The sequence below is a fragment of the Vibrio sp. SCSIO 43009 genome, assembly GCF_023716525.1.
GTDB lineage: Bacteria > Pseudomonadota > Gammaproteobacteria > Enterobacterales > Vibrionaceae > Vibrio > Vibrio alginolyticus.
On the sequence record NZ_CP071842.1, the window covers coordinates 1,729,311 to 1,786,981 of the forward strand.

Annotated in this window: 45 protein-coding genes and 1 pseudogene (2 of these 46 cut by a window edge); 13 read left to right on the plus strand and 33 right to left on the minus strand. The window is 43.6% G+C overall.

Annotation, left to right across the window (positions count from 1 at the left end; genetic code table 11):
• Both J4N43_RS08195 and J4N43_RS08200 read left to right on the plus strand, forming a co-directional pair.
• A pseudogene (locus tag J4N43_RS08195) lies at positions 1-158 on the plus strand (Hsp70 family protein) (it extends 1,808 nt beyond the left edge of the window).
• 55 nt (positions 159-213) lie between these two features.
• Complete coding sequence (locus J4N43_RS08200; RefSeq protein ID WP_025766688.1) at positions 214-3,039, plus strand: Hsp70 family protein; 2,826 nt, start codon at positions 214-216, stop codon at positions 3,037-3,039.
• Positions 3,040-3,124: 85 nt separating this feature from the next.
• On the opposite strand, the gene J4N43_RS08205 is transcribed toward J4N43_RS08200, so the two are convergent.
• On the minus strand, positions 3,125-3,319 hold the full coding sequence (locus tag J4N43_RS08205; protein ID WP_005377692.1) for a hypothetical protein: 195 nt from the start codon (positions 3,317-3,319) through the stop codon (positions 3,125-3,127).
• 86 nt (positions 3,320-3,405) lie between these two features.
• On the opposite strand from J4N43_RS08205, the gene J4N43_RS08210 reads away from it, so the two are divergent.
• Entirely contained in the window at positions 3,406-4,092 is a 687-nt protein-coding gene (locus J4N43_RS08210) for a DNA-3-methyladenine glycosylase I (RefSeq protein WP_005377694.1), read from the plus strand.
• An 84-nt stretch (positions 4,093-4,176) separates the two neighbouring features.
• Here J4N43_RS08210 and J4N43_RS08215 read toward each other — a convergent pair whose 3' ends face one another.
• Together J4N43_RS08215 and J4N43_RS08220 are read right to left on the minus strand one after the other, a co-directional pair.
• On the minus strand, positions 4,177-5,154 hold the full coding sequence (locus tag J4N43_RS08215) for a Gfo/Idh/MocA family protein (RefSeq protein WP_025766690.1): 978 nt from the start codon (positions 5,152-5,154) through the stop codon (positions 4,177-4,179).
• 11 nt (positions 5,155-5,165) lie between these two features.
• The gene (locus J4N43_RS08220) at positions 5,166-5,453 is read right to left on the minus strand and encodes a putative quinol monooxygenase (RefSeq protein WP_025766691.1); all 288 of its coding nucleotides are present in this window, start codon (positions 5,451-5,453) and stop codon (positions 5,166-5,168) included.
• 103 nt (positions 5,454-5,556) lie between these two features.
• Here J4N43_RS08220 and J4N43_RS08225 point away from each other — a divergent pair, with 103 nt between their 5' ends.
• The 6 genes from J4N43_RS08225 (at position 5,557) to J4N43_RS08250 (ending at position 13,488) form a co-directional block, all read left to right on the plus strand.
• On the plus strand, positions 5,557-6,435 hold the full coding sequence (locus J4N43_RS08225) for a LysR family transcriptional regulator (protein ID WP_025766692.1): 879 nt from the start codon (positions 5,557-5,559) through the stop codon (positions 6,433-6,435).
• A gap of 425 nt (positions 6,436-6,860) precedes the next feature.
• The gene (locus tag J4N43_RS08230; protein WP_158159647.1) at positions 6,861-8,204 is read left to right on the plus strand and encodes a sodium/glutamate symporter; all 1,344 of its coding nucleotides are present in this window, start codon (positions 6,861-6,863) and stop codon (positions 8,202-8,204) included.
• Between the two features lie 203 nt (positions 8,205-8,407).
• Positions 8,408-8,899: a type II secretion system protein gene (locus tag J4N43_RS08235; protein ID WP_005377704.1), complete on the plus strand. Its 492-nt coding sequence runs from the start codon at positions 8,408-8,410 to the stop codon at positions 8,897-8,899.
• A gap of 271 nt (positions 8,900-9,170) precedes the next feature.
• Positions 9,171-10,910, plus strand: a complete 1,740-nt coding sequence (locus J4N43_RS08240) for an ABC transporter transmembrane domain-containing protein (RefSeq protein WP_053350572.1) — start codon at positions 9,171-9,173, stop codon at positions 10,908-10,910.
• A 3-nt stretch (positions 10,911-10,913) separates the two neighbouring features.
• The gene (locus tag J4N43_RS08245) at positions 10,914-12,689 is read left to right on the plus strand and encodes an ABC transporter transmembrane domain-containing protein (protein ID WP_042522895.1); all 1,776 of its coding nucleotides are present in this window, start codon (positions 10,914-10,916) and stop codon (positions 12,687-12,689) included.
• A gap of 250 nt (positions 12,690-12,939) precedes the next feature.
• The gene (locus tag J4N43_RS08250) at positions 12,940-13,488 is read left to right on the plus strand and encodes an MSHA operon transcriptional regulator (RefSeq protein WP_017820633.1); all 549 of its coding nucleotides are present in this window, start codon (positions 12,940-12,942) and stop codon (positions 13,486-13,488) included.
• A 42-nt stretch (positions 13,489-13,530) separates the two neighbouring features.
• On the opposite strand, the gene J4N43_RS08255 is transcribed toward J4N43_RS08250, so the two are convergent.
• From J4N43_RS08255 to J4N43_RS08290, 8 genes are all read right to left on the minus strand, one after another.
• Entirely contained in the window at positions 13,531-15,753 is a 2,223-nt protein-coding gene (locus J4N43_RS08255) for a TonB-dependent siderophore receptor (protein WP_053350573.1), read from the minus strand.
• 200 nt (positions 15,754-15,953) lie between these two features.
• Complete coding sequence (fhuB, locus tag J4N43_RS08260) at positions 15,954-17,930, minus strand: Fe(3+)-hydroxamate ABC transporter permease FhuB (protein WP_062730624.1); 1,977 nt, start codon at positions 17,928-17,930, stop codon at positions 15,954-15,956.
• Complete coding sequence (locus tag J4N43_RS08265; RefSeq protein WP_005377718.1) at positions 17,927-18,811, minus strand: iron-siderophore ABC transporter substrate-binding protein; 885 nt, start codon at positions 18,809-18,811, stop codon at positions 17,927-17,929. The genes fhuB and J4N43_RS08265 overlap by 4 nt, the downstream gene beginning before the upstream one ends.
• 11 nt (positions 18,812-18,822) lie before the next feature.
• A complete protein-coding gene (locus tag J4N43_RS08270) occupies positions 18,823-19,587 on the minus strand; it encodes an ABC transporter ATP-binding protein (RefSeq protein ID WP_115385953.1) in 765 nt (254 codons plus the stop codon).
• 324 nt (positions 19,588-19,911) lie between these two features.
• Positions 19,912-20,130, minus strand: coding sequence for a hypothetical protein (locus J4N43_RS08275; protein ID WP_005377723.1), 219 nt, complete (start codon positions 20,128-20,130; stop codon positions 19,912-19,914).
• Positions 20,131-20,217: 87 nt separating this feature from the next.
• The gene (locus J4N43_RS08280) at positions 20,218-21,342 is read right to left on the minus strand and encodes an HD-GYP domain-containing protein (protein WP_158159646.1); all 1,125 of its coding nucleotides are present in this window, start codon (positions 21,340-21,342) and stop codon (positions 20,218-20,220) included.
• A 274-nt stretch (positions 21,343-21,616) separates the two neighbouring features.
• The gene (locus tag J4N43_RS08285; RefSeq protein ID WP_033905238.1) at positions 21,617-22,822 is read right to left on the minus strand and encodes an aromatic amino acid transport family protein; all 1,206 of its coding nucleotides are present in this window, start codon (positions 22,820-22,822) and stop codon (positions 21,617-21,619) included.
• 161 nt (positions 22,823-22,983) lie between these two features.
• Positions 22,984-24,177: an iron-containing alcohol dehydrogenase gene (locus J4N43_RS08290; RefSeq protein WP_158159645.1), complete on the minus strand. Its 1,194-nt coding sequence runs from the start codon at positions 24,175-24,177 to the stop codon at positions 22,984-22,986.
• 629 nt (positions 24,178-24,806) lie between these two features.
• Here J4N43_RS08290 and J4N43_RS08295 point away from each other — a divergent pair.
• Positions 24,807-26,072, plus strand: a complete 1,266-nt coding sequence (locus J4N43_RS08295) for an HD domain-containing phosphohydrolase (protein WP_025766702.1) — start codon at positions 24,807-24,809, stop codon at positions 26,070-26,072.
• A gap of 54 nt (positions 26,073-26,126) precedes the next feature.
• On the opposite strand, the gene J4N43_RS08300 is transcribed toward J4N43_RS08295, so the two are convergent.
• Complete coding sequence (locus tag J4N43_RS08300; RefSeq protein ID WP_005377733.1) at positions 26,127-26,729, minus strand: 2OG-Fe(II) oxygenase; 603 nt, start codon at positions 26,727-26,729, stop codon at positions 26,127-26,129.
• Positions 26,730-26,889: 160 nt separating this feature from the next.
• Positions 26,890-27,660 carry a TerC family protein gene (locus J4N43_RS08305; RefSeq protein ID WP_017820626.1) on the minus strand — a complete coding sequence of 257 codons (771 nt, stop codon included), beginning with the start codon at positions 27,658-27,660 and terminating at the stop codon, positions 26,890-26,892.
• A 411-nt stretch (positions 27,661-28,071) separates the two neighbouring features.
• On the opposite strand from J4N43_RS08305, the gene J4N43_RS08310 reads away from it, so the two are divergent.
• A complete protein-coding gene (locus J4N43_RS08310) occupies positions 28,072-29,010 on the plus strand; it encodes a LysR family transcriptional regulator (protein WP_005377737.1) in 939 nt (312 codons plus the stop codon).
• A 19-nt stretch (positions 29,011-29,029) separates the two neighbouring features.
• On the opposite strand, the gene J4N43_RS08315 is transcribed toward J4N43_RS08310, so the two are convergent.
• The 4 genes from J4N43_RS08315 to J4N43_RS08330 all read right to left on the minus strand — a co-directional run bounded on the left by J4N43_RS08315 (position 29,030) and on the right by J4N43_RS08330 (position 33,734).
• Positions 29,030-29,911, minus strand: a complete 882-nt coding sequence (locus J4N43_RS08315; RefSeq protein WP_031778972.1) for a YjjW family glycine radical enzyme activase — start codon at positions 29,909-29,911, stop codon at positions 29,030-29,032.
• Between the two features lie 22 nt (positions 29,912-29,933).
• Complete coding sequence (locus J4N43_RS08320; protein WP_017820624.1) at positions 29,934-31,478, minus strand: YjjI family glycine radical enzyme; 1,545 nt, start codon at positions 31,476-31,478, stop codon at positions 29,934-29,936.
• Positions 31,479-31,690: 212 nt separating this feature from the next.
• Positions 31,691-32,314, minus strand: coding sequence for a LysE family translocator (locus J4N43_RS08325; protein ID WP_158159644.1), 624 nt, complete (start codon positions 32,312-32,314; stop codon positions 31,691-31,693).
• Positions 32,315-32,516: 202 nt separating this feature from the next.
• On the minus strand, positions 32,517-33,734 hold the full coding sequence (locus J4N43_RS08330; protein ID WP_149191818.1) for a cyclic di-GMP phosphodiesterase: 1,218 nt from the start codon (positions 33,732-33,734) through the stop codon (positions 32,517-32,519).
• 487 nt (positions 33,735-34,221) lie between these two features.
• Here J4N43_RS08330 and J4N43_RS08335 point away from each other — a divergent pair, with 487 nt between their 5' ends.
• Positions 34,222-35,925 (plus strand): putative bifunctional diguanylate cyclase/phosphodiesterase, encoded by a 1,704-nt coding sequence (locus J4N43_RS08335; protein WP_005389107.1) that lies wholly within the window; start codon positions 34,222-34,224, stop codon positions 35,923-35,925.
• Between the two features lie 108 nt (positions 35,926-36,033).
• Here J4N43_RS08335 and J4N43_RS08340 read toward each other — a convergent pair whose 3' ends face one another.
• The 5 genes from J4N43_RS08340 to J4N43_RS08360 form a co-directional block, all read right to left on the minus strand.
• Complete coding sequence (locus J4N43_RS08340; RefSeq protein WP_005377744.1) at positions 36,034-36,507, minus strand: response regulator; 474 nt, start codon at positions 36,505-36,507, stop codon at positions 36,034-36,036.
• Positions 36,494-37,831, minus strand: coding sequence for an ATP-binding protein (locus J4N43_RS08345; protein ID WP_005389108.1), 1,338 nt, complete (start codon positions 37,829-37,831; stop codon positions 36,494-36,496). The genes J4N43_RS08340 and J4N43_RS08345 overlap by 14 nt, the downstream gene beginning before the upstream one ends.
• 3 nt (positions 37,832-37,834) lie before the next feature.
• The gene (locus tag J4N43_RS08350) at positions 37,835-39,253 is read right to left on the minus strand and encodes an SLC13 family permease (protein WP_017634015.1); all 1,419 of its coding nucleotides are present in this window, start codon (positions 39,251-39,253) and stop codon (positions 37,835-37,837) included.
• A gap of 248 nt (positions 39,254-39,501) precedes the next feature.
• Positions 39,502-39,966 carry a GNAT family N-acetyltransferase gene (locus tag J4N43_RS08355; protein WP_005389117.1) on the minus strand — a complete coding sequence of 155 codons (465 nt, stop codon included), beginning with the start codon at positions 39,964-39,966 and terminating at the stop codon, positions 39,502-39,504.
• Positions 39,967-40,001: 35 nt separating this feature from the next.
• The gene (locus J4N43_RS08360) at positions 40,002-40,364 is read right to left on the minus strand and encodes a hypothetical protein (protein WP_025766707.1); all 363 of its coding nucleotides are present in this window, start codon (positions 40,362-40,364) and stop codon (positions 40,002-40,004) included.
• A 479-nt stretch (positions 40,365-40,843) separates the two neighbouring features.
• Between J4N43_RS08360 and J4N43_RS08365 the strand changes: the two genes are divergently transcribed.
• Entirely contained in the window at positions 40,844-41,401 is a 558-nt protein-coding gene (locus tag J4N43_RS08365) for a DUF3750 domain-containing protein (protein WP_158159643.1), read from the plus strand.
• 51 nt (positions 41,402-41,452) lie between these two features.
• Here J4N43_RS08365 and J4N43_RS08370 read toward each other — a convergent pair whose 3' ends face one another.
• The 11 genes from J4N43_RS08370 to J4N43_RS08420 form a co-directional block, all read right to left on the minus strand.
• Positions 41,453-43,030 (minus strand): sensor domain-containing diguanylate cyclase, encoded by a 1,578-nt coding sequence (locus tag J4N43_RS08370; RefSeq protein ID WP_005389121.1) that lies wholly within the window; start codon positions 43,028-43,030, stop codon positions 41,453-41,455.
• Positions 43,031-43,214: 184 nt separating this feature from the next.
• Complete coding sequence (locus J4N43_RS08375; protein WP_053350586.1) at positions 43,215-43,685, minus strand: heme-degrading domain-containing protein; 471 nt, start codon at positions 43,683-43,685, stop codon at positions 43,215-43,217.
• A complete protein-coding gene (locus J4N43_RS08380) occupies positions 43,682-44,722 on the minus strand; it encodes an oxidoreductase (RefSeq protein ID WP_042522861.1) in 1,041 nt (346 codons plus the stop codon). The genes J4N43_RS08375 and J4N43_RS08380 overlap by 4 nt, the downstream gene beginning before the upstream one ends.
• An 11-nt stretch (positions 44,723-44,733) precedes the next feature.
• Positions 44,734-45,507 carry a DeoR/GlpR family DNA-binding transcription regulator gene (locus J4N43_RS08385; protein ID WP_053350587.1) on the minus strand — a complete coding sequence of 258 codons (774 nt, stop codon included), beginning with the start codon at positions 45,505-45,507 and terminating at the stop codon, positions 44,734-44,736.
• 178 nt (positions 45,508-45,685) lie between these two features.
• On the minus strand, positions 45,686-46,528 hold the full coding sequence (locus J4N43_RS08390; RefSeq protein WP_053350588.1) for a hypothetical protein: 843 nt from the start codon (positions 46,526-46,528) through the stop codon (positions 45,686-45,688).
• On the minus strand, positions 46,518-47,138 hold the full coding sequence (locus J4N43_RS08395; protein ID WP_053303115.1) for an OmpA family protein: 621 nt from the start codon (positions 47,136-47,138) through the stop codon (positions 46,518-46,520). The genes J4N43_RS08390 and J4N43_RS08395 overlap by 11 nt, the downstream gene beginning before the upstream one ends.
• Positions 47,131-48,444: a TolC family outer membrane protein gene (locus J4N43_RS08400; RefSeq protein ID WP_053350589.1), complete on the minus strand. Its 1,314-nt coding sequence runs from the start codon at positions 48,442-48,444 to the stop codon at positions 47,131-47,133. Before J4N43_RS08400 ends, J4N43_RS08395 begins: the two co-directional genes overlap by 8 nt.
• 15 nt (positions 48,445-48,459) lie before the next feature.
• A complete protein-coding gene (locus J4N43_RS08405) occupies positions 48,460-49,773 on the minus strand; it encodes an HlyD family type I secretion periplasmic adaptor subunit (RefSeq protein WP_021033865.1) in 1,314 nt (437 codons plus the stop codon).
• Positions 49,770-51,941, minus strand: coding sequence for a type I secretion system permease/ATPase (locus J4N43_RS08410; RefSeq protein ID WP_053350590.1), 2,172 nt, complete (start codon positions 51,939-51,941; stop codon positions 49,770-49,772). Before J4N43_RS08410 ends, J4N43_RS08405 begins: the two co-directional genes overlap by 4 nt.
• Entirely contained in the window at positions 51,938-56,980 is a 5,043-nt protein-coding gene (locus J4N43_RS08415; protein WP_252094101.1) for a hypothetical protein, read from the minus strand. The genes J4N43_RS08410 and J4N43_RS08415 overlap by 4 nt, the downstream gene beginning before the upstream one ends.
• Before the next feature lie 55 nt (positions 56,981-57,035).
• On the minus strand, positions 57,036-57,671 hold the 3' portion of the coding sequence (locus J4N43_RS08420; RefSeq protein ID WP_252094102.1) for a T1SS-143 repeat domain-containing protein. Its footprint extends 96 nt past the window's final position; 636 of the gene's 732 nt are visible here — the last part of the coding sequence; its start codon lies beyond the right edge, outside the window — the gene reads right to left on this strand; the stop codon is at positions 57,036-57,038.

A 57,671-nucleotide genomic window follows, 5' to 3' on the forward strand; every position in this document is an offset into this window, starting at 1 on the left:
GTCGTGAAGGTGAAGTGGTTCCAGTAACCCTAGCCTCTCGCGTCACAGAGCTTGGTACGCTTTACTTAGAAGCCATTGCCGCTGATAACGGTCAAAAATGGCATGTTGAGTTCGATGTGCGCGAAGACGCGAAAAGCAACTCAAACGAAGAAGAATAAATAGAAATCAAACGGCATCCAATCGGGTGCCGTTTTTAAATACACGAAGGTTTGTATGGCATCTCCTCGTTTTCTTGTTGGTATTGACCTTGGCACCACAAACACTGTGGTGGCGTATTGTGAAATCACCGACAACCTTGAACAATCCGAAGTATCCCTATTCGACATCGACCAATTGATTGGTCCGGGTGAAGTGGTTCGTAAACCATTGCTGCCCTCTTTTCGCTATCACCCAGCGGTTGGTCAAATCTCCCCTTCTGACCTAACACTCCCTTGGGAAAACGAACCTGTATCTGGCGACATTAGTAATGTGATCGTGGGTGAATGGGCTCGTGAATTAGGCGCTAAGGTGGAAGGACGTCAGGTATCCAGTGCTAAAAGCTGGCTATCGCACCAAGCAGTGGATCGTAGCTCAGACATTCTTCCTTGGGCTGGTGCACAAGATGTAGATAAAGTATCTCCCGTCATTGCCAGCGCAAGCTACCTCAACCACATTCGTCAAGCATGGAACTACCGTCACCCTAGCAATAAGTTAGAAGACCAAGATGTGGTTGTGACCGTTCCAGCATCGTTCGATGAAACCGCTCGTAAGCTCACGCTTGAAGCCGCGGAGTTGGCAGGCTTAAAGAAAATCGTCCTGCTCGAAGAACCACAAGCCGTATGTTACGACTGGTACGCACGCCACCAGCAAACCGCAGCTGATGAACTCAAAGAGTTACCGCTGATTCTGGTGTGTGATGTGGGCGGTGGTACTACCGACTTGAGCTTGATTGAAGCCAGTTTCTCTTCTCAAGATGAACTAGCCCTTGATCGTATTGGTGTTGGCGAACACTTAATGCTGGGCGGTGACAACCTCGACTTAGCATTAGCGCACCTTGCGGAGAGCCGCCTTTCTCAAAATAAAGGGGAACAAAGTAAGAAGCTCACTGCTGCAAGCCTGACTAAGCTGATTCAGCAAACTCGCAAAGCGAAAGAAAACTTGCTTTCAGCGAGTGCACCTGAAGAAGTGAAGATCACCATGCTGGGCAGCGGCTCGAAACTTCTTGGCGGAACAAAGAGTATTGGGCTGAGCAAACAAGAAGTGCACCAAATCGCTTTGGATGGCTTCTTCCCGCTTTCTGATTTCAGTGAAGTACCAGACAAACGCCGCAGCGCCGTTGTCGAGTTTGGTCTTCCATACGTTGCTGACCCAGCAGTGAGCAAGCACGTTGCCGAGTTCTTAACTCAGCACCAACAAGTTGCTCGTGCCGCTCTTGGCATTGAAGACGACAAACAAAATGCCATTCCGGTAGGTTTGCTACTTAACGGTGGTGTGTTCAATAGTGAACTTGTGACTGAGCGTGTCACTACCCTACTGTCCGATTGGCGCGGCGCTCCGGTTACGGTATTAGATAACCCACATCCAGATTGGTCTGTTGCACTAGGTGCTGTTGCGTTTGGTAAAGCACGTCGTGGTGCACAGCTAAAAATTGGTGGTGGCGCAGCGCGTTCTTACTTCTTGCATCTTCAAGAAAAGAACAAGATGGGCAAAGCGCTCTGTTTGCTCGCAAAAGGTACAGAAGAAGGTCATGAGATCCGCTTAAGTGGTCGTCGCTTCTCGCTTACCCTAGGTGAACCCGTTCGCTTTAACCTGCTGACTTCTACCCACGACACCTTAACCAATAACACCTCCATTCAAAACGGTGTGATGGTGGACGTTGATCCTGACTTATTTGCTCCTCTGCCGCCTTATATCACCACCCTTGAAGGTGAAGGTGCCGAACTGCAAGCCAACCAGAAAGAGCGCGTAGAAGTGCAACTGGCGTGTCAGTTGACCGAAGTCGGTACGCTTAAGATGGAATGTGTCAGCGCAGAAGACGATAGCAAACGTTGGGAGCTGGAGTTCGAAGTTCGTAACAAGCAAACCGATGACAGCGAGCAAGTTAAGCTTCACCCTAAACTGAATGAATGTAAGGAGCTGATCGCTCGCCTTTACAGCGGTAACAAGAAAAGTGCAGAAAGCAAAGAGATCAAAACCTTAGCCAAAGATCTTGAGAAGAAACTTGGCAAACGTGACGAGTGGGATTTCACGACCCTACGTCAACTGTTCGATACCTTTGCACAAGGTCGTAAGCGTCGTCGCCGTTCTGAACAACACGAGAAAAACTGGCTTCGTTTGGCAGGTTTTGCACTGCGTCCTGGCTTTGGCGATCCAACCGACTCATGGCGTATTGAGCAAGTTTGGGGTCTCTACCAACAAAACATTCAGTTTAAGAACCATCAAGGTTGGACCGACTGGTGGGTGTTCTGGCGTCGTATCGCAGGTGGCTTGAGCCAAGAGCAACAAGAGACCATCTTGGCGGACATCGCGAAATACCTACATCCTGGTGCGATGAAAAACCCACAATCCGCCAAAGCGGCACAAGATATGGGTTACGAGTCGATGGTACGTTTGTCAGCCTCTCTGGAGCATCTAGAAGTCGAAGACAAAGTTCTATTGGCAACGTGGTTCTTGAGCAAAGCCATCAACCATAACCAGTTTGAACAAGCACACTGGTGGGCAATGGGGCGCTTGGCATCACGTACGCCTTTGTATGGCAGTCAGCATAACGTCGTTCCTCGTGAACAAGCGGAACAGTGGTTGCCTAAGCTGTTAGAGCAGAACTGGCAGAAAGAGCCAATGATCGCGTTTGCAGCTGTAATGATTTGTCGTAAGACGGGCGACCGCCTATTCGATATCTCTGACGACTACCGTGAGCAAGTGCTGGCTAAGTTGAAGCAAAGCAAGGTGCCTGAATCTTGGATATCACTGGTTGAAGAAGTCAAAGAGTTATCTGAGAGCGAATCGAAGCGTATCTTCGGTGATGCACTGCCAAGCGGTCTGACGCTGGTAAACAACTAAGCTCCCATGCTTATAAACGCAACAAAGCCCTTCGAGTGAAGGGCTTTGTTTTATCTGATTCTGCTTGCTGACGATAGTCGACTCGTTAGTTCATTTCCGTATTGATTACCACATCACGCGTTTCATTATCCATATCACTGATGCCGACAACTGAGATTTCACGGTCAGATAAATTCTCAATCATGCTGTCTTCTAACCCACCGTCCGTCATCCACGCATAGAATTTTTCTGCAATACGATCCGAACCTTCCCCGACAAACGTTAATGTGACCTTCTTCATTTGTGACACTCCATCAATTTACGATTCAGCCACTTAAGCGTAGTATGTTTCACAAATATCGACATAAACTAGGACTAACTTCTTTTATGAGTATCGAAAAATTTGACGCGATTTATCAGCGCGCTGCCGAGCGTAAAGGTGGTGAAGATCAACTTGAAGCGCTTTTGTCTCATCCACTAAGCAAAGAAGAATTGGCAGCGATTCCCGACGACCGTTGGCTAGCCGCTTTTTCGATGAAGGTATTCCAAAGTGGGATTTCGTGGAGCGTGGTTCGCAACAAGTGGCCGAACTTCGAAGAAGTGTTCTTTGGGTTTAAGATTGAGCCGCTATTGATGCTGTCAGATGAGCAATGGGAAACCAAAGCAACCGACAAACGCATCATTCGCCACCTCACTAAAGTCATGTCGATTCCTGCCAACGCTCGTATGATCCACGAAGCAAAAATCGAATATGGCTCGTTTGGCAAAATGGTTGCTGATTGGCCGCAAGAGAAAATCACCGACCTATGGGCGTATTTGAAGAAACGCGGCAATCGCCTAGGCGGAAATACTGGCCCTTACACACTTCGTCAAATGGGCGTTGATACCTTTATCTTGTCTAGCGACGTGGAAGCTTACCTGCGTAATTGCAAGATCATTGAAGGTGGGAAAGATACGAAAAAATCGCTCGATGCAACCAACAAAGCGTTTGTTCAATGGCAGCAAGAAAGTGGTAGAAGCCTGTCTGAGATCAGCCAAATCATTGCGTTCAGTACCGGCGATAATCGCATTTAATCCAGACTGAACCCAAAATACAAACGGTGCACTGATCATTGGATTTAGTGCGCCGTTTTTATGTTCATTGGTTCAAGTACACACTTACTTTGAAGCCAGTGATTCCCACTCAGTCAGTAGCTGCATAATACGGTGAGAGTCTTCCCATGTTGCACAAGGTTTTTCTAACGAGGTACGCCCCTCTTCAACCGCTTGGCGAATATTGCGCACTTGATAGAAGAAAGCGTCCCCAGTTGCCGGTACAGACACTTCCCGCTTCGACGTCTCGTAAATTTCCACACTAAACTGGTTATCTTGCGTTGGTAGCCATGGGTTTGAATCTAAGGTAATACAGCCTTTGCTACCCAGAATGGTGAACTGGTGTTTCAATCCATGATCTTCGGCAGTATGTACGCTCACCGTTTGTTGCTCACCAAATTGCATCATCAAGCTCGACTCACAGATATTCCCATCATTACCTCGTCGGCCAATCGCTTTCATTGAACGGTTCTCAAAGGTTTGTTCACCCAACATGGTTTTAACCACCAAATGCACTAATGACATTGGATAGCAACCTAAGTTATACAAAGCACCTTTGCTGTCTGGATTAACAAACTGCGCAATCGACGCAATATAAGACGTATGGATGGAGCGAAGTTCACCAATCTCTCCCGATTTAAGCACCGAAACCAACTCACTGATCAATGGGTGATGCAAGTACATTAAGCCTTCAGCAAAGAACACCTTGTGCGCTTCTACGGCTTGAAGTGCCAGCTCGGTTTTTTCCATATCTACCGAAAGTGACTTTTCACACAGGATCGCTTTGCCCTGCTCAGCCGCTTTGACGATAAAGTCATGATGAAGGTGATTTGGCAATGCGATATAAATAATGTCGACTTGCTCATCAGCAATCAACGCATCGTAATCGTTGAACGTATTCTCGATGCCATATTGCTCAGCGAATGCCTGTAAGTTCTGCTCCGAACGCCCAGCAACCGCGTACAGTTCACTCTTGTCATCGCCTTGGATTGCCTCAGCCATGACTCCTGAGATAAAGCTTGTGCCTAAAATGCCCCATTTCATGTTCACGTCTCCTATTGAGCTTGGGTTTCGAATGCTTGAACTAACTCTGCCATTTCAGCCGCAATAAACGCTTGTGTATGCGGCATAGCAAAATGCGCTTCAATCGCGGCGCGGTTTTCATATCGCTCCCAAAGAATCACACGTTGTGGAGCTTTAGAATCGTAGGTCGCATTCGCTTGCAAGCACCCCGCTTCGCTTTGCATATCAAGGCAAAATTGTTCAATGGCTTCAACCACTTGTTGTCTTGGCTTATCGGCATTCATTTTCAGTTCGGCGGTAACAAAAATCGTCTCGCTCATGATGGCTCTCTTTCTCCATTCTTAATCATACGCCCACTGTAATTAACCTCATTTGATTGATAAACTCTGCTTTAGTTATTTCTTTATCAACTCTGGGTGTGCAATGGATAAATTAACAAGCATGAAAGTTTTCGCTTACGTGGTCGAACACGGCAGCTTTCGTAATGCAGCACACCACTTTGATATTTCACCGACCATGGTTGGCAAGCACATGAGCTTTCTTGAGCAAAGCTTAGGTACGCAGCTGATTCATCGCACCACGCGCAAACAGTCCTTGACCGAAGCTGGCAGACTCTACTATCAAGAGTGCCACCGCATTATTGAAGACATCACCAACGCAGAGAACCTAATCCAGACGCTGATCAACCGCCCAACTGGAACAGTAAAAGTTAACTGCCCAGTTACCTATGGTAAAAAGGTGATTGCGCCCATCGTGGCTGACTTCTTAGCAGAATTTCCCGAACTGAACGTTGAGTTAATGTTGGATAACAGTTTGATTGACCCATATCGAAGCGAAGCAGACGTGATTATTCGTATTGGTGAGTTGGTCGATTCATCGTTAGTTGCAAGAAAACTCGGGCAATACGACATGACTTACTGCGCCTCACCCTCTTATCTTAAGCTGCATGCCCCTATCCAATCGCTTGATGACCTTGAACATCATCATTGTTTGGGATTTCAGTACCACCAAGGGGAAAGCCAACAGGTGGTGAACATGCCATCTAATACCTTTGGAAACAGCAACACCCGATTAACGTCTAATAATGGTGATGTGCTTAAGTTTGCCGCGTTAAAAGGCTCTGGTGTTCTTCTTCAACCAAAGATCTTAGTTGAACAGGAAATTCAATCTGGTGCCTTGGTAGAAATTCTCCAGCAACATGCTCCCAAGCCAAAACCTATCCACCTGCTTTACCGTTCAAAACAGCTTTCCCTTAAAAACCGTACCTTGGTCGATTTTGTTCTTTCTCATGTGAATCCATAACGTCACCCCATAAAGCGGCGACAATTTAACCATTTAATTAACTTTTGTTGTCGATATGACAAATATTATTGCTTGTTAATTGTCTTTATTTTTCATGTTGTTAGTCAGAGACACCCATTAACTAGGCATAATTTATTGATTCACACCAATTGCATTGCTCTGACAAAGTGACTAGGATTGCCGCCTTTCCTGAGTGAACTATCAAAAAATATCGAGAAATTTAATCTAATTTCTCTTCCTGTTCGTGTGCAATCACAACATTTACACTCATTTCAAATTGCATAAGCACATTCCTTTGCTTATGAAAACGACATTGATTTCTCAACGCTTTTAGTCACGTATGTGGCTTTTTGGCTTGAGAGAGATTTTTATTCAAGGTAGGTCACAAGGACGCTACCCCTTGACTGCATTTACTGGAGGATAAGATGCCTAAAGGTCTAATGCTGACTGACTTAGCCATCGCTGGCTTACTATTGATTTTGGCAAAAGTCATTCGCGTTCACGCGCCATTACTACAGCGTATGTACATTCCATCGGCGGTTCTCGCAGGATTATTCGGTCTAATTTTTGGACCAGCCCTGTTAGACGTACTGCCTTGGACCGATACGTTTACCGCTAACGCAAGCCTATTAACTGCTGCACTTTTTTCTGCGTTAGGTCTGGCAACGGATGTTCCATCACCTAAAACCGTCGCACAGCGTGCTGGCTCATTGTGGGCGTTTAACCAAATCGCTTCTGTTTCTCAGTGGTTGTTTGCGGCAATGTTTGGTCTAGTTCTCACAACCTTCTTCTGGCCAGAGATTAATCCCGGCTTTGGTGTGACAATGTCTGCGGGCTTTATGGGTGGTCACGGGTCTGCCTCTGTTGTTGGTGAAATCTTCACGGGGCTTGGCTGGGAAGATGGCTTCACACTTGGCTTAACGTTCGCAACCGTGGGTATTTTCATTTCAATTTCTGTCGGCATGCTCATGCTGCAATTCGCATTGAAGATGGGTTGGATTCGTAGCTTTACGACATTCGATAGCATGGATGAACACGAACGCAAGGGGCTCGTTAAGCCTGATGATCAAGAGCCGGTAATGAAAGACACCATGTCTTCCCTGTCGGTTGATTCTTTTGCGATTCACGCGGCGTTGGTTGTAGTGGTAACAGCTTTCTCGTATGTAGCGGCTAACTACTTATCTTCTTTCCACGATAAGGTACAAATCCCTACGTTCGTAACTGGCTTCCTTGGCGGCATGCTCGTGCGAATCGTCGCGAAACAAACGAAAGCTTCACGCTATCTTTGTGACGGTGCATTCAAACACGCTGCGGGCATCAGTACCGATTATTTGATTATCTTTGGTATCTCAGCCATCAAGATTACCGTCCTAGCCCAGTATTTAATGCCGATGGTAGTGCTTGCAATCGGCGGTATCGCCTTCACACTATGGCTAATCTTCTGGGTTGCCCCACGTATCATGGGAGAAGATTGGTTCGAGAAAGGCATTTTCTCTTGGGGTTGGTTAACCGGTACGGTTGCCATGGGTATTGCGTTGCTTCGTATTGTTGATCCAAAAATGCGTAGCAAGGTGCTTGATGATTACGCCATCGCTTATGTCCCTGGCTCAATCACTGACATCTTCATCATCTCTTTGATGCCAATCGCGATGTATAACGGCATGCACTGGCAAGCGCTTGGTGTAGGATTAGGTTACATCGCAATTGTCTTATTTATTTGGCGATTCATTTTTAAACGTAACAGCAGTGCTCTGACACACGAATCTTAGTCGCTTTACTCGGGAGGATTTTATCCTCTCGAGTTCATTCCTTGGTTTTTCTCAAAATCACTCCCCACCTCGAAAATAAGCAACTTGTTTTATATTTGAGATTTGCAATCCCGATCTCTTACTATCATTCTTTTTTAATACTTGACCTGAAAGTTTCTATATCAGAATAGCCGCCTATTCGTTTCTAAACATGGAGAAAGGCTGTGCGTCGCTCTCAAGGATTTACTCTTATTGAACTCATTGTGTGCATCATCATTCTTGGTATTGTAAGCGTCGTTGCATTTCCTAAATTTCTTGGCTTACAAAAAGATGCCAGAGTGGCGGTTCTATATGGAGCCAGAGAAGCACTCATGACCGCCAACAACTTTGTCTACACCAAAGCAGTGATTCAATCTCAAGAGACAGTAGATGGCGGCATACAATATAACATTGATCTAGATAATGACGGCCATAACGACCTAATTGGTTACTTTGGATTTATCAAAAATGTTATTCCAGCAAAAGAGCTAGCAGGCTTTGATCCGCAACTCACTATCAACACTTGGTATGGGGTAGATAGCCCAGACGAGCCCTACTTCCTTATTGGTTTTGCAAACAAGCCTGTTGGTCCAGAACATATGTGTTATGTCGAAGTTTACTACCCAGAAACTCCTGGTGGCCAAGTGAAATACAAAATACAAACTGACGATTGCTAATTCCCATAGAGAGTGGCAGTAACACTTTTACTTTTGGTGTCTTCATCGTTATTGCAAGGTCATGGCTCCAAAACCACCATTAACAACTATTTCACATAATGTCGTCGCACAGTTAGCTCATAGAGATAAAACCAGTAATTTGCGCCGACACATGGTTATAATTGAAACAATCTATCGTTTTTAAACCCGCCTATAACTTGTGCTTGTAAACTCATCATTTCGCTCAATAATAGTTCTATAACAAATTCAATAATTTAAAGCGGGAGGCGTAATGAGAATATTCTGGCAGCTACGTTGGTATTTCCAACAAAAGTGGAGGCACTATGTCGGATCCATTCTGCTTTTCGCTGTGATATCAGCACTACAGCTTGTTCCGCCCAAAGCAGTTGGCATCATAGTTGATGGCGTCGTAGACAACACTTTAGATACAAATACGCTGATTCTATGGCTCTCAGGGTTAACTGTACTGATCTTTACTATTTATGGGTGTCGCATCTTATGGCGAATTTGGCTTTTCGGCGCAAGCTGGGAGCTCGGGACCATTCTACGTAACCGTCTATATAGGCATTTATCGACACAGCCACCTCGTTTTTTTGAACGTTACAAGACGGGGGATCTGATGGCTCGTGGCACTAATGATGTGCGTAATATCGTTATGACTGCCGGCGAAGGGGTTTTAACCGCCGCAGACTCTTTGATCACTGGTATTGCGGTTTTAATCATTATGGTCACGCAAGTAAGCTGGAAGCTCACCGTAATGGCGCTTCTTCCAATGCCATTTCTTGCCATCATCATCTTCTTTATTGTGCGTATCCTACATCAACGCTTTCGTGTCGCTCAGGAAGCCTTTTCTACCATGTCAGACATGACACAAGAGTCACTTAATGGCGTGCGAATGCTGCGTGCTTTCGGATTAGAAAACCAAGAGCAGCAACGTTTTGAAGAGGTTGTGGATGATACTGGCGAAAAGAACATCGCTGTCGCAAGAGTCGATGCTAGATTTGACCCGGCAATTCAGTTAACCATCGGTCTTTCTTTCCTTCTTAGTGTCGCTGCTGGTGCTTACCTTGTTGATAAAGGTGAGATCACGCTTGGTGATCTGACCGCATTTACGATGTATTTAGGGTTGATGATATGGCCGATGCTGGCATTCGCATTCCTATTTAACATTTTAGAAAGAGGCTCAGCTGCATGGAACCGACTACAAGAGATCTTTGATGAAAAGCCAGCAATTATCAGTGGCAATAAGCCAATAGAAAATAAACCACTTCCGTTGAAAATTGATATCGACGATTTCCATTGGTCTAGTGATTTACCGCCCGCTTTGACGGAAGTAAACATCGAACTGGAACCCGGAAAAATGTTGGGAGTTGCAGGGCCGGTAGGAAGCGGAAAATCGACCCTGTTAACACTACTTTTGCGTCAACATGATTTAGAAAACGGCTCAATTAAATTCGGTGATGTCGAGATCAAGGATGCCCTACTTCCACAGTGGCGCAACCGTTTTGCTGTCGTTAACCAAAGTCCGTTTCTATTCTCCAAATCTATCTTCGACAATATTGCCTTAGGCAACCCTAATGCAGAGAAAGAAGAAGTCTATAGAGCAGCAAAGTTAGCCTGTATACATGACGATATTGAGAAGTTTCCTGAAGGCTACCAAACAGAAGTTGGTGAAAAAGGCATTACACTCTCCGGCGGGCAAAAACAACGTATTGCGATAGCACGCGCTATGCTGCTGAATGCCCAAGTGTTGGTTTTGGACGATGCACTTTCCGCTGTTGATGGACGGACCGAACATCAAATCCTTAAGAATTTGGAAACACACTACCGTGATCAAGCCCTAATCGTTATTGCGCACCGCCTCACCGCTTTGGAAGCAGCAGACGAGATCATTGTATTGAATCACGGACACATTACTGAACGTGGGCAACATAGCGCTTTATTAGCGCATAAAGGCTGGTACGCCGAGATGTTCGAGTATCAGAAACTAGAGCAGGCGATGGAGGAATAATGAATGAACCAGACCAGCACGTTTAAACGGTTAATGTCTTACCCATTATCTCAACCAAAGCCAATGATTAAAGGACTCGCCTTGCTGTTTATTGCTGCGTTAGCCAGCGCTGGCGGCCCTTGGTTGATTCAATATTTCATTGATGAGCACATCGCTAAAGGTGACTATTCACAAAATGTTCTGATTTCGCTAGCAGTAGGTTATATCGCTCTTCAGATCGTATCGGCAACATTCCAGTATTTTCAGTCATTGCAATTTAGCATTGTCGCGGCTAACACGATCAAAGCGATTCGTAAGCAAGTATTTTCTGGCGTGATTAAGCAGCCGTTATCTGCGTTTGATTACACTCCTGCTGGAAAATTGGTGTCGCGAATCACCAACGATACGGAATCTTTACAGCAATTTTATGAGCTTTTGATCGCGACCGTGGTGAAAAACGTGGTCATGATTGTCGTAATGCTTGGCGTTATGTTTTTCATGAGTTGGAAGCTCACACTCGTTGTGCTTGTATTGCTGCCGATCGTCATCGGCTTTATGTACTTGTTTAAGCAGCTAAGTACAGAAAGCTACCGAAAGATGCGTGACCTATTGACCGATATAAATGCGAATCTGAGTGAATCCATTCAAGGGATGAGTGTCATTCAATTAATGCAACAAGAAGAGCGTTTTAATAAACAGTTCAACGAGCTAACCGCAGAGCATCTGGTGGCATCTAAACGAGTGATTCGGCTAAACGGCTATCTGCTAAGACCATTAATGGACTTACTCGCTGGTCTTGCGTTGCTTTGCTTGGTTGCGATCTTTGGTTTTAATGGTATTGAGTTGATTGGTGTGGGGGTACTGTATGCATTTATCAGTTATCTTGCGCGAGTTACTGAACCACTAATTGAGATGACTCAGCAACTTGCTCTACTTCAGCAGGCGTTAGTATCAAGCGAACGTGTTTTTGAATTAATTGACGCGAAAGAACAAACTTACGGGGACAATCATCAACCATTAAGGTCAGGTGCTATCGAACTTAGAGATCTCACATTTAGCTACGATGGTAAACAGGACGTCCTAAAAGACATTTCGTTGAAGGCCAACCACCAAGACTTTATCGCGCTTGTCGGGCATACAGGAAGCGGTAAAAGCACATTAGCGTCACTGTTAATGGGCTTTTATCCAACGCAATGTGGCGAACTGCTCATAGATGGTCGTCCACTTAAAACATTAGGGAAAGACGTACTTCGCAAAGATGTGGCAATGGTCCAACAAGATCCACATATTCTCCCTGCTTCAGTCAGAGAAAACATCTCTCTCAGTCGGGCGGTTGATGACAATCAAATATGGGATGCGTTAGACAAGGTAGGTTTGGCAGAACAAATTCATCGTTACCCTAACGGGCTAGACACGCAGTTAGGTCAAGGCGAAACTAATTTATCTGCGGGTCAGAAACAGCTTTTGGCGTTAGCACGTGTGCTTGTGGTAAAACCTAAGATATTGATATTAGATGAAGCAACCGCAAATATTGACTCAGGAACAGAGGCTTTAATCCAAAAGAGCTTGGCGGTACTCAGACAAGACATGACGCTCGTTGTTATTGCTCATCGGCTTTCAACTATCCTAGATGCAGACCAAATCATTGTTCTTCATCATGGGGAGTTAGTTGAGAAAGGCACACACAAAGCACTCTTAACGCAAAATGGTCGTTATGCTCAAATGTATCAGTTACAGCAAGCAAACCGACACCTACAACAGATTGAAGAAGACACCAAGCAACTCGAAGAAGCGGTGTGATTTTATGCCCGTGCCTTCTTTTATTTAGTCGGCATGGGCATAATTGGTGTAACTTCAAAATTTAGCCTTGTAAGCTTCCAATTTCTTCATAATGTGAACTAATTTTCTATTTCTTACCTATTATTGACATAACCCCTCGCTATATCACGCAAGGTCGTTGTAAAATCGTACGGTACTTAAGTCTACTGCCTGTGGCATTGGGCTGAATTCCGCTTTCTAATTATGCACATTAATCTCATGACACAAGTCCATGGACAAAGATAAGTTTACTAACATCTATCGCTTGCCTGGTTCGATTCAAATTCGTATCGGTAAATGGCAAAAGACGTTCCGCGGCACCTCTGATTTAGTTTTACATCAGGCGCTAATGGAGCGTAATAAGCAATTTAAGAAGCCAGACTTTTTACCTAAAGGCTGGTGTGTCACTCCTGTTGATGAAAACGACATTACCATTACGCATCACGGTAAATATATCCAAACCGTTATGCGCACAATGCTGGACAGAAAGGTCTCATACAAGCGACTGTTCCTATCTCGAATGAGTCTCGAAGATGGTGAAAAAGTGCTCCACAATTACAAGCTGGAGTGGGTAAGAAAACATAACCAGATCGCCAAAAAGTACAATCAAATTAAAAAGAAACAATATATGAACTTTGCAAGAGAAGAAGAGGAAACCCTCTACCCTTCGATTCCAAAGGGTGAGTTTGACAAAACATTATGGAACAAACTTGTCGTATCATCGTTTGGTCCGCAGAAAAAGTACAAAAACCCGCACTTTGTCCGTAAAGCCGATTTCTAAATAAACACCCCTAAAGTTAGGGGTGTTTATTTATACGTTAACTCACCAGTCGTAAGTTAAACTTGCAATAACATTTTGTCGGTCGCCATACCAACAAAAGCCATCACATGTCGCTATGTACTTTTTATCCGCGATGTTTTTAGCTGCGACTTGTAGCTTGTAATCGCCGATTCGATAACTGACCGTCGCATCCATTAAGAAATAACTTGGTACTTTTAGTCTCTCTTCATTGTCTCCGTATGACTCACCTGTATAGCGCGCGCCTAAGCCAACAGCAAAGCCATCAAGAGGTCCATCAAAGAAACGATAATGTGCCCAAGCTGATGATACGGTATTCGCCACTTGGGAAGGTGTTTTGCCAACCCATGCCTTATTGATGTCTTCTTTTATCTCTGCATCAACGTACGCAATGTTCCCGATCAATGTTAAGGATGGTGTCACATTAGCTACAGCTTCAAACTCAACGCCGTTATTTTCTATTTTTCCTATTTGCGTTAATTCACTCAAGTAGATACGAGCCAAGTTTTCTTTTGTTGCCCGATACGTTGCAATATTGAAATAACCATCAAATGAATCCGGTTGGTATTTCATACCGATTTCAAATTGATCACCGCTTTCAGGCTTCGCTGGCTTACCATTGCTGTCTTCTTGAATAATTGGATCAAAGTACTGAGAGTAACTAAAGTATGGCGTGAAGCCAGAATCAGAAATATAAGCCGTTCCCACGCTAAACGTCCACTCTCCATTATCGACTTTCGTGCGAGCACCCGTGGTAACATTATGTACTTCATTACTTGTATCGTCGTAACGTGCGCCCAATAACATCGCCCATTTATCGTTGATCAGCATATGATCTTGAAAGTAGACGCCGAGCTGCTGATTATCGATTTTCGTTCTTTGCTTATCGGTTTCGCTCAATGGTTGTAGCGTATTCGGATCGAGTAACATTATGTTATCCGAATAAGTAGGATTAAATACATTAAACCTAGGATCGGGCAAAGCTCCCATTGGTGTGTTTAATAATGCATTACCATTAGCAACGATAGGGTCATTGGCAAAATCTTTACCATCGATACTGATCATTTGAAAATCTATGCCCAACATCAAGTTATGCTCAACACTTCCCCCATTTACTTGGTGCATCAAACGATTATCGATATTAAAAGCATCAGATGACCCATCTTCTGTTGAAGCACCCCGAAGTATGGTTTTGCGTTCATTTGATGGGTCCAAAGCCGGCCCCAACGCAGGCACGTCAGCCGAGTAAACGTACGAATACATTTGTCTTAGCTTAACATCCATTTCGCTGTAACGAGCTGCTTGAACAAATGAAGTGGTATCATTAAATGCATGAGAAAACTCATAGCCTAAAGACACCTGCTCACGCTCAAACGTCTCCCAGTTAGGATTGCCTATCGCTAAACTATCACTGATCTTTCCATTTTTGTTTGGCGTTAACGTTCCTTCAACTGGCAAAAATTGCAGATAAGGATCTGAGTCGTCTTTTTGATAGCTCGTTAGAAAGGTAATTTCAGACGTCTCATTAAATTTGTACGTCATCGATGGAGAGAGAAGAATGCGCTCTGCTTCTACCCCACTAATTCTCGTCCCATTTTTTCTCGCTAACCCTTGAAAGCGGAAAGCTAACTGCTCACTCACCTCAGAGTTTACGTCAAGAGAAAGTTGTTTACGGTCTTCAGAACCGTACTCCAAAGATACAAGTCCTGACCCCCCATCAAATTGAGGTCGCTTACTGACAACATTGATAACCCCACCTGGAGGGTTTTGCCCATAAAGAACAGACGCTGCACCACGTAAAACTTCAACCCTCTCTAACGCAAACGGATCTATTTGCCAACTATAGAAGCCAGAAGAATATAAACGGGTACCATCTTGATACAACCCGCTGTTCGCTTGTTTAAAACCACGAATAATAAACCAATCTTGCTTGTTATCTTCGCCGAAATAATTAGTTTGAATGCTTGGTGTGTACTGTAGTGCGTCAGAAATGCTAATAGAGGCACGATCATCCATTTGCTCTCGCGTAACAACAGACACCGCTCTTGGAGTCTCATTGATGGCAATATCAGTTTTCGTCGCTGCCCGACTCTTCGCTCCAAGATAACTAAAATCAGGACCAACTGCACTGTCTTGCTGCTGTCCAATCACAACTATATTTTCATCTTCCTGAGCCAAGACATTTGGCGTTGATAAAGCTAATACAACCGCCATCGACGTTGGTGTCAGCATAAACTGCCGAGTCATATTCTTCTCCTTTTTGTCGGCAGCCAAACCAACCCTTCATGACTTCAGCGACCGCTGAAAGAAAAGCGAGTTACGGCATCGCCAGTTGTTTCCGTAAAAGACAAACCAGAGGTTTTGCATAAAGCACTCGCATAGGTTACGAATGCCACTACGAGTGCTTATTTGTATAAGTACTTTCTTGGTTGAGGCTTAACTCATCTCTATAAACGGCGTAAACCCCACATTAAATACAAACCGCCAATGAGAGACGCCATAAGTCCTGTTGGTATTTCTTGCGGGTAAAGGACCTGTCGTCCCAACCAATCAGCCAACAACATCACCCCTGCCCCCAGTATCGCGGCGCATAACATGTGTTGTGACGCTTTGTTAAAACCAAATAAGCGAGCTAAATGCGGAGCCAACAACCCAACAAAGCTAATCGGGCCAACAACCAATGTCGCACTGACCGTGAGACAAGCAACTAAAAGAAGCAGTATTGCGCGTGAACGATCAACTCGAATTCCAAGTGCTTTAGAGGAAGCGGCACCGACAGGAAGAATATCTAGCCATCTTACGCAGAGAAAACTCAACCCTATAAAGACAAGCGCAGATAAAGACAATGGGAGTAACGTTTCAACCGAGACATAGTAGGTAGACCCAGACAACCAAGCCAATGCTTGATAACTTCTTGGGTCACCAGTGGCTAGAATAAAGCTCTGTATTGCATTCATCAGTGCGGTTATCGCAATACCAGTCAACAAAATACGCTCCGGCTGAAAGCCTGACTTACGGTTTAGCAGCACAATGACTAATACCGTCGCTAATGCGCCTACGAGCCCGCCTAGAGAAAGAGTGAAAATTGACGAACCAAACCCAGTAAACATCGCGATGATCAATCCCATCGCTGTCCCTGAACTGATACCGATCACTTCAGGACTTGCCATTGGGTTTCCACTTAGGCGTTGAATCATGGTTCCAGCAATCGCCAACATTGCCCCCGCAATTGCTGCTGCAAATAATCTAGGTGCGCGCCATTCCAAAAAAATCCAATTTTGGCTAGCAATTAAGTTTGTCCACCCTTCATTTTGCACAGCAACCGTGGCAAAAAGGACAACGGAAATTAACGTACCGATCAACGCCAATGAGATCGCTTTAGGGTTTAGCTTGTAAACATGTTGACGGTGTCGAGTTAACACTGTTTGAGTATGGCCCTGCGTCTTTTGTGATAAACGAGGTAACAGCCATAACAGTAACGGAGCGCCCAATGCAGCCGTTGCTGCTCCCGTTGGTATAAAACTCGCCATTAGCCCTGGCAGTTGCTGAATAACCAAATCGGTTAAAGTCAATAACATGGCACCAATTAGCATTGATACCCAAAGCTTATGCTGGACTTTATTGATACCTATCAATCGAGTAATCGCTGGCGCCGCTAACCCGATGAAACCGATGATTCCTACGGCAGAAACCACCCAAGAAGTGATTAACACCGCAAGCCCAAGACAGACAAAACGCAACTTAGCTAACGAGACACCTAAACTCTTGGCACCTTGCTCGGAGAGTTCCAACAGACTTAACGGCTTTGCAATCACAAATGCAACGACCGTAGCAAGTGCGATTCGAGGTGCAAGATACGAGAAATCTCCCCATCCACTCTGAACAAGCGAACCGGCTCCCCATATCATTAACCCATTCAGCTTTTCGGTATTCATCATCAGAATAACCGTACTTAATGATGCAAAGTACAGGTTTATCACTAACCCAGAAACGACGACAACCGTTGGAGATAACGCTCGTCGCCATGACAACAGCATCACCAACCCCATCGATATCACACCGCCGATGAGAGCAACCAAATTAGGCGCGATATCCAACATCCAAGGTGCGAATAGCGTAGCTAACATCAAAGCAAAACTTGAACCACTCGCCACACCAAGTGTCGTGGGTGAAGCGAGAGGGTTACGCAGCACTTGCTGCATCAATACCCCAGCAACCGCTAATCCAGCACCAGATATAATCGTGGTGAAGACTCGAGGCCACCAGCTAAAGTGAAGTAAAACAGAATCGATAGATTGAAAGTTAGGCTCCCATAAACTGCTTAGAGCTAACGAAAATGAGCTTACTTGGTACAATTGGAAAGCACCAATAGAAAAGGTAAATGCCGAAAGTAACACCACAAAGCTTAAAGGCATCGTTTTCATTGTGTTAACTCCTCGACCTTACTCGCCGTAACTAACTCTGCGAAACGGAGGGCTGAAGGCATAGAACCAAAACTCCAAACGGGCGCGACTTGCATGACCTTTTCACCAGATTGTTGAACAACATATTGCCAAAATGGGTCTTGAGAGAGCTGCTCCGCTCCACCATAAGGTAATGGCTCTACGATAACGATTTGAGCTTTTATGCCAGCTAACTTGTCGATGCCAACTAGGCTGAAGCCCCAGCTATTCGTCTTTTCATTCCATGCATTACTCAGCCCAATCTTTTCGATAGCCTGGGAGTAAAGACTATTTTGACCAAAAACACGTACGTGCTTTGTATCCATAAACTGAATCATTAGAAGTGGCGGCTGGCCTTTATTTATACGCTGTTTTAATAAAGACAAACGTTTTTCATATTGTTGGATAAGCGCCTCTGCTTCCGCCTCTCTTCCCAGCTCTTCACCAAACCTCCGAGTGAAACTGGTAAGTACCGACCAATCCGTAATCCCGCTTTCATATAAGTCAATGGTGGTAACCGGGGCGATATCAACTAAGCGATGCTTCATTGAGGAGAAGTACGGGGCAATAAAAATACGATCAGGTCTGAGCTCGTAAATGCGCTCTATATTGGGTTGAGTTCTTAACCCTACATCCTTCGTTTGAGGTGGTAACGGTGGCGATTTTACCCAAGCATCGTAATCTTGCCCTTGAGCAACGCCTACAGGTACGACCCCTAAAGCCAACATCGTTTCAGTTTGTGTCCAATCAACCGACATCACCCGAGGTGATGCGTCAGCTAGTGCTTGAAAAGAACTGACCAAAAGCGCACTAAGTGAGAGAGCGAAAGAGAAATGTTTAAGTCGAGTGTTTGTACTGCTCATTATTCCAACCTTTAGCTTGGCATCGCCACCGGATAACCCGCAGGGTGGTCAGAGATCATCATCTCTATCCCATATATGTCCCTCAACTTAGGTTCAGTAAACACCTGTTCAACATTGCCTTGTGCAATCAAATCACCTTGATGTAATGCAACGATGTAGTCGCAAAATCGTGCAGCCAAGTTGATATCGTGTAATACGATAATAACGCCCAAACCCAGTTCTTGACTGAGTTTAGAGATAAGCTTCAACATATCTACTTGATGGCTGATATCTAGCGCAGACAAAGGCTCATCAAGAAGCATATACTCGGTTTTTTGGGCTAACAGCATAGCTAGCCACACACGTTGACGCTCTCCCCCAGATAACGTGTCCACTAAGCGATCTGCGTATTTTAGTGTGCCTGTCATCGCCATTGCTTCTTCAACAATGTCGTGATCTTTCTTACTCAAACGTCCAAGTAAACCATGCCATGGATAACGACCAAAACCGACTAAATCTCGACCTAAAATACTGTCGGTCACCGGAAGATGCTGAGGCAAGTAGGCAATATGTTGGGCGAATTTTTTCGCTGAGAGATCGTTAATGCTCGTTCCATGCAGAACCACGTCACCAGCTGTGTATTGCTGTTGCTGTGCCAGCAACTTTAACAATGTGGATTTTCCTGAACCATTGTGTCCAACAAGGGCGTATGTTTTTCCGGGTTCAAATGTCACATCAAACGCTTTTAGCAATGACTTGCCTTCAATCTCAAACTGGAGTGCTTTAGCTTCCAACATCCCTACTTCACCTAATAGCCATTTACGAATAACAGTTATTCAAAGCTCTCATTCGTTGATCACGTTTGCCGTTCTTATTCAACAGAACGATTAATAAGGGAGGTTTTATATAACAACAAAGATACAAATGCAAACCGTTGTCATTATCATTACATAAACAAGATCATTGAGAGAATTGCTAAGTGTTAGTGATAATTTGCTCTGCTGAACTTCATTAGTAAATTATAGGCAGGTCAACGAGAGCAGCGGTCTCCCACTGCTCTCGCATAAATTTGAACGAATACTGCAGCGTATGAAGAAATGAAAAATGCCGCAGTGAATACATTAATGACGAGCGTCAGCGCCAAACTCTACTTCTTTATAGATATCGGCCAGCGACTTTTTACCTTGTTTGTCTTTGGCTGAACGCTTTTTCTTAGTTTGATAATGGTATTCTTGCTCCTGAAGTGCTTGTTCGTGCTCTTTTGCTGACTCAACAAACTCAGGATTTGCAAGTGCTTGTTGGCGTAAGCGGTTTACTCTTTCAAGGGTTTCCCACAACATACTTCACCTCCAAACTTATTACTGTATATAAAAACAGTATTGTTTAAATATTCCTCCTCGTCAACATTTCAACTTTGTTACTGCTCTTCACATTAACCCCAAGCCTGTATAGTGCTCGGGATATTTGTGGATGATTTGCTTTATATAACCTTGATGCTCTCGCAGAGCATCAACACATTCTCGAGATAACCACCCCTGATATACCCATTTTTCAAGTTCTAACAATGCGTATGGGATGGACCACGCTTGTCTATACGGATGGTGCGTTGTCATAAAATCAAAGGCATTCGCGGCAGCCGTAATTTGGGCGACTATTGGTATATCATCATTGGTTAAACCATAAGGATAACCAGTGCCATTTAAATTTTCGTACTGATAAATAATCATCTGCAAAAACAAAGTCACACTCGGGTGAACCGGATTTCCGATACGGGCAACTATGTCATCCGCTGAATCGATACAACGCTCAATATGTTGAATCAATATCGCCTCTTGTTCTTGAGAGTAATTTGTTCGGCGGCTAGCAATTTCAACTGGCAGCTGACTATCACCGAGCGCATGGAACTGAGCAAAAATACCAATATCTTCGACCATTTCGTCATTCAGGTGATAACGATCCGCTAACTGCGTTGCGATAATTTGACTGTAGTACTTCATGCGTTTGGTATGCGCGTAATACTCAGGTGAATAGCCTGGCATCATACATTGCATTCGGTTCGCTAGCGTTTCTATCGCATTGACTACTTGAGTTTCTGATTCAACCGCAAATCGAATCATTTCGAAATAAGGTTTAAGACCATTCAGCGCTTCTAAACTAAACGCATCACGTTGAGTGGAGTTCAAAAATACAAAACCAGTAAGAGCTTTATTGTCATAACAAGGAATAGCAGCCGACGACTGATATCCGTGTTTGAGTAAAATTTGAACCCGAGGACAGTGATTAATATCATGAAGGTCTTCGACGATACGAGGAACCGCGTTTTTAGAGGCAATATTGAGGTGGTGGAGTTTACGGAATGCTGATTCGTGATGGGCTAGACACCAAGTGTCGAACTCACTTTCTGCAAATGATTTGAGCACATCTTGGTCTGGGTGATATTTTGCAAATGACACCCTATCAATACATGGCAAGTGCGCCTGCATCCTGCCTTTTAGCGTTTGCAGTTGCTCGTTAAGCGGTTTTGCAAACGGGTAAAAACTCCGGTGCGCCATGCTTCATCTCCACACCAAAGCAGAGAAACAAGAAAAGCTCATTGTGTTGCAAATTCAATGGTATTTTGAGCGGTTTTCTCCACTTAAACTATCGATATACCACAACTTAAGTGTACGAAATAAAAGCACATTTCTACCAATTTTTTCACCGGATATCTTACGGTAATTTGATCCAGATTAAAAAAGCCAACGAGCAAAACTCGTTGGCTTAACAATACTGATTGATTACGATGGATTCAGTAACTAGAGGTTATTCAAAGAACGTTCTGAACAACTAGCCTAGAGCAGGAAGCACACCCAGCGTAATTAACACCTGAGCGAATACGATGCCAGTGCCAGCGATGCCCGTTATCACTAGCGCACCTTGACCACCTGCGACGCGGTACTCCCCAGTAAAATCATCCGATTTACGAACCTTGATCACCATAACCAAAGGCAAAAAGATGGCTAAAATCGCTAAGGCAATCGCTGCATAGCCCAAAGCCATAATAAAGCCTTGAGGATAGAAAAGTGCGAAGCCTAGCGGTGGAGTAAACGTCACTAGTGCCGCAATCAAACGATTAGGCTTATCGTTACTTCCTTTGATGGTATCACCCAAAAATTCGAATAGACCCAAACTCACGCCAAGGAACGATGTCAACAATGCCAAGTCAGCAAACACACCAACAATGCTACCCAAATTTGATTGGTGTACTGTCTGAGATAGTTGACCAATCAGTGCGCTCAACCCTCCGTTCTCAACAAGCGTACTTTGGCTAACCACACCCAACGTCACGATTTGCCAAAAGATATAAATAACGAGTGGAATCGTCGAACCAATAATAACGGCTTTGCGTAAAGAAGAAGTGTCACCGTCTAAGTAATTCACAATTGCAGGTATACTTCCGTGGAAACCAAACGAAGTAAAGATCACCGGAATCGCCGCTACAACAAGGCCTTGTTCGATTGGCATACTTAACAAGTAAGATTCCGTAACGTTTGGAGCAAGAAAAGAAAGCACCGCAACCATCGCAATGAGCTTCATCGCGAACAGGACTCGGTTTACTTTATCGACCGTACCGGTACCCACTGTCACAACTAAAGTCACAATCAAGGTAAAGATTATCGTTGATGTAGGCCCTGAAATATCGAGGTCAAACCATTGTGCAAGGCGGTCTCCGAACTGAGCACCACCGCCAGCGATATACGCTGCACATAATGAGTAGAAAAGAAACAACATCGCAAAACTTGCCACCCACTTGCCTTTTTGACCTAGGATCTGTTTCGCCAAAGTATGAAGTGTAGCACTACTCTCCGCATGTTGATGAAGCTCAAGCATAAGCAAGGCAGTGAAAGCCATCAGAGCCCATAAGCCTAGCATGATGATAATAGAAGTTGAAAAACCAATGCCGGCAGAGGCAAGTGGAAGCGCTAGCATACCAGCGCCTATTGTAGTGCCCGCAATAATTAGCGTACTACCGAATACTTTAGAACGACTCATTGTATATTAATCTTTACACTTTATTAGAAACTATCAGTATTAGATCGGGCAACGGCGGACCGAAACCAACACCATATTTGTATTGCCGTCGATATTGTAGGATCTTTAGCAGAAGATCAAGCAAAGTGTAAGGATAAAAAACCACAAATGTAAACTATAATTTACACCTTGCTGATATTTAACAATAACTGTGTGCATTCTTCCCTGTTCATGAACTTGGGAACAGGGTAATTCCAGTGCGCCTCTTTCAGAATTAAATCAACAAGCGCATCAGCATCTTCACGTTGAATGAGCGCACTGGTTTGCTCAATATCAATAGTTGAAAACAAGGACTCCAGATTCGCCAAAAAATGCTGAGCACTTGCGTTACCTAACTGCCCCTCGGCCGTCAACTCATCGAGCTTTCTTAGTTGAGGCTCAATCTCTGATAATGAAAAGCGCAGCACAGGCAACAAGGCTAATCCGTTTGCCATACCATGAGGTATTCCATATCTCGCACCGAATGTGTGAGCAAAGGCATGAACATAACCCAAACTCGCTTTGGTAAATGCTAAACCCGCGTAATAGGATGCCATAGCCATTTTATGCCGAGCTTCGACATCATCCCCTTGCATCACAGCCCTAGGAAGATATTTAAAAATGAGTTTAATAGCGGCAACCGAATAAGCCATCGTTTCTTGAGTAGCGTTTTTCGATACATAGGCCTCAATAGCGTGGGTTAATGCATCAACGCCAGTATCAGCCGTGATCTTAGGAGGTAAACCAATCATTAAATTCGCATCTACAGCTGCCATTAGTGGCACCAACTTTGGATCCATTAAAGGTGTTTTAATGTGTGAGGAGGGATCTGACACGACCGCAGCGATAGTAACTTCACTTCCGGTTCCAGCCGTTGTTGGAATAGCAAAAAGCGGCGCTGGCATTCGCCATACCTTCAATAGTCCAGCTAATTTTTTTATTGGCCGTTTATTGGTAACTTTCGCAGCGATGACTTTTGCACAATCCATTGCAGAGCCGCCACCCAAAGCTAATATGCCCTCACAATGAAAACGATGATAAGCCTCTAGACCGCTCTCAACCTGATCATAGGTAGGATCGGGCTTAACTTGCGAGAAAACATCTAACTGTAAATCGAGTTGTGCTGCTGCCTCAAGCACCTTATCTACAATACCGACTTGGACTAACCCTTCGTCGGTAACTAACAAGACGCGTTTAAATCCCAGCTCGGTCATCGATTCTAATAGCTCATTCATCGAACCAAGGCCGGAAAACAAGGTTGGTCTCGGCATAGGAAGGATAAGGGCTGCTATTTTTAACCCTGCGGTGTAACTCCGATATAAACGATGCTTCAACATACGAAATCCTTTTCATTTAGAGCTATCATTCTAGCTACTTTTACTACCTATGCTTACTTTGCAATCACACATTTTCAATAAACTTATCTCACTAAAAGGGCTAGCATCGCTGGGAAACCGTACCATTTTATTATCTTTCCTCAACGACATGAGCTACAGAGAAAATGTTTTCAACGACGCTCTATTGTCATGTAGTTAACAAGCTGCTTTCCCTATTACTCTGTTAGTTACAGAGCAAGCCTCGAAGAAGTCCTCTTATTTTTTGCCTTCAAAAGCAACAATATGAATTCTGTTAATCACACATCAATACCGTGTGTCTCTGGTTAAGCCCGAACACGATTTACAAAAATAAAAATAAGAATGTGTTACATCATGATTTATTGTCGTTTTCAAATAAGTCAACAAGAGCAACAATAATCTTTCAAAACTTATACTTAGTTCAAATATCTGACTCTTAACCATGAGCTTCAGGTGATATTATTATGCAACTAGGATTATTATCCCGCCCATAATCAAAACTATGTCTAAACGCCCACCTTTTTGGGGTCTATTCGCTGTCGTACCCAATTTTTCCTATCACCTTCTGATTTGGGTTTAGCGTGGGCTAATTAGCAATGTCGGTATAAACCATGAATCATTCTTGCCATTCCCATACGGACATGGGCTTTGAAGTCGATCTGAAACAAGCACTTATCTGGGTTGCTCGAGCACTCGACTATGTAGGTGTTGATGATACGCACCATAGCCACCGTGTCGCTTACATCGCTTACCAATGTGCTCGGGTCATGAACTGGGAACCAGAAAAAGCGGAGTTTTGCTACTTCGCAGGGATGATCCACGATTGTGGGGTCTCCGAAACACAAGAACATAAAATGTTACTTGAGGAGTTGGTGCCACAAGACGTAAAAACACATTGCTTAAGAGGATACCGAAGCCTCAAGCAGTGTCGTTTGTTGCGTCAGTTTGCTACACCTGTTCTTTACCACCATACACATTGGAGTGAACTAAAATATCTTGATTTACCGCCTTTTGAAAAAGAGGTCGCTGCCCTACTCTATTTAGCCGACCGTCTCGATTTTATGCGTTCCAAATACGTCATGAACTGCCACTGTGACATTGTCACACTTCATGAAGAACTAATTGCAGAATGCATCATGGCAAACGCTGGAACTTTGTTTAATCCAGACATGGCTAAGGCAATGGTTAAGCTCGTTATGACCGACGCATTTTGGTTCGCGATGGAGTCTGAAAATATAGAAACCATCGGATTAAACTTTAAAAGCATTGATTGGCTTCAAAAACAGCTCACCATCCAAGATATGAATAGTTTGGGCATGTTTATCGCTCGAATTGTTGACGCAAAAAGCCCATTTACTTATCAACATTCGCAAAAAGTGGCGGAGTTATCTCGGTATCTAGCCATCAAGCTTGGGTTCTGTGAGCACGACCAAGAGATGTTATTTATTGCTGGGTTGGTGCATGATATCGGAAAGTTAAAAACACCAGATGAGATTCTTCATAAAGAAGGCTCTCTTAATAAACAAGAGTATACGCGTATTAAACGCCATACAATTGATACTCAGCTCGCATTACACAAAGTGTTTCCCAACGCTAAAATAGCGGAGTGGGCCTCTAATCATCACGAGCGTTTGGACGGTTCTGGCTATCCTTATCATAAAACAGGAGACGAACTCGATGTACCATCGCGTATTGTCGCGGTTGCCGATGTTTTTCAAGCTCTGTCTCAGGACCGTCCCTACCGAGGACGAATGGCTCAAGCACAAATCGCCGCGATTATGGGCGAGCAAGTCGCTAAACAAGAACTTTGTTCTGACGTCTATGCAGTGCTAGAGCGAAACATGACCGAGTGTTACGAGCTATCAACTAATGTTTAATCGATAAAGGGCGTATCTACGCCCTTTGCTGATTTTGTGCAGGTTGCAAATCAATCATTTTGCAATATCAAGTACATTGTCTCGCACACCATTGATTCTGAACCAACCTGCAATACTGAAACGCTCAGCATTGGTCGGTAAAACCTCATGCGGGAATTGCTCAGATAAGAATAAAAGTAAGCGTCCCGATTGAGGAGGGATGGTTGCTATCTTATTATCATTTAGATCGTAAACCACCAATTCACCTGCATCCTTTTCCGTCCAAGATTCGTTCATGTAAAAAACGGTTGTCAATCGACGGTTTTCATTGCCCTTAAAACAATCTAGATGCTTTTGGTAGAAATCCCCTTCCTCGTACTTGGCAAAGTGAGCTTCATACTCAAAAAGCCCCAGAAACAAGTGACGGTTCACTTCTTGGCGTATTTCTTCCATCTTATCTAAGTAAGAAGTAACCGCGTGCCCCATATTGGGCGATAACCATTGAATTTTGTCACTTCGAATTGACTCAATACGTGTCACATCGTCATTACGACCAATACGCGCTTTTTTCCAGTTACTTGGAATGCAGTCTCGTAATTGAGCCACTTCTTGTTCAGAAAGAAAATCATCCCAGATGTAGTAGCCATGGGTTGCTAACGCATCGATCATTTTATCCATTATTGTCGTTCACTCATATTAGTTGGGCGGTCTATATAAAAAATCTTCAACCCCACAACAAATGCGATTTTTTGTCGAAACGACAACAAAATAAAAAGAGACTAAAAATAGGTGATGACGAATATAAAAATGCCGCTCATATGAGCGGCAATATCTTTTATTATTGACGAGCTTCTAATCTCGTTGGATGAACTCGCAACGGACTAAGACGTTTAATAGTCGGGCGTTGTTTGTTTTTTAACTGGATATGACAAAGTTCCAGAATTAAGCCGAATGCCATCGCAAAGTACACATAACCTTTGTTGATATGAATTTCGAAGCCTTCTGCCATCAATAAACCACCTAACAAAACGAGGAATAACAAAGCAAGTGTCTTAAAACCAGGGTAACACGACACCAGGTTATTGATTTTTTCTGCTGTCATGACCATCACGATAGCAGAAGAAACAATCGCTGCGACCATAAGTGGGACATCACTTGTCAAACCAACGGCGGTTATCACCGAGTCCATCGAGAATACAGCATCCACGGCAACAATCTGCAACAGAACTACCGCTAAACCAGTACGGGCGTGAGTTGAGTGAGCCGACTCGTTGTGATTTAACCAACTCCACAACTCTTTCAGGCTTTTAGCCAAGAGGAATGCACCACCCGCAATCATGATAACGTCTCTTCCGGTAAACGCATGGTTCGCCAAAGAAAATAGCGGTTGAGTCAGTTGCATGATCCAAGAGATTGAAAACACTAAACCAATACGAGCAATAACAGCAAGACCAATACCAAGGTTTCTTGCCAGCTTACGTTGGTGCAGCGGCAGTCTTTCACATAAGACAGAGATAAAAACGACGTTATCAACGCCTAAGACAACTTCAAGCGCAAACAAAGTGGCGAAAATAGCCCAAGCTTCTGGTTGCATAAAAAGTTCTAGCATGAGCATGTCTCCAATAATAAGAAGACATATGGTGAAGGGTTTTGTCGACTAAAGGGGTCGTCCATTAATTATTTATACCTTTGTTACTGAGGGATCATGAGTAAATCACCAAACAATCAACAAAACAATATCTATTTTAATTAACAAGGAACAAGTTTAATTCGTGTACAAATCAATCAACTCCTCCAAATTGATTAAAATTACATAGAAGCTTTAGAATTGAATAAATGAAAGCATTAAAGTCCAACAAAACTAAGATAAATTTCTAGACTTATAAGCACCATCAACCCTTATGCAACCCATTAAATGCATTGAGCTCAAAGAGAAACAGGCGTGTTTCCGAGATAAACAATAGTAAAAATTTGTTTCATGCTGATATACTGCCAAAAATCATAAGAAACCATGCTATTTATGGACTACATTGCTCTTTCGCGTATAAGCCTTAAACATCTAACTGTTTTACATATGTTGTTAACCACTCACAGCGTCACACTTGCGGCAGAACGCTTGTGTGTAACACCATCGAGCGTCAGTAAAACGCTCGGACAGTTGCGCGAAACGCTAAAGGATGACCTTTTTTACCGTGATGGCACTCGCTTAGTGCCGACAGCATTTGCGCTGCATATAGGCCCATCAATCCATGGCATACTCTCCAGTATGAATGGATTATTACATCAAGGCTCTTTCAATCCGGCTTACTATCAAGGTAGTTTTTCATTAGCAATGCGTGAAAGTTCATTTGAGCTCTTTGCGCCAGTTCTACAGCACTTGTCCCAACAACTGAGCAACCACGCGCACTTGAATGTCCATGCGAAAGAGGAAATGAGCTTCGATGCATTAGCAAGAGGTCAAGTGGATTTTTTGTTGCTTCCTCACGATCTCAGCCAACCACCCACACAAAATAAAGACTTGGTCTGGAAAACCATTTTGAAAGACGAAATGGTTTGCTTAATGAGAGCATCGAACCCACTCGCTGAGCAACCCTTATCTGTTGAAAGTTACCTTTGTGCAAGACACATCGGTATTCATGATAAAGATCTGTCACAACCTTATTTTGAGCAAAATCTCACCCAAAGGCATTCAAAGCGAAACTTGGCCATGCGTGTAGCCGACTTTGGTTCAGCTGCGGTGATGTGTCAGCACTCGGATTACTTGTTCACATGCTCCAAGCTTTGGGCAAGAGCGGCAATGCAAGCAAAAGGTTTGGTTGAACAAGCTCTTCCATTCGATTACGGACAGGTAGCCTACAGCCTCGTTTGGAACAAAGCGAGCTTAAACGATCCCGCTTTAAAATGGTTGCAGCAACAATTACTCGACGCCTGCGCCATGTTAGATGCCTGTGATGCGTAAGCATAGATAAACAACGGTACTACGTGAGTACTGTCGGCACTGTGATAGGGTTACTCACGTAGCATCGAAGCTCTGATTTTAAGCGTTCGATATCATGATGAGAGCACATATCCCAAGTTAACGCCTCCCCCACTACTCCGTGATGCTGAAAGGCATTTAAACGTATAATCACCGATTCAGGAAGAGTACTCAAGTAACGTCCAATTGCTACGATTTCTATATCTAAATCACTTTTTTGGGGAATATGCAGTAAGCGGACCTCGTACAATTTTTCGTGCTCAACAAGGTACTGAAGGGTTTTAAATACACGATGATTATCACGCCCAGTTAGCCACTGATGCGTCTCCGTCTGCCACGCTTTCAAATCGATCATTGCGCCATCCAGAAAAGGTAGAATACGCTGCCAACCAGCAACCGCTAAAGAACCGTTACTGTCGATGAAACAAGAGAGGTGCCGTAATTCAGGATCTTGTTTTATCCCTTTAAACAGCTCAATAATGAAAGGAAGTTGTAAGGTAGATTCCCCACCGGATACAGTAACACCACTGATGAAAAAGCGATGTTTGCGTATCAAATCGAGCATTGTTACTACAGAGTAGTCAGTAATTTTTGGATTAGATTGGTTCTGACATATCTCTATACAATGATCGCAGTGGGTGCACTCCTCTTTAAGCCAAACAACGTTGTTGTTTTCGTCGAACTTCAATGCGCCTGCTGAACATTCACTCACACACTCACCACAATGATTACAATGGTTTATCGTGTGAGGATTGTGGCAGTTCAAACACTGATAGTTACAACCCTGTAGAAAGATGACTAGACGATTTCCTGGCCCATCAACACAAGAGAAAGGAAGGATACGAGTGACTTTTGCCAAAAGGCTTCCACTTCGTCTAGACATCTTGTTCTTTCCTAAACCGAACTTATGCCTGCGTGTAAGTCGGTGTTACTTCATGACTCACCACACGTGGCGAGCGTTCTAAAATTTTGGTATTTTTTGCTGCTTCTGCACCTAGAAACGTCGTGTTGGTTCTCGAACCTTCTTTATCATATTTCGCGACGTCTGAAAGTTTGATCATGTAGCCTGTCACGCGAATTAAGTCATTTGAAGTGACATTCGCGGTAAACTCACGATAACCAGCATTTAGTGCCCCTTTACATAAATTGAACATCGCTTCTGGGTTAGATTTCACCGTTTCATCAATCGTCAAAATATCGCTGATACCCGCACGATAATACTGATGATGCTTCGCCGTTGCTTGTACATAAGTGACAGGGTCTGGCTCTGCACCATAAGGCAGACGTACACCTGGCGTAACATCATGATCTAAGCTAATGCCGCCTTGTGCATGTAAGAGCGCTTTGCCATCTAAACCATATTTCACCGGGGTTGAGTCCACCAGTTTAGCCAGTGTTGCTGAAACATCATGAGCAAAAGTATTTGCTCGATCATTTTTTCCGTATCGCCCTATTTGCCCTTCTTTTTCAAATAGAAGGATTACCGCTTCGGCCATGCCGTAAACGCCATACATTGGCGCGAAATAGGACTCTTTTATCAACCCTTCTTGCGTCAAAAAGCCTTGAAAGAAGTTCGATTTTTCATGCAAGTGCGTGCTTCTTGCGTTTATGAGCTCGACCATTAATCGATGGTAAGAAGGCAACGCACTGTTTAAGAAGTCGTTACAGTCTGATGCTCGTTTTGCAACTTCTTTTAAATTCATTCGCACCAATGTGTTCGAGCCACCTGCTAATGGAAGCGAGTTGTAGCAACTTACAATACCAAAGCGTGAGCCGTTGTAGGCTTTCGCGTGCATTGGGTAATTGGCAATATGCGGTTTACTGCATTCACAAATGTTCTGTGTCGCTTGACGAAGTAAATCATCAGGTGTAACTGTCTCGTCGTACATAAAGGTGAGATTCGGTGCGATCTGCTTGAGCTCCGCATCTACTTTTAAAACAGTGCGACAAATAATGTTGTCTGTCGGTCCGACATTCACATGCATAAACGCATCTGGCAATGTGCGATCCAGCATGATCCAAAAATGTTTTAACTTTTTGTAAATCTGGCTCTCTGTTAGGTCGCCTATGTAAGGCAACAAGACATCATCTAACTGGCCTAAGTAAACCGGAATGTTCGTTACCGAAGGAACATGATGGTAAATGATGGTCAGCATGTTCAACGCATCATCGAAATCATCAGCCGGAGACAACTCTAAATAGTCTGAGCCTTGCGATAGAAATTTAGCGTAATCAGGCAACACATAGCGAGGTTTAAACGGTGCATGACCTTCAAACATATCGCAGATGATGCCTTCATCCATTGCTTGTCTCAGTGATGGAGATACGGTCATGTAAGGAATGCACGCTTCCGCCTCTAAAGCTAAAAAACTCGACTTCTGTTTTGGAGAAAGACGGACGTCGGTCGCGATATCTAGAAAACGTTGTTGTAGTTTAGAAAGGCTTGTCATCTAAGATATTCCTACAAAGTAACCACAAGCCCACAAGACAAAATACGAGCTCTACCCCTAAAGAGTAACGTGATTTTACTCCTGCTTGGCTGTTGCCACTAATGAAAATAAACAAAACGTCTATTTCCATTCTGGAAATAAGACAAAGCTAAATTAGCGCATTCCAACTTACTATATGGGAAAACCTAACTGCGTACCGAAGTCTGTCTTATTTATCGGTTTGCCGTCGACAACATCACGCCTGCACCAATAAATACTCCACCAGTCAAACGATTGAACAACTTCGCCCTTCCAGCGACAAACAACCAATCGGAGGCTTTTACCCCTAACAATGCATAAAATGTTAGCCAGCTAAGCTCAAAAACCACAAATGTAGACGCGAAAATCGCGTATTGAGCCAGTAGCGGTGCGGAAGGTTCAATGAATTGAGGAAACAAAGCGGTGAAAAAGACTATCGCTTTGGGGTTACTAGCGCCAACAATGAAACCACTAGTGAACGCGCTGAACGCTGTCGCGGAACTTTGAGTCGTTGCCGTTTTATTAAAATCTGTCTGAGATGAGCGCAACGCTTGAATACCTAACCAGAGTAAATAAGCGGCACCACACCATTTGATAATATTAAAAACTAACTCAGATGAAGCAATGACAACTCCCAGCCCGGTAAATGAGAGCGTAAGGATGCTCGTAATCGCAGACAAACTGCCAAGTGCAGTCATGAAAGCAATACGAAACCCACTACTCACTCCTTTACTTAAACACAACAGTGAGCTTGGTCCTGGTGAAGCTGTGAGCACGAGAATGGCAAGAGTGTAAAAAATCCATGTATCTATTTGCATTGGCATCCCTTCCAGCAAAATGAGGTTTATAGCCCATTGTGTATAGAACTATTTTATCGCCCGGTTTCTATCCATGAAGCCGAGGTCTTAATAACCATCTTGCATCTAAATAACTTAGAAAAAATTAATAGATAGTTATGCAAATAAAATACGATCTACATGCAAGGATGTAAAGCCTGTTGTATAAGCTTATCTATTTCTCTTAATCATAAAAAGGCTTAGGATCGATCTCTAACGATGAAGGCGCGATCGCTCTTTCAATTTTGTACGCACTCGTTTTTAAATCCACCATCGTGACATCAATGTATCGTTTATACTTGCGGGAGTAGAAACATTTCACTTCTGGCTTTAATGCTTGAGATTCATTTGAAGACCAAACAATACCAACACGCCCATCGTTCAACTCGACAATGGAGCCTACGGGGTACATCCCAATGCAATTAATGAATTTGTAAACTAAGTCTGCGTCTAAATGAAATGGCGTTAGACTCAACAAGATTTTAAACGCTTCCGCAGAACTCATGCCTTTTTTGTAACAGCGATCAGCCGTTAGCGCATCGTAGATATCTACAATACAGCTCATACGGCCGTGAATTGGAATCTCATCCCCCTTCAAGCCTCTAGGATAACCATTGCCATCTAACTTCTCGTGGTGCATCAAACAAACATCACGGCTTACTTCACTAAGCCCTTTTACGTGAAGGATAATCTCACCTGCGAACACTTGATGTAGCTTCATATGTTCAAATTCTTCAGGCGTTAGCTTCGCTGGCTTGTGCAAGATCTTATCATCGACTTTAATTTTACCTACATCATGAATAATGCCACCTACAGCAAGCTGTTTTAGCGTTGGCTTATCCAAGCCCAAGTACTTACCGAATGACACTAAAAGACAAGCGACATTGACGGAGTGTTCCAATAAGTAAGAGTCTTTTTTTCGGAGTGCAGAGACACACTGCAACGCATCTGAGTCAATCAAAACACTTTCAATCACATCGTCAGCCCAAGCTTCTACTTCATCAACTTCAATGATTTTTCCTTCAAAAGTTTGATTCAATAGTTTTTGCGCCAAATCTTTTGCTTCGGCGATCAGCTTTTTGGCTCGCTTGTGTTGGATGTCTCTCGAACGATAAGTTCGTTGACCCCTCTTAAAATCTGAGTGTTTCTGCTCTCTCGTCTCTTTAGTGGCATCAGTTGATTCATCTACAGGCTTGAAGACACACTGCTGCGAAGATAATGTTTGATCTACCCAAACATACTTTACGCCACTTGTAGCAAGCTTCTTAATGCCTTCAGGGCTAGATATTCGCCCCGCATTGGCTAAATTGACGCGCTTGTTGTGCTCTATCGCGGTGACAAACATACCAACGCCGATATCAGCGAGCGCAATTTTGATTGAATTTTTCGGATCGTACTGCATATAAAGAAGGCTTACTCGATATTAACGTCCGCATTATAAGAGATTTGATTACTTGGCGTGATAATAAATTTGAATTGATTACAATTAATGAGCATCCTGTCAATTAATAATCGGTCGCGCTCATTAAATCCTTTTTGTTATTATGGTTTTATCCAAGATAACATATATACAAATGACGTTAGAAAACCGCACATTGATACCGACACAACTGAAAATAACTTTAGGATAATTATTCATAAATATTTATAGATTGCGGACGGCATCAATAACTGTATTTTATAAATGATTTTTACTGTTGACTATTTTTTATAAATGTCGATGATTAGCCGCCTAATCTTAGTATGTTATTAACCTAGTAGCGCATAAAATGATAGCCAAACAATTTGAACTGACACTTTTGTGATTGTAATGTACGCCAGCAGATCAACTCTATGTTATCAACCCCAACACTCATCTCTGATGCTAAAAGGCTCGAGGAGGAAATATCTTGACCACCATATTTGACCAACAAGTCTCAGATAGTGACCGAGAGTTCCTAAAAATCGTCGAAGAACGATTCATTCATATCTTCGATGTATTTAACGAAGGCCTCTTTTACATGGATGAGTTTGGCACCATGGTATTTTATAACAAGGGCTTTTATGAGCAGCTTGGTATCAACGCTGGTCGAATCAGCTTAGAGCAATGGTTAGACCTTGTTCACCCTCTCGATCGAGAAAGACTCTCCACTCGGGTCGATGCTCACATCATTACCAACAACACGAGGGTCACAACGACCTACCGCGTGCGTAAACCCAATGGACAGTACGTCTGGATTGAAGGCGTAGCCATGACCAAAGAAACAGAACATGGTCATTATATGGTTGGTAGCCACCGTGATATTTCTGAACGCAAGCTGATGGAAAGCTACATTCATCAAGTCGCATTTCATGACAATGCGTCAGGTATGGCTAATCGCGCCCATCTCTTGCTGGATATTGAAGATAGTGTGCGAGCCACCGATTCTTGTGCATCTATCTGTTACATTCAGATAGAAGAGATTAAATCTTACTTAAATCAATATGGCAGCGAGTTGGTCGATGGGTTAGTGGAAAAATTGCTACAAACTCTCAGTCACCTACCTTCTCCAAATAGTTCTGTATATCGCGTACATGATGATGACTTTGCGATTTTGATTCACGATGAATGCTCGGTAGAAACGCTGCAAAGTTATGCCGAAAGTTTAAAGGAAACCTACCACGAGGCAGTGATTGAAGAGGGCCAATACTTGGGAAGTAACATTAGTATTGGTTTGTATCCGTGCATAGATCCAAGTCACTCAGCAGAGGAAATATTGCGTAAAGCAGCACGAACTTGTCAGTACGCAAGCGAGCAGAATAAAGACCGTGTTGCGGTTTACAGTGAGAAAACTCAGCATGCCGTAGACCGTTATTTCTTTATTGAACAAGGTCTAAAAAGTGCACTAGAAAAACAGACATTAAGCGTTAAGTTTCAGCCAATTATTGACGCCAAAAGCTCAAAAGTGGTGAGCTTCGAATCTCTGGTTCGCTGGCGTAGCAAAGAGTTTGGCGAAATTTACCCAGACGAATTCATCCCCGTCGCAGAGAACAAAGGTTTGATTGTCGAGCTCGGATATCAAGTCTTTGCCAAAGCGTGTGAATTTATCAAAAACTACCGTGAGCGTTACCAAAACCAAGTTCGCGTCAACGTGAATGTTTCTGTACTTCAGTTAATGAACAGTGAATTCCCTGCGCGAATTAAAGCCATGGCGGATGAGGTTGGTGTCGATCCTGAGTCTATTGTTTTGGAACTAACAGAAACGTTTATTTTGGATAATAATCAGACAGCCATTGCCCCTCTGAATACCCTCAGGGAACTAGGATTTGCACTCTCTCTGGATGACTTTGGATCGGGTTACAGTTCATTAAATAGCTTCTTCGACCTCCCGATGACACAAATCAAAATTGATAGGTCGATGGCGTGGAAAACACTAACCAACCGCTCTTCACAAGAATATCTGAAGTTTCTTATCACTATGTGCCAGGAAAATAGTATTGAAGTAGTGATTGAGGGAATTGAAGACGCCAAAATGTGTGAATTTTTTACCGAAATGGGCGTCGATTATCTGCAAGGTTATTGGTTCTCTAAGCCACTGTCTGTTGCCAGTGCAAGCCGCTATTCGTTGAGTTAAGCATACTAGAGCAATATTCCGCACGGCCACGTTAAACATGCTGAACTATTCACTATAGATTTCAGACACTAACTGGCCGTGACGAAAACAAAGCTTAATGCCCCCTAATTAACGTAGGCGTTCAAACACCACACTCTGATCTAAATGTTCGTGATACTGAGTGTAATCTAAGCCCACATCAAAGATATATTGGGTCACCAGGTTTCTAACGCACTCTATTAATTGGCTTGCTTGCCATGGTTTTTCAAAGTAGCGGTCAATGCCTGCGGAGTTGATCGCATTAATCGTATCGGTGTGCGTCGCTTGCCCGGTAAGAAGCACTTTCCTCGTAAAGCCAAAACGACCGTCTTTTGATACATCGGTCAGCAGTTCTACTCCCGTTTTACCTGGCATCACATGATCGGAAATAATCAATGCGATCATCTCGCCTTCTGCATCAAATTCATCCATCAGTTCTAGAGCCTCACCTGCTGATTCGCAGTCTTCGACATTCAACCATTGATTTAACGGCTCTAAATCTTGTAGAACCGCGCTTAGTACCTCTCGTTGGTCATCAACGCAAATTACATTAAGCTTCTCCATGTTCACCCTCTACTGGTAACTTGATTCTAAAAATCGTTTTTTCACTGTCGCTCTTTACCACAATAGAGCCGTTATATCCGGCGATAATGCGCTTCACAATCGACAGACCTAACCCTAAACCAAACGACAATCCCCCCTTTTTAGTGGTGAAGTTTGGCCGGAAAATTTTTCTACGTGTCGCTTCATCAATTTCTGGTCCGTTGTTAGCAATCGTGACCAAAATTTTACCCTTACTCTCCCGAGTATGTATTTCGATACCGGGTTTCTCCGTTTCACCAAGTGCATCGCACGCATTCTTTAAGATATTTACCCAAACTTGGACGAGTTCGGTTTGAGAACCAATAAAAGCAGGTAAATCCGCAGGGCTAAAACGAACACTCACTCGTCTTAAGTCACTTTGCAATAGAGCCAAGGCGCGATTGATTGAATCATTGATGTTAATCGCTTCATCCAAGTCGATATCCGTGCGCCCCAATTGTTTTACGGATCGCACAATGCCAACGGTATGTTTAGAAGCGATGCGTAAGTCATGGAGATCTCGCCCCATTTGCCAGAAACGTATCGCTTCTTCTGGTCTTTTTAGCCAATGTTCTGAAAGGAAGTTATTTGGAACGGCACGTGCAAGATCACGAGCAACCTCCTTGGTTAAACCGTAGTATTTTTCGAAGTGACGCCCCCGCTTTCTCGCTTCGCTAGAAGAGACTTTCTGCCCTTGCATTAAACCAAAATCAAAAAATTGACTCGCTTCCGGATGAACTTCTTCAAGCAGTTCCATGATAACTGTCTCTAGCCGTTCTGATTTACTGCTTACAACGCCTATCGCATTGTTCAACTCATGAGCAATACCCGCTGCAAGCTGCCCCAACGTTGTCATTTGCTCTGCGGTATGAAGCTTTTGTAGCGCTTTTTCTTTAGCTAATGCCTCTTGCATTGCACGCCGTTGACGACGAGATAATTCGTTAACCATCACAGGCATAAATTGTGTCGTCAATGGTCCGTATGTCGCCTCTTCCACGGCGGGCGTATCACGCTGTATCCAAGCCAATTCAACATCGGTTTGAGCAATCACTGTCGAAGAGGCAGTCCACGTACCAGAAAAGAAACTATGTACGCCAATAAACGCACCTTGAGACGCAGAAAATACCTGAATCGGTTTCTTGTCATCTTCCGCGTAATAGCCCGCCAGTTCTCCCGACAGCACATAGTACAAGCGATCATTGTAGCCAGCTTGCTCAATAAGCACCGACCCGGATAAAACCGTTAATCGGCGTTCAAGGTGATTAAAGTAGCGTTGTACTAACGCGTCTAACTTCGTTTCGTACATGGGTTATCCAATATGCCCAACAGTATGTAAAATCCACACCATCACAAAGCTGAGTAATACGCCAATCACGCCTAGCACGGCACCGATACGAGCCATTTGGCCGCTCTCGACATGCCCTGTTGCATGAGCTAACGCGTTTGGTGGCGTACTGATTGGTAACGACATACCGAGTGAAGCAGCAAATGTCACGACTAAGATCAGAGTAACTTCACCGCCGAGAGGCGTTAACGAAGCCATAGAGGTACCTAACGCAGCCATAATCGGCATCAGCAAGTTTGCGGTGGCAGTATGCGACATAAAGTTTGCCATTAACAAGCACAAGAAAGCCGCACCAAACAAGACAACATATGGCGAGAACTGATCAAACGGAATGCTGTGTACCACCAGCTTCGCAAGCCCGGTTTTATCTAGAGCAAGGCCCAGAGCAATACCGCCTGACACCAACCAAAGCACATCCCAAGAGATTTTCTTCAAGTCTTCTTTGTTGATGATGCCCGTCAATGAGAACACTGCCACCGGAATTAATGCTACTGTGTAAGAATTCATTCCATGTGCAGAACCCATCAACCAAAGAATAATCGTGCCGGCAAAGGTGACGTAAACCATTATTGCTTTGGGTGTTTTCAAAAACTTGCTTTTAATGTTCAGATCGATGGTGGTTTGTTCGGCTTTATACAAAAAGCCAATCAGAAACCAGGCTAACGCCATCATCACAATAACGAATGGCACACCAAATACCATCCATTCACCAAACGTAATTAAGTTGTCACCAACCAAATATTTTAGGGCGATGGCATTCGGTGGCGTGCCGATTGGAGTACCAATGCCACCAATGTTGGCTGCAACAGGAATACACAAGGCGAATGCAATTCGACCTGGGTCTTTAGGCCCGAAAACCGCTATCACAGGGGTTAAAATGGACAACATCATCGCTGTTGTTGCGGTGTTTGACATAAACATAGAAAAAACAGCGGTGATCAGCATCAACCCCAGCATAACGAACTTTGGTTTTTGTCCAAATGGTTTGAGTAACACTCGGGCTAAGTTGACATCTAACCTGTACTTTGTCGCCGCCATAGCCAAAAAGAAACCGCCGAGGAAGAGCATGATAATCGGACTAGCGAAGGTCGCCATTATCTCGTTGTATTGTAATAGCTCACCAAAATGTGGCTGCCCTTCTTGCAAACGAAAGAGCACAATACCTTTATTTGATACAAGCAATAGCTCTAGGACAATGATCACAACCGAAGTGGCGTAGATTGGAATTGGCTCGAATACCCAGCAAAGTGCGGCAAGCAAGAAGATTGCAATCACTCTTTGCTGGACGATAGTAATGCCATCAAATGGGAACGCAGAGAGAGGCATCAACCAAACAAGCAATGGTATCAATGTTGGAACAACGTATTTGAGATAAGGGCGCATAGTACTACTTCTCTTCCTGAGATGGTTAGCCAGACACATTTGGCGTTTGGAACGCTATTACCCGCCGCAAAACCAAAACTTTCAGACTGTTTTTAAGCCTTCAGAGACGAAATGCGGTAATGGCGTTCCAGAGAAGATTATGTACACTGTTTTCAAACAAAACGTTGGTGCGAGATCAATGAACTCGTTTTCACATTGGAAAACATTTTATATCTGTGTTCAAGCTCACTAAATGCTCACTATTTAAGTTAAATATACTTTTCCATCATAAAGTTAGTTAAGGTTTCTCCCCTAACCTCAACATGTTGTCGAGACTTAACTGTGAAACCCATTTTCTCGTAAAAAGGTCGGGCGGTAATACTCACTTCAGAATACAGTCGTTTTATCCCCTGTACTTTCGCCTGTGAAAAAAGAAAAGACATCAAATCACGACCAACACCTTGTCCTTGGTATTCATGATGGCAAAAGAAATGATCAATCAAGCCGTCACCTTGCAAATCACAATAGCCAACGACCTGCCCTTCTATCTCCGCGACGTATGGTTGAATATCGTCCATTTTTCGTTGCCACACATCGAGGTCAAAATCTGATGGTGCCCAAGCGGAAACTTGTGATTCCGTATAATCGCGACGATTAATGATTCGCACAGTATGGTAAAAGAGTGCCCACAGTGTTGGGGCATCCTCGGTGCGATAGCAGCGTATTGAGAGCATCAATTTCCTCATTCCTATTCAATAAATACTAAGCATTAACGCAAAGTGATACTAGTGAACTCATCATTTTCAATGCCAATCACTAAAGGCTTCCCAATCTGATCACTGTTCATCAGTACGGTTGTATTCAGCTCTCGGCTTGATCTGCGTATTTTGCTTTTTCTTATGATATGAACATTCACAATATAATCGGAATACTCCTTTATGATTCCGCCGGAAAATTCTACGTGCTCACTTTCATTGTCTCGGACAACATGAAATTTTCGATTGGCTTGAATATCAGTACTGATGGAGGAGTCACCATAGTTCAGCACAACGGACGTTGGTTCGCTATCTTGATTGGCAAAACAGCCAAATGCGAACATGCTTAATGCGAGTATACTTTTTGATTTAAACATTAATTATTCTATTTCTAGTTATTTTTCTGCTATTTGCATGACCAAACAGCACTTGTTCTGTGAGCGCCTATTGTGCCATAGCTGAACGCTGACTCTAAACGCGCAAAAAGATGAGCGATGAAAATTCCGCCCAAAACAAGCAAATGTGAGACAATGTGAGAGTCCCAAACTCACTCAATCAGTCAAAATCCACTGTAAACCTCTGTTTTTTAATGCTTTTAATTCATGTGGCTGTGTAAGGAATACATACAACCTCTTACTTTTTCATACGCAACTAGACGAATCGTTCGAGAAATACGGCATCGTCTATGCCACATGTTACAAATCGGCTTACCTTATTATTGCGTATGAACTGGAATTATGGCACTAACTTCCCTCTCTCTTTTAATAAGGAGAGGATTTCAACAATCAGGCTTGCCACGTTTTTATAGCTAAAATCAATAGAGCGTTACCAACATCGGTTGGTCTAGGAGCAATAAATGAAAGACCTTCTCAACTTTACTCACCTTGTAAAAATTGGGTTCATGTCAATCGCGGTTATGCTGGGTGGATGCACTCAAGGAGATTGGCGTACTGCTAGCAGAGAACCTGCGGGTATCGCACCCGACCCTTCTAATGTTAAGCATGCTGTGATTGAGTTTTACGCCGCAGATGCGTTTGGTTGGCGAGGCTGGTTTGCTGTTCATACATGGTTTGCAATAAAGCCTGAAAATGCGAACGAATATACAGTGTATGAAGTAGTCGGCTGGAGAGTGAATCGCGGACAACCCGCTCTATATCAGTACCAAACTGGGACGCCAGATCGATATTGGTATGGTGCAAAACCAGAAAAGATCCTCTCCATACAAGGTGAAAAGGCCCGCCAGCTTATACCTAAAATACAAAGTGTTATTAACCAATACCCTTGGGCTGAAGAATATACGCTGTTTCCAGGGCCAAATAGCAATACATTTCCGGCTTGGGTGGGTAAACAAATTCCAGAGTTAGAGCTAAACTTGCCGTTTCGCGCAATTGGTAGCAGTTACGCCAGCGATTAACAGCAAAGGTTAGTCACTGGCTCGTTTTATGTTCAGCATAAAGCGCAATATCTATTGTGCGTCGTCACCCAACTCCGTTCTATTTCTTCCATTATGTTTCGCTTTATACAGTGCATTATCGGCGTCTTTCATTACCGCTTCAATTGGTGTGTCATTGCCTTTCCAATGAGAAACGCCCAACGAAACCGTGACCTTACCAACCACCTGAAAGTCATGTTGTTCCACGTTGTGTCTAATACGCTCTGCAACATCCATAGCGTGGTTTACGTCTGTTTTTTCCAAAAACATCATAAATTCTTCACCGCCAGAACGACACAGGTGATCATTAGAGCGAGCTTGGTCTTTCATTAACTGCGCAAACTCTCTAAGTAAATTGTCACCCACGTCATGGCCATAGTTATCGTTTACGCTCTTAAAGTGGTCAATATCTAGCGCCAAAACAGAGAACGCGGTATTTTCCTGCTTAAACAAACCAAGAACTTTATCTAATCCACGTCGATTCAATAATCCAGTCATCGAATCTGTTAATGTATCCAGTTGCAGCTTATCAATGGTTTTTGACACGATACCAAATGCTTTAAGAAAGCTAAGCTTCAAATGTGAGACCTCAAAATACCAAGACTTAACCAGTTTGAGATCATCGATAGATGATGAATGTTCTTCGACACCTCGCACAGCACCCGCTAACTGCCAAAGTGGTCTAGAAATAAGAAGGGACAAGAACCAAATTAGCAGCAAAGTTAATAAACCAATTGGAATCGACTTAAGGAAAACATTCCACATCTGTTCATCTAGCACAGATAACGTCATCGATTTCGGGCGCTGAGCAACAATTCCCCATCCTGATGACTTTACTGGCGCATAACCAGCAAGCATTTCGACGCCGCGAGAGTTAACAATTTCTTTGTTGCCGCTCTGCCCCATCGTCACCGCTTTGATTGCTTCATTATCGTCGATTACTTCACCAACCCTCGATTGATCTGGGTGATAAATCAGAGTGTTACTCTCATCGACAACGTAAAGGAAAGAACCATCTTTGTATGCGTGCTGGCTGAGTAACTCTGCAAGAATATTTTCTTTTTCTAGATAAATAGTGCCGCCGATATAACCTAAATATTCATTAGATTGAGAAAATATAGGGTATGAGATGGTTAACAAGTAATTTCCAGCTGGCGATATAAATGGTTCAGTAACAACCGGTGCTTGAGCGTTTAAAGACTGGCGTTTTCTTTCACCCACTAACCTTACACCTTTCACCTGAAGTGTTTCAGGTGATACGGAAATAATAACCCCTTTTGCATTAACGACAACCACAGAGTTAAATGATTTGGTTTGCGTTCTTAATCTCTCAGCCTCTTTATCAAGAAGCTGAGCGTCATGCATCTTGTCTTTTAGCACGTTCGCACTGTATTTTAGCTGCGACATTGAGCTTTCTATGAAAGAGTCTGTCATTTCAGACATTTTTTGGGCGTAAACACGGTTTGATTCTAACGTGTTATTGATGATGAGATCCCTTTGAACACGATAAATCGAGTAGAATGCGTTGATCAAAGTGACAAGCACACTGAACACACATAGGGTGACAATAAGATTTCTAAGATTGAGTTTTTCTTTTCTTCTAAAAGACATTGCCAATGGCCAACTTTGAAGGCTTTCTATATGAATGAGCGTATAGGTTATATGAAATTGATTTGATTTTCAGGTAGTAAGTTGGGATCAATGTTAATATTTGCTCACATTAAAGAACACTTTATGAGCTAAAAAGAGAATTCAGTAGCACGATAAAGAACCGTGCTACTTTCATATTTGGCGTTTAAGAGGGTTTTGTCTCTATCATCGTTTTTAATATATCCACAACTAGCTGATGATCATCTAACTGCGGTAAACCCGATACCGTCACAACCCCAACCAAACCAGACCCAGAAAGCCGAATTGGGAACGCGCCACCATGAGCACAGTACTCACGAGCATCGAGATGAGGCTGATTTTCGAAATCACGTTGCTTTTGCTTGTTGTACAGAGAAAGATAGTAAGAGCTGTGGCCATACCTTAATACTGAGTTTCGCTTCCTACGGACCCAATCTAAATGATCAGCGCAGGTTCCTGCCATCGCGTATTGAAATAGCGTTTGTCCAAAGCCGTAAACCTCAATAGCAACAGCCGCGCCGCGAGCTTCAGCCTCTTCTTTTAGAGCGAGGCCGATAGACCACGCAATATGGTGATTAAATTCCGCCAACTGAAGTTCATGCTCTTGCAGGGCCACGAGTTCAAGCGTCAAACTCATGGTTTCACCTGAATCGTTTTACCCGTTTTACTGCTTTCCAATGCCATCTCAATCAGAGCGATATTCTGTACTGCTTGAGCGGCAGGAACCGGGTTATCAGTGCCCAAACGAATGGCGTCTGCCACACCAACAAAGTAAGCTTGGTACTCGCCTCTCTCCGTTTTGATAGTTTGCGCACCGTCTTCGTCGTAACGGACGCCGTATAACACCTCATCTTCTTCCGACCAAGCATCGTTTTCCGGCAAACGGCCTTCTTTTAAGTAGCCCTCTTGAGGATCTAATCCGAACTTTTCATATTTAGCTTCCGTACCCAATACTTTGTAGCGGAGATTCGGCTCTGGGCTATACAAGTTTGAATGCAAGTGCACAATATGCTCAGGGTAATGAAGTATCAAGTTGTAATAATCAATCGTCGTCGCGCCCGGACGCATCATTCGACATTGTGCGTCTATCGCATCTGGCAAGCCAAACAACACCAATGCTTGATCGAGAAGATGAGGAGCAAGGTCGAATAGAATACCACCGCCATCTTGAGCCTGCTCTCGCCATCGTTGACGAACTTCAGGGCGGTAACGGTCAAAGTGTGACTCAAACAGCTTTATATCACCTAACTTACCTTGTTCGATAAGAGATTTAACCGTGAGAAAATCTCCATCCCAACGTCTATTGTGAAAAACGCTCAGCACTAGACCTTTCTCTTCCGCCAAGGCGATAAGTTCATTACCGTCTTCTATACGAGTAACAAACGGTTTCTCGACGATGACGTGTTTCCCATTGTTCAACGCACGCTTTGCAAGTTCGTAATGTACGTCATTTGGCGCAGTAATGATTACGAGCTCTGCATCACTATCATCGAGTAAAGTATTCGCATCAGAAAACCACTTAGCATCTGGCCAATCATTTTGAACCGCCTCCTGTTGACGAGAGCTTATCGCGCTCAGCGTTAAATTTGGTAGCGCTTTAATGAAGGGTAAATGAAACGTTTTTGCTGAATATCCGTAACCAATCACAGCGGTTTTTACGGGATCGTAAGCCATTCTAAGATTCCTTATTTCGGTGACACAACAATACATTCAATATCATTGTGATCGAGGAGTTGTTGAAAATCTGATTGAGGGGGATGATCGGTAATAATGATGTCGATCTTTGACAAATCACATACGTGGTGGAAATTGTCGCTACCAATTTTTCGGGATTCACAAACGACGATGACCTGCTGAGCTTGAGCAATCATCGCTTGTTTCATTGTAGCTTCTAACAAACTATTTGTTGTCAGCCCTCGGGATGTCAATGCACACACGCCAATGAACGCTTTGTTCACGTGATACTGCTGCATTTGCTGCTCTGCTTGCGCCCCTAAAACTGCTCTGGCATAAGGGTCAAAGTGTCCGCCTAAGAAATGAACGTCCATTGTGTCGTTTGTCTCAGCAGCGGTCAGCACATCAATGCTGTTAGTAACGACGTTGAGCTTGTTTTCTCCACAACGCGCTTTTCCTGCATAGAGTGGGAGCAGAGACAAAATGGTGCTGGTATCAATAACAAGATGGTCGCGCTCATCCAACAACGCTGCGGAAGCTTGAGCTAGTCGATGTTTAACGTCACTCACGGGTCGACTCGCGTATGCCTCGGTATGGGAAGAGATCGGCGCAAGCATGACACCACCTCGTATTCTTTGTAACCCAGGTTGCTGACTCAACTTAACTAAGTCTCGACGAGCTGAATCTCGCGAGATACCAAAGTACTCACAAACTTCAGACAACGTTACTTTATTTTGCTGATCCAGCTTCGCTCTGAGCGCTACGAGTCTTTCTTCTTGTGTCATAACTTAAATTCACTTAAGTGATTTTAAGTAAACTTGCCACAATGATAGAAAAATTACCAACAAAACCACTTATAACCAACTCAATTGACCAAAAGTTAACCAAAGATAAATGAGCAGCAAGGCAAAACTTCCTAGGACGGTACGTTCACTCAAGCCCACATAGTTAGGCGTATGAAGTTTATTTATACCCGTTTAAAACAACTGGCTCATCTAGCCCTAACTTCACTCTATTTCTTTTAATAAGCGCTTTTGGTAGTGGAATAAACCCAGCATTTCGTACCTGTTGTGTATTGTGGTCGGTTGTAAGGAGTTCAAATAGTTTTGATTTTGTGATCTTCTGATTAGTGTCGAATTGTTTATTTATATAAACGTAATAGACCACGGAAAATGGATAGCGAAGAGAATAGATGCAATCTGTGCTCAAAGAGCATGAGTCATCGTTATGATGAACAGAGAGAGCCTTGTAGCTCGACCACTGTTCTGAGTATTTAAAATCGGAGTATCGCATATAAGCTTTGGCTGACAAGTCGTCGCTTAAAGCCCGTTTCAATCGGTCTTCATCAAGCATTTGAATCGATGATTGGCAACCATTAGAGCTCACATCTGGGTTACTTAAACGCATCTGCCCGAAAGCATACGTATTTGCATCACAGCGTTTCAATTCACTAACGGAAAAACTATCTACTGTACTCTTTTGACTATTGATTACGACAATAGCGTTTGCCATTAAAAACAAACGTGTAGGCCTGTGGCCTCTTTCTCGTTGAAATCGGGAGATGTTTTCATCTGACCATTTCTTAGATGTGATCGCAATAGAGGTTCCGTCATTTAGCATGTCGTTAAAACCACCAGACTGAGATGCAAGCGCTACATTTACACTTGGCTCATCTATCAATGTTTCTATCGTTTCTAGTATCTCTGGCTCGACAAAAATCGATGTTCGAGCCTCAGAGTCAGAAAATGCCAGCGGTGAAATCAAACATGAAGTTAGAGCAAGGAAAGGCAAGACTTTAATTTTCATAATTCAGCTCCAACTTCGAATTAGGTGTCAACTCGCTGTCCGAACTAAATATAGTCCACGCTTGTTCCGTACTTTCAGCTTTCGTGTTTACAACAGCAATTGTGCGCCTTTCCCGTTTTTTTAGTTGTACCGTCAATGCCGTATTCTGATAAAACTCTTGCTCTTCAATTCGATTATCTTGAATGCCGTTTCTCACTAGCAATTCTCGTATAGCTGCCGTCCTTTTCTTTGCCAACGCTTTGTTGTATTCGAGTGACGCTTCAGGGCTTGTGTCTCCTATCAGTATGACTTGCGCATTTGGGTTACTCTGAAGCAGTGCTTTCAACTCGCTTAGCGGCATATCATGAGATGGCGTTACCTGATGCTCATCCATCGCAAAGAAAAAGCTGATCAGGTGTGTCTGCGAGTCGTTGACCCAATTCGCACAGCCTTCACTGTCAACAACCACACCTTTTGGCGTATCTGCGCAGTTATCTCGTTGGTTTATCACGCCATCACTATCATTGTCTTTAAGGTCGTTGTACTGGTAAGTGGTCAACGTCGTATTCGGTGATTCAGCACAGCCTGCTAACATGAAAACTAGAAGACTCGTCACTGCGAATTTATCCATTATTGTTCTCCTTCCAGTTCTCTGGATACTCAACTCGCAACGCATAAGTCAGAATCCCCATCGAGTTGAATAAACGGTAAGTGGCAACCAAATGATCGTACTTTGTTCGGGTGTAGTTCCGTCTCGCAACAAACGTTTCAACTTTGGCATCTAATACATCTAACAAACTGCGTCGCCCTACATTGAACTGCTGGATGTACCCTAATTCAGTTACTTTCGCCGCATCAACGTTGACTTTTAAAAACTCCATTTGCTGTTGAAGCAATGTATGTGCGTCCCATGCCAGCCTTACACCTTCATTCGCATCTAGTTCTGCATTTGCTCGAATAGCCCTCGCCTCCTCTACTCGCCAGGCAGATGACTCCACTCGGGAGTCTGTAGAAAAGCCGTTAAAAAGATCGTAGTTGATCGTCAGCATAACCTTTGCATCTTCGTTAATGCCTTCAATATTATCCACGTTGTCTGTTTTGTTGGCTGACAGCTCAAGCTTGAGCTCTGGGTAGTAATCCCCCTTTTCTCTTTTTACTTCATGTCGAGCCGCCTCTAAATCTTTCATCGCTGACTGTATGGATGGGTGCAACCTAACCGCTTGTTTGAGTGCTTCGTCAAGCTTATTCGGAAGCAATTCCTGCGGGTAAACAGGCTCAACTAAGTTTTGCGGCGCTCGACCAACCAAACGTACAAATCTTGTTCTAGCATCGGAAAGATTGTTTTGGGCGGCAATCAATGAGGACTGTGTTGTCGCGACACGCGAAGAAACCTGTGCTAAATCGGAGTTGCTGGTTAAACCTTTTTCTTTTTTATCTAGAATGAAACGGTAGATCTCTTGGTGTTCACTTAGGTTTCTTTCTGTCAGTTTCATCAACTCTCGGGCATGTAAAACATCCACATACGCTCTGACAGTATCTAATGCGACATTTTCCGCAGATGCCAATAAGCCCAAGCGTTCAGCTTCAGCCTCGTAAGATAAGCGATCAACGTCAGCACTTGTTTTAAATCCATCAAATAACAGTTGGGAGATTCTTACGCCCATCTCCGTTCTTTCTAATGTTCTATCTTCACTGTCGATGTAGTTTCCGTTGTTATATCGAGTACCTTCGTACCCTGCTGCTGCATACAAATTAACCTGAGGAAGAAATGAACCATTTATGGCATTTCGGTCTCGTACCATCGACTCATAGCGAGAATAGCGAGCAAGCAAACTTGGGGAGCTATCGAGAGATAACGTAACTGACTCTTCTAAAGTCAAAGCGTTTGGCGACGATGATACTGCAAACAAGACCAATAACGTTGATTTAAGCCGCATCTTATATCCTTATGTCTATCTTTCTCTGAGCGAATTCTCTTTCGCACGTAATATAGGTTTTAACCAATAATTCAGTACTGTTTTTTCTCCTGTAAGAATGTCTACCACAACCTGCATTCCCGGGATGATCGTAAACTTATCATCAACCTTGAAAGTAACGTTGGCACGGTAGTAGGCATTGCCCTCTTCATTTTGAAGTGCATCGGCGCTTACGTAGGTCACTTCTCCTTCTAGGCCTCCGTAAATGACAAAGTCATAGGCAGACAACTTTACCGTTGCCGGCAGGCCAGGCCTTATGAAGGCGATATTCTGAGGAGAAATTCTCGCTTCAACGATTAACGTGCTATTACGAGGGACTATTTCTAAAATAGGCTCACCCGGCTTAACCACACCTCCGATGGTTCTGACAAAAACATCTTTGATGGTTCCATCGACCGGAGAAAGTAACTGCGTTCGATTCAACTGATCCGCAATCGCCTGACGACTTTCATTGAGCTGCGCTAGTTGCGTCACAACTTCATTGAGCTGCCCTTGTGCCTCTGCCCTAAAAGCAAGCGCAGTACCACGATAATCTGCGATGGATTCAGAATACACAGCCCTTTGCTTTTGGGCAGCAGCTTGTGAACTCGCGATGTCTCCTTTGAGCTTTATAACGTCTCTATTCAGTTTTAATAATTCCACTTCAGCCACCGCGCCACTAGAAACCACCTCTCTCAACATATCTCGCTCTTTCGAGACAATAACCAGACTGCTTTTTAGTGTTTGAATGGTATTCAAGGTATCTAGATAAGCTTGCGATTGTTGCTCAATTCGCAATTTAGCCTCCTCCAGCTCAGACTCCAGTTGGCTCAACCGCTCAAGATAGTTTGCTTTGGCATTCAGATAGGCAGAGTGGCCGGTCATCGAAATATCAAATGGCTGAGGCTCGATACTCACTTGTTGTTTCCAATCCAGTTGGAGGCTATTCACTTTTACCGTTTCTAATTCAATTTGAAGCCTCTGCTTTCTGGCGAGCAAAGATTCAACTTGTTCAGAGGTCTCCGAATAGGTCGACTTAAACCTTGTATCATCCAGAATGGCGATGGTTTGCCCCTTAGTGACGCTTTCACCAGGCATGACAAGTAACTCCTTTAGAATGCCTCCCTCTAAGCTCTGAATCGTCTGAACAGACAAAGTAGGAACAACTTTTCCTTCGCCGACAACCACTTCGTCTAACCTCGCCCACGAGGCCCAAATAATCACACTCAGCACTAACGCGGCAGACAACCAAATCAACGTTCTCGAACGGTTTGCTAAATGAGCATTACTCCAACGAACTGTGCTCATCATTGACCTCCTTCGCGTACAATTGATACTGCGCGTACTCTGTTCGTCTTCGCGTTAGACTGTTGTTTAGCAAAAATTTCTTGGGGCGCTCCTTCCCTCAAAATTGTGCCTTTATCAAGCACAACAATTCGATCACAAAGCGATAATAAGGAATGTTTATGAGAGCTAATAATCATCGTCGTCGAGTGCGGCAACGATTTAAGAGCATTAAACAATGCATTCTCAGCAGGCTGGTCTAAGGAACTGGTTGGCTCGTCTAAAATTAATGCTGCTGGGTTTCGATAAAAAGCTCTTGAAATCGCTACAGCTTGCCTTTGCCCCCCCGACAAATAACGCCCTCCTTCTCCGACTTGCGTTTCTAGACCATGAGGAAGGCGACTCATGTACTGGTTCAAACCCGATAATTCTATCGCACGGCGTAAACGTTCTTGATCAATAACATGATGTCCTAATACTATGTTTTCCATAATGCTGCCGTATATAAGATGCGAATCTTGGCCAACCCAACCCGTTTTCTCTCTTATCAATTCGGCGGGCCAAAGCTGACTGTCAATGTCATCAAAATAAACGCTACCCTGTAAGACACTGAGTTGATTGGTAATAATAGAAAGGAGTGTAGACTTTCCTGCTCCTGCACTACCAATAACGCCAACGCGTTCGCCTTGCTTGATAGTAAGATTAATATCTCTCAAACATGGCATATCAACATCTGGGTATTGGAAGCTCACGTTTTCTAAACGTATATTCCCTGTAAATTCGGCAGACGTAATGACCTGACTGCGTTGCGCCTCCTGAGGTAAAGACATGATAGAATTTAAGCCTTCAACCGCTGTTTTTGTCTGTTGATAGCGAAGTAACAGCATAGCTAACTGGTTAATCGCCCCTGCAGCACGACCGCTAAGCATGACAATAGCAATGAGCCCCCCCATGCTGAGCAATCCCTCAGAAATTCTGTACACGCCTGTTACAAGTAACATTACGGTAATTATCTGCTGGCTAGATTGAATGGAGTAAGCAACGATATTCGAATAGTTTCGCGATTGATTTTGCCAATCAGAAAGCATGGATACCGTTTGCTCCCAACGCTTTTGTGCTTCTCCCGTAGCGTTATTTTGCTTAATCTCTTTTAAAGAGGACAATGAATCAAACAAGTGAGCTTGTCGCTTCATGGATAGTGCAGCACTTTCCGTATGTGATTGTTCTATTTTTGCTTTTACCGCAAAGCCAAGGATCAGCAGGGTAAACATGACGGCAATAGGTATGAACATCATTGCCCCACCTAGCCAACCTATTAAGACTAAAAATAACAACGTAAATGGGAGATCAACTAAGGTCACAAGAGATGCAGAAGTAAAAAAATCGCGAACACTATCAAAATCTTGTAGTTGTCGAGCGAATGCACCGACTGATGCAGGACGGTGTTCAAGTTTCATCCCCATAACTTTAGAAAAAAGTATCGAAGAAAGCTTGTTATCGATGTACTTACCCGCGGTATCAGTGACAACTCCCCTTGCTTTACGCAATAGCCAATCAAAAATAATGATGACGGAGACACCAGCGACCAAAACCCATAATGTACTGAAAGCTTGATTAGGCACTACACGATCGTAAACGTTCATAGTGAAAAGCGGAATAACTAGCGCTAGCGTATTGATAAGGAAAGAGGCAATCAAAAGATCTCGATACCACGGAGACATTTCTTTCACTACGGCGAAAAGCCAATGTTCATTATAATCCGCTTGAATAGAACTTATCCGTTTGTCCAGCTCTGGACGCATAGAAACTTGCCATGCTTGAGGTTGGAATCGATTATGCAGTTCCTCGCTCGTGACGTATTGCGTTTCACCTTGATCTTCACTAAATAACGTGACTTGATAATCGCTGTTATGTCGCTCAGATATAATAGCGGGTTGTAACGTCTTCCTATTGATTACCACCAATGGAAAGCTCAACATTGCGGTGGATTTTAAATCGATTAATGTGAGTTCAAGATCGGCTCGCTCAGCGGCTCTGATGAATAAGTCAACATCCAATCTACCCTCAACAAGAGGTAATCCAGAAAGCACCTTTTTTGTATGGTGTCTAACCTCAAAATAACGCATCAACCAAGTTAACGAATGCCCCCAAGGATCGTTAGTCAGCTCACTTGATGAGGATGAGTGATGCTTCATGACATACCACCTACTAGCAAGTTGTTGTCATCAATCATCTTCTGTAAGACATTTTCTTCGGCTACGCCAGTCGAGTCACCTTTGTAAAGCTGATCGAGAGTGACGCCCTGCATAAGAATCTGTTGTTTTGTCCCCGTCTCTTCTGGTTTTATGTGAAGCGTTACGCCATCATCATTCTCTGTTAAATCGAGCTTATTATCGACTTCTGTTATCGAGGTAGCGGTGATTATCGAGGCGATGTCAATTGTGTCATTATCATCACCAATAACGGATATTTGGAAATCGTTGATCACATCGTACGAGGGCTTTAACTCGTTACCGAGCCCTGAACTGTCAAACTCGAATACATCGCTGCCACTTCCTCCAATAAGCAAATCATTAGCATCTGTCGCAAGTAATGTTTGGTCACCCTCTTCCACTAAGGCAACATTGACTGTCTGAGCAGCACCTTCTGCGACTGTAGCACCCAGTGTTGCAATCGGTTTTATCGACAACGTAAAATCACTTGCACCGCTAAACCCGCCAACGATGGAAAGATCAGCGACATCCTCTTGATCAACAGTATAAAAGCCGTTCAATCTTTCACCATAACTCAACTCTAGATCTGTTGGTAATCCGCGAATCTCCACACTTCCAAACTCTTCGGGTGCAGGGTTGACTAAATTCATGCTCAACCCTAAAGGAATACTCCCAGACGCTTCAGACACAATAGATTGATAATCGGCCGTTAGTGTTGGCTCATCAGCTTCAGGGGTAACAACAATGGTTAGATCGGTGCTTTGCACATCTCCAAAATCGGTTTCGAGTTTCCCTGACACTATCGCTTGATCAAACGTTCTAACATTGAGAGCAACATCCATCGTTCCAAATGCATCCTTCGGAACGAACTCCAAACCTGACACTTCATTTGCTCGCACTAATACCGTCGCCACGGCATTGCCCGCGTCATCGAAGGTAAAGGATGAGAATTGAGTCCCGATACGAATCCTACCTAAGCCTTCCAATGCAGAGGGTTCAGAGCTTGCTTTGATCAACATCGACACTTCTATATATTCGTTGCTATTTGTTTCAAAACCGCTCGCTAAAAAGTCAATCGAAATGGAATAACCTTCATCTCCAGTGAACGTGTTAGAGGTTGTATTCAACGATACATCGTCGCCAATCGGTTTTACGCCGACGTTGAACTGAGAAGTGGTATAGTTATAGTCGTTTGATCCAGACTCTTGGGTAATAGCTTGCAGTGTTAGTGAAATATCCCCACTAAAATCTAGTGGCGGTAGAAAGTAAACCTTATCAAGTTGCGCTTGAGTTAGCTGCCACTCCTTGCTCTCACCATCCGTTGAACCGTTATCAGGGAGTAATTCGAACGTCCCATTATTGTCCCAAACCAACACGGCTCCGTCTGGCACTCCTGTCATGACCAAAGACATCGACTCAGAACCATCTTGATCGATTAATGATGCAGATAAGTTTCCTAAATAAATATAATTATCTTCATTACCAACTACGTCTTCTGTTTCCAGAACCGCTTTATCAACCACTGGGGCAATGGTAACGGTAACTTCTGTTGATTTAGTTTGAGTATCTTTCGCACTGTCAGTACTTAAACAACTTCCCGTGACTTCATCAGTAATGTTTGCGTCAACGGAAATAACAAGCTCTCCACTGTAGTTTTCAGGTGGGATTAACTGAATTTCGTTTAGACGCGTAACATCTGTCACTACCCATGTTCCATCACCGTTGTCAATGAGTAGGCTCGGGTCCACGGCAGTAAACCGCGCATTCTCGTCAGACACCGATAAAGAAACCCAATTGACACTTTCAAGGCCAGTCGCTGCGTCACCTTCTCCAGTAATGGACTGCATTGGTCCTTCACTATCGCCCAATACAAGAGCAAGATTCAGGTTGGTTATAGTATCTTCTTGAACCGTAACTTGGCTTGGTGCTATCGCGATATCATCGACAACAGGAGAGATTTGTACCGTAATGGTCTGAGCGGTTGTTTTCGAGTCACCATCGCATGGGGCCGTTTCTGTCACTTCTAAATTGAAAGTAATGCAACCAGCAAAGTCCTCATCCACGCCAGTAAGCGTCAAGGAAGACAATCCAGCGCTAGAAATTGAATAACCCAACAGATTGCCCGCATTATCATAAGCAGGTATCACACCTTCGCCAGTAAGCTCGACTCCTTCAGGTAAAGAATCTGCGGCGACAAAGAAGGAAACTAAGTTACCATCACTACTCGCTACATCAGGGTTTAAAAACGCCCCAATTGAGACATCTTCACCTTCTTTACCTACAATATCCCCACTTTGAACGCTTCCTGGTTCACCAGGATCAGCACACTGGTCTCCATCTCCTTCATGGCCAGTAATTTGAATTTGGAACTGACCTGTGATGTATTGAGCATCCGTTCCATCTCGAACATACGCTAACACATTCACATCAAGTATCTCTGTATTAGATGGGCTATAAATCGATGCGCCAGCAAGCAAATCTTGAGCGGTTTCCAACATGCTATCACTTGTGATTCCTTCCATTGGAATCAGCCAGTTCCCATCGGCATCTTGAGAAGCACCATTCGGATGAGTAACAATGAGGTCTTGACCCTGCGGTATCTGTAAAACGATGTAATCGAGATACTCTGAACCATCAATATCCGCTTCTGTAAATGTAATGCCTCCACTCACGTCAACAGCAGACCCATCCGTACTTGTGAATACTTCAGTCGCGCCTTCTAAACGTGTTTTGTCAATATCTTCATTACCAATATCCACTTTTCCAGAAACCACGACGCTCAAAGAGCCATTGATTGCCTTTACATCAGTCTCCATCGTAGGAGACGTGTCTGTCACTTCGTACTGAACTTCCAGGCTAAACGTCCCACTTAGGTCTTCATTAGCTTTTACAGTGATTCGTCCACTGTTTAACAACTCAGATAATGTTGCCGAGCTACCATCAAGTAGTTCATTGAGTTCTAACGGTAAGTTACTTTCCTCTACTGCATTACCATCAAAGTAAAGCGTTAAGCCATCTGGAATGGATACAATGGTGTATCCTGTCAAGGACTCACTAGAATCTATATCTTGATTAACGACAGGCTCAAGATTTAGTGTGATGAAATTGTCCTCAATACCATTGCTTTGTAATTCTTGGCCGTCAGTTTGATCAACAATAGGTGAGATTTCCATTTCCACTTTAAGAGGGGTTTCAGCAGAATCACCATCCGGCTCTGTTGAAACGACGATAACATCCATGCTCAGTGTTCCACTAAAATCTTGCTCTGTTTTGAGGTAAGTGTTTTCAAGAACAGCGTTTGAGACCTGATAAACTGGCCCCGTTATTGGGTCCACGTAAGCAATTGGAAGAACAATAGGGTCACCATTTACATCTGTCAGTTGTGTTCCCAAAGGGATGTTCTGAAGCAAGATATTAATTTCTTCTGATAGATCGTCGTCTGATGTCTGGATGATAAAATCCAGTTGTATCAGGTTATCTTCGTCTAACGTAGAGAGATTACTAATTACTTTAGTCGCTTGATCATATTGCCAATTCCCCTGTCCACCATCTAGGACAATTGGTTCATCGACCACGCCTTTTAGCTTAATGTCAATGGTTGCAGATTGGCTCTCGGCGGTTTCATTAAGAGGTGCTAAGCCATCAATAGTCGACTCTGTTGAAATGGCGGTTACTTGAAGGGATAGAGATTCAGTAAATGAGCTGATATCCGATTTTGGTTGAAGTAACGCCTCTGAATTGGCTAGAGCATTGGAGGTCACTAGGTAGGTATTAATACCGATAAGCGTGATCCCAGCTCCGACAGGCAGTGTCCAACCATCTTGAACTTCTATGCGATAAGACAGAGACTCCGAGCCATCTGTGTCAGTGAGCCGCCCTAGGATGTACTCTTTTAAGTCAATCGCTTGGTCTTCAAGCCCCTGAATGTTTTTAACGGTCAACGTAGGCACATCGGCATCTGGAGATATATCGATAACAACTTGCTCAGTGATCTCCGCTGTTTTATCTTGCTCATCGGCAAACACACTACCCGATTCAGTCGTTACTGCCGTTACATCAAAAGTAAATCTTCCGGCTAAGTTTTCGTTAGATGTGATTTCAATTTGATCTAACTCGGATTGGCTATACGCTTTACCTTCCTCAATAGCACTTCCGTTAAGTGTTAATATAAGTCCATCTGGAATATTCGAAATTTGGTAGTGGAGCGTTTCAGAACCGTCTTGGTCAAACTTTTCAGCAACAATATTGAGTGAAAGTGATTCAGCGGAATCTTCAACACTTTGATAAGAAAAGTCCGAATCACTAGACCACTCTGGCAAATCTGCAACCGGTAAAACGTTAACATTTAACGTGTTATTGCCTTGTAGTACAAAACCATCTGGTTCGACATCAGATAGGATTAATGCAGACACTGCTAACGAAACTTTGATAGTGTTGCCCGACAGGTTTAGCGCTGGTTGATAAGTGAGATCACCATTTGGAACGGTGAATATACCCACCCCCATTAGCTCTGTACCAGAAAGACTAATAAATCCGTCATTATCATCATCTTCAAGGCGCACTCCGTCTAAAAACAGAGCCCCTCCTTGTAGAGATTCAACAGAGATCCTTATCGCTTCAACACGCTCATTATTCTCCGTATCCCCAGGAGAAACTCTAATCGGTAACGCGACTGGCGTAGGGTCTCCACTATTATTCGCGCCATTATCTTCTAACGTATCTACATTAACGGTTCGAATAAAGCCCCTAGCATCATCAAGAATTAATTGAGCTTCACTGCTTGCTTGGTCACCGTCTGCATCCGTCACAGTTATCGTTAGATCATCAAGCAAACCACCTACAGGCGTATTAACAATAAGCTCGGTAGTTAGCGTAAATGTCCCATCTTGAGCAATAGTCAGCGTTCCATATTTTAAGTTACCATCACTACTATTGATTAAATCGATGGTCCAAGCATCATTGCTAAATACCGAACTCGCCGTATCGTATGTTTCACCTGCATAGGTCAAACTTGAAATCAACGTGCCATCTGAACTGATTAAGTCGGCATTATTGCTAAACCAGTTTCCCGAAAACTCATCCCCCCTCGGTAAGTTCAATTTCTATTGGTGAGCTTGTGTCTTCAGGGATATCATCTACTACACTAACGGTATATGTCTCAGCTTCAGACTGGTCGCCATCCTTATCAACGGCATAAATTGAAAAACTGAGTTCTAATGTGTTCTCGTCCGCTGGAACACCGTCAGGTTCATCGTGTTCAAGTGCACGGTATAGATCAAACTCGACAGTCCCATCGGTATTAAATCTAATTCTAAAGACGTCTTGCTCGCTTTCATCTCTTGCATATAACCAACCATTCGAGTCCGGTGAATCAAGCGAAACCAGGCTACCACTACTTGTTTTATAGCCGAGCGCATTGAACATATCGATATTCACGCTCACACTGGCGATAGAGTCTGAACCTTGTAATAGCGTAATGGATGGTGACGAGCCCTCGATGCCAGAATCAAGCGAATCATCATTCAACCCGCTTTCATTGACTGTGATTCCCTCTGTAATTACTAGTTCCGGAAACAAGCCATCATAGACCAGTATGTTGGACTCCGTAGAGATCTCGCTTCCATCAGAATCTCTCGCCACGATGGGCATAGAGATCGACAATTGCGTCCCATCACCTAAAACATGGTCAAGCGAGTGATAAAGCTCTACAGT

Bases quoted from the DNA above. Each gene is read 5' to 3' on its own strand.
- J4N43_RS08250 (WP_017820633.1), top strand. From the start codon at position 12,940: ATGGACAAAGATAAGTTTACTAACATCTATCGCTTGCCTGGTTCGATT.
- fhuB (WP_062730624.1), bottom strand. From the start codon at position 17,930: ATGAAAACGATGCCTTTAAGCTTTGTGGTGTTACTTTCGGCATTTACC.
- J4N43_RS08345 (WP_005389108.1), bottom strand. From the start codon at position 37,831: ATGTACGAAACGAAGTTAGACGCGTTAGTACAACGCTACTTTAATCAC.
- J4N43_RS08355 (WP_005389117.1), bottom strand. From the start codon at position 39,966: ATGCTCTCAATACGCTGCTATCGCACCGAGGATGCCCCAACACTGTGG.
- J4N43_RS08375 (WP_053350586.1), bottom strand. From the start codon at position 43,685: ATGAGTTTGACGCTTGAACTCGTGGCCCTGCAAGAGCATGAACTTCAG.
- J4N43_RS08205 (WP_005377692.1), bottom strand. From the start codon at position 3,319: ATGAAGAAGGTCACATTAACGTTTGTCGGGGAAGGTTCGGATCGTATT.
- J4N43_RS08300 (WP_005377733.1), bottom strand. From the start codon at position 26,729: ATGGATAAAATGATCGATGCGTTAGCAACCCATGGCTACTACATCTGG.
- J4N43_RS08365 (WP_158159643.1), top strand. From the start codon at position 40,844: ATGAAAGACCTTCTCAACTTTACTCACCTTGTAAAAATTGGGTTCATG.
- J4N43_RS08280 (WP_158159646.1), bottom strand. From the start codon at position 21,342: ATGGCGCACCGGAGTTTTTACCCGTTTGCAAAACCGCTTAACGAGCAA.
- J4N43_RS08240 (WP_053350572.1), top strand. From the start codon at position 9,171: ATGAGAATATTCTGGCAGCTACGTTGGTATTTCCAACAAAAGTGGAGG.
- J4N43_RS08350 (WP_017634015.1), bottom strand. From the start codon at position 39,253: ATGCGCCCTTATCTCAAATACGTTGTTCCAACATTGATACCATTGCTT.
- J4N43_RS08410 (WP_053350590.1), bottom strand. From the start codon at position 51,941: ATGAAGCATCACTCATCCTCATCAAGTGAGCTGACTAACGATCCTTGG.
- J4N43_RS08200 (WP_025766688.1), top strand. From the start codon at position 214: ATGGCATCTCCTCGTTTTCTTGTTGGTATTGACCTTGGCACCACAAAC.
- J4N43_RS08360 (WP_025766707.1), bottom strand. From the start codon at position 40,364: ATGTTTAAATCAAAAAGTATACTCGCATTAAGCATGTTCGCATTTGGC.
- J4N43_RS08390 (WP_053350588.1), bottom strand. From the start codon at position 46,528: ATGAAAATTAAAGTCTTGCCTTTCCTTGCTCTAACTTCATGTTTGATT.
- J4N43_RS08285 (WP_033905238.1), bottom strand. From the start codon at position 22,822: ATGAGTCGTTCTAAAGTATTCGGTAGTACGCTAATTATTGCGGGCACT.
- J4N43_RS08340 (WP_005377744.1), bottom strand. From the start codon at position 36,507: ATGGAGAAGCTTAATGTAATTTGCGTTGATGACCAACGAGAGGTACTA.
- J4N43_RS08295 (WP_025766702.1), top strand. From the start codon at position 24,807: ATGAATCATTCTTGCCATTCCCATACGGACATGGGCTTTGAAGTCGAT.
- J4N43_RS08290 (WP_158159645.1), bottom strand. From the start codon at position 24,177: ATGTTGAAGCATCGTTTATATCGGAGTTACACCGCAGGGTTAAAAATA.
- J4N43_RS08330 (WP_149191818.1), bottom strand. From the start codon at position 33,734: ATGCAGTACGATCCGAAAAATTCAATCAAAATTGCGCTCGCTGATATC.
- J4N43_RS08230 (WP_158159647.1), top strand. From the start codon at position 6,861: ATGCCTAAAGGTCTAATGCTGACTGACTTAGCCATCGCTGGCTTACTA.
- J4N43_RS08245 (WP_042522895.1), top strand. From the start codon at position 10,914: ATGAACCAGACCAGCACGTTTAAACGGTTAATGTCTTACCCATTATCT.
- J4N43_RS08225 (WP_025766692.1), top strand. From the start codon at position 5,557: ATGGATAAATTAACAAGCATGAAAGTTTTCGCTTACGTGGTCGAACAC.
- J4N43_RS08210 (WP_005377694.1), top strand. From the start codon at position 3,406: ATGAGTATCGAAAAATTTGACGCGATTTATCAGCGCGCTGCCGAGCGT.
- J4N43_RS08385 (WP_053350587.1), bottom strand. From the start codon at position 45,507: ATGACACAAGAAGAAAGACTCGTAGCGCTCAGAGCGAAGCTGGATCAG.
- J4N43_RS08255 (WP_053350573.1), bottom strand. From the start codon at position 15,753: ATGACTCGGCAGTTTATGCTGACACCAACGTCGATGGCGGTTGTATTA.
- J4N43_RS08305 (WP_017820626.1), bottom strand. From the start codon at position 27,660: ATGCTAGAACTTTTTATGCAACCAGAAGCTTGGGCTATTTTCGCCACT.
- J4N43_RS08325 (WP_158159644.1), bottom strand. From the start codon at position 32,314: ATGCAAATAGATACATGGATTTTTTACACTCTTGCCATTCTCGTGCTC.
- J4N43_RS08380 (WP_042522861.1), bottom strand. From the start codon at position 44,722: ATGGCTTACGATCCCGTAAAAACCGCTGTGATTGGTTACGGATATTCA.
- J4N43_RS08310 (WP_005377737.1), top strand. From the start codon at position 28,072: ATGGACTACATTGCTCTTTCGCGTATAAGCCTTAAACATCTAACTGTT.
- J4N43_RS08405 (WP_021033865.1), bottom strand. From the start codon at position 49,773: ATGATGAGCACAGTTCGTTGGAGTAATGCTCATTTAGCAAACCGTTCG.
- J4N43_RS08400 (WP_053350589.1), bottom strand. From the start codon at position 48,444: ATGCGGCTTAAATCAACGTTATTGGTCTTGTTTGCAGTATCATCGTCG.
- J4N43_RS08315 (WP_031778972.1), bottom strand. From the start codon at position 29,911: ATGTCTAGACGAAGTGGAAGCCTTTTGGCAAAAGTCACTCGTATCCTT.
- J4N43_RS08320 (WP_017820624.1), bottom strand. From the start codon at position 31,478: ATGACAAGCCTTTCTAAACTACAACAACGTTTTCTAGATATCGCGACC.
- J4N43_RS08265 (WP_005377718.1), bottom strand. From the start codon at position 18,811: ATGAGCAGTACAAACACTCGACTTAAACATTTCTCTTTCGCTCTCTCA.
- J4N43_RS08370 (WP_005389121.1), bottom strand. From the start codon at position 43,030: ATGTCTTTTAGAAGAAAAGAAAAACTCAATCTTAGAAATCTTATTGTC.
- J4N43_RS08215 (WP_025766690.1), bottom strand. From the start codon at position 5,154: ATGAAATGGGGCATTTTAGGCACAAGCTTTATCTCAGGAGTCATGGCT.
- J4N43_RS08395 (WP_053303115.1), bottom strand. From the start codon at position 47,138: ATGGATAAATTCGCAGTGACGAGTCTTCTAGTTTTCATGTTAGCAGGC.
- J4N43_RS08275 (WP_005377723.1), bottom strand. From the start codon at position 20,130: ATGTTGTGGGAAACCCTTGAAAGAGTAAACCGCTTACGCCAACAAGCA.
- J4N43_RS08270 (WP_115385953.1), bottom strand. From the start codon at position 19,587: ATGTTGGAAGCTAAAGCACTCCAGTTTGAGATTGAAGGCAAGTCATTG.
- J4N43_RS08220 (WP_025766691.1), bottom strand. From the start codon at position 5,453: ATGAGCGAGACGATTTTTGTTACCGCCGAACTGAAAATGAATGCCGAT.